General features: G+C 38.1%; 52 protein-coding genes, 1 tRNA gene, 1 other RNA gene and 1 CRISPR repeat array (2 of these 55 running past the window's edge). Of the genes, 23 read left to right on the top strand and 31 right to left on the bottom strand.

Features of this window, described 5'->3' with window-relative positions; translation table 11 throughout:
• From H153_RS0103150 to H153_RS0103120, 6 genes are all read right to left on the bottom strand, one after another.
• Positions 1–2578: the 5' portion of a CRISPR-associated protein Csx11 gene (locus tag H153_RS0103150; RefSeq protein WP_022846692.1), read on the bottom strand. It extends 779 nt beyond the left edge of the window; 2578 of the gene's 3357 nt are visible here — the first part of the coding sequence; its start codon is at positions 2576–2578; the stop codon falls past the left edge of the window.
• Positions 2566–3711, bottom strand: a complete 1146-nt coding sequence (locus H153_RS0103145) for an RAMP superfamily CRISPR-associated protein (protein ID WP_022846691.1) — start codon at positions 3709–3711, stop codon at positions 2566–2568. Before H153_RS0103145 ends, H153_RS0103150 begins: the two co-directional genes overlap by 13 nt.
• Positions 3689–4690: a type III-B CRISPR module RAMP protein Cmr1 gene (gene cmr1, locus H153_RS0103140; RefSeq protein WP_022846690.1), complete on the bottom strand. Its 1002-nt coding sequence runs from the start codon at positions 4688–4690 to the stop codon at positions 3689–3691. Before cmr1 ends, H153_RS0103145 begins: the two co-directional genes overlap by 23 nt.
• Positions 4666–5415: a CRISPR-associated endoribonuclease Cas6 gene (gene cas6, locus H153_RS09130; RefSeq protein ID WP_022846689.1), complete on the bottom strand. Its 750-nt coding sequence runs from the start codon at positions 5413–5415 to the stop codon at positions 4666–4668. Before cas6 (H153_RS09130) ends, cmr1 begins: the two co-directional genes overlap by 25 nt.
• 128 nt (positions 5416–5543) lie before the next feature.
• Positions 5544–6866, bottom strand: a complete 1323-nt coding sequence (locus H153_RS0103130; RefSeq protein WP_022846688.1) for an APC family permease — start codon at positions 6864–6866, stop codon at positions 5544–5546.
• Between the two features lie 199 nt (positions 6867–7065).
• Complete coding sequence (locus H153_RS0103120) at positions 7066–7968, bottom strand: histone deacetylase (RefSeq protein WP_022846686.1); 903 nt, start codon at positions 7966–7968, stop codon at positions 7066–7068.
• A gap of 59 nt (positions 7969–8027) precedes the next feature.
• Here H153_RS0103120 and H153_RS0103115 point away from each other — a divergent pair, with 59 nt between their 5' ends.
• Entirely contained in the window at positions 8028–8873 is an 846-nt protein-coding gene (locus H153_RS0103115; RefSeq protein WP_022846685.1) for an RluA family pseudouridine synthase, read from the top strand.
• Here the strand turns inward: H153_RS0103115 and rpoD are convergent.
• The 6 genes from rpoD to H153_RS0103085 form a co-directional block, all read right to left on the bottom strand.
• Entirely contained in the window at positions 8850–10541 is a 1692-nt protein-coding gene (gene rpoD / locus H153_RS0103110; protein ID WP_022846684.1) for an RNA polymerase sigma factor RpoD, read from the bottom strand. The genes H153_RS0103115 and rpoD overlap by 24 nt on opposite strands.
• A 17-nt stretch (positions 10542–10558) precedes the next feature.
• Complete coding sequence (dnaG, locus tag H153_RS09125; protein WP_022846683.1) at positions 10559–12205, bottom strand: DNA primase; 1647 nt, start codon at positions 12203–12205, stop codon at positions 10559–10561.
• Positions 12206–12310: 105 nt separating this feature from the next.
• A complete protein-coding gene (locus H153_RS09120; RefSeq protein ID WP_022846682.1) occupies positions 12311–13087 on the bottom strand; it encodes a LysM peptidoglycan-binding domain-containing protein in 777 nt (258 codons plus the stop codon).
• A complete protein-coding gene (locus H153_RS0103095; protein ID WP_022846681.1) occupies positions 13084–13437 on the bottom strand; it encodes a hypothetical protein in 354 nt (117 codons plus the stop codon). The genes H153_RS09120 and H153_RS0103095 overlap by 4 nt, the downstream gene beginning before the upstream one ends.
• A gap of 182 nt (positions 13438–13619) precedes the next feature.
• Positions 13620–16196, bottom strand: coding sequence for a PD-(D/E)XK nuclease family protein (locus H153_RS0103090; protein WP_022846680.1), 2577 nt, complete (start codon positions 16194–16196; stop codon positions 13620–13622).
• Positions 16196–16819, bottom strand: coding sequence for a hypothetical protein (locus tag H153_RS0103085; protein ID WP_022846679.1), 624 nt, complete (start codon positions 16817–16819; stop codon positions 16196–16198). Before H153_RS0103085 ends, H153_RS0103090 begins: the two co-directional genes overlap by 1 nt.
• An 86-nt stretch (positions 16820–16905) precedes the next feature.
• On the opposite strand from H153_RS0103085, the gene H153_RS0103080 reads away from it, so the two are divergent.
• Complete coding sequence (locus H153_RS0103080; protein ID WP_022846678.1) at positions 16906–17661, top strand: spherulation-specific family 4 protein; 756 nt, start codon at positions 16906–16908, stop codon at positions 17659–17661.
• A complete protein-coding gene (gene bioA / locus H153_RS0103075; protein WP_022846677.1) occupies positions 17654–19012 on the top strand; it encodes an adenosylmethionine--8-amino-7-oxononanoate transaminase in 1359 nt (452 codons plus the stop codon). The genes H153_RS0103080 and bioA overlap by 8 nt, the downstream gene beginning before the upstream one ends.
• Here the strand turns inward: bioA and H153_RS0103070 are convergent.
• Complete coding sequence (locus tag H153_RS0103070) at positions 19009–20070, bottom strand: DNA double-strand break repair nuclease NurA (protein WP_022846676.1); 1062 nt, start codon at positions 20068–20070, stop codon at positions 19009–19011. The two genes, bioA and H153_RS0103070, sit on opposite strands and share 4 nt — an antisense overlap.
• Before the next feature lie 79 nt (positions 20071–20149).
• Here H153_RS0103070 and H153_RS0103065 point away from each other — a divergent pair, with 79 nt between their 5' ends.
• Both H153_RS0103065 and H153_RS09840 read left to right on the top strand, forming a co-directional pair.
• Positions 20150–21382, top strand: a complete 1233-nt coding sequence (locus H153_RS0103065; RefSeq protein WP_022846675.1) for a penicillin-binding transpeptidase domain-containing protein — start codon at positions 20150–20152, stop codon at positions 21380–21382.
• A gap of 91 nt (positions 21383–21473) precedes the next feature.
• A complete protein-coding gene (locus H153_RS09840; protein ID WP_022846674.1) occupies positions 21474–23093 on the top strand; it encodes a diguanylate cyclase in 1620 nt (539 codons plus the stop codon).
• On the opposite strand, the gene bioF is transcribed toward H153_RS09840, so the two are convergent.
• The 7 genes from bioF to H153_RS0103030 form a co-directional block, all read right to left on the bottom strand.
• The gene (bioF, locus tag H153_RS0103055; RefSeq protein ID WP_022846673.1) at positions 23085–24200 is read right to left on the bottom strand and encodes an 8-amino-7-oxononanoate synthase; all 1116 of its coding nucleotides are present in this window, start codon (positions 24198–24200) and stop codon (positions 23085–23087) included. The genes H153_RS09840 and bioF overlap by 9 nt on opposite strands.
• A complete protein-coding gene (locus tag H153_RS0103050) occupies positions 24201–24806 on the bottom strand; it encodes a trimeric intracellular cation channel family protein (RefSeq protein WP_022846672.1) in 606 nt (201 codons plus the stop codon).
• On the bottom strand, positions 24793–26148 hold the full coding sequence (locus H153_RS0103045) for a sigma-54 dependent transcriptional regulator (protein WP_022846671.1): 1356 nt from the start codon (positions 26146–26148) through the stop codon (positions 24793–24795). Before H153_RS0103045 ends, H153_RS0103050 begins: the two co-directional genes overlap by 14 nt.
• A complete protein-coding gene (gene dnaX / locus H153_RS0103040) occupies positions 26145–27557 on the bottom strand; it encodes a DNA polymerase III subunit gamma/tau (RefSeq protein ID WP_022846670.1) in 1413 nt (470 codons plus the stop codon). The genes H153_RS0103045 and dnaX overlap by 4 nt, the downstream gene beginning before the upstream one ends.
• Positions 27558–27587: 30 nt before the next feature.
• An RNA gene (gene ffs / locus H153_RS10050) (signal recognition particle sRNA small type) lies at positions 27588–27685 on the bottom strand.
• A gap of 27 nt (positions 27686–27712) precedes the next feature.
• Positions 27713–27806 (bottom strand) — tRNA-Ser (locus H153_RS0103035).
• A gap of 56 nt (positions 27807–27862) precedes the next feature.
• Positions 27863–28492: a phosphoribosylanthranilate isomerase gene (locus H153_RS0103030; RefSeq protein ID WP_022846669.1), complete on the bottom strand. Its 630-nt coding sequence runs from the start codon at positions 28490–28492 to the stop codon at positions 27863–27865.
• A 93-nt stretch (positions 28493–28585) separates the two neighbouring features.
• Between H153_RS0103030 and clpX the strand changes: the two genes are divergently transcribed.
• The 7 genes from clpX to H153_RS0102995 are packed head-to-tail and all read left to right on the top strand — an operon-like array spanning position 28586 to position 35355.
• Entirely contained in the window at positions 28586–29821 is a 1236-nt protein-coding gene (gene clpX / locus H153_RS0103025) for an ATP-dependent Clp protease ATP-binding subunit ClpX (RefSeq protein WP_022846668.1), read from the top strand.
• Between the two features lie 10 nt (positions 29822–29831).
• Positions 29832–30581 (top strand): triose-phosphate isomerase, encoded by a 750-nt coding sequence (gene tpiA, locus H153_RS0103020; RefSeq protein ID WP_022846667.1) that lies wholly within the window; start codon positions 29832–29834, stop codon positions 30579–30581.
• A 3-nt stretch (positions 30582–30584) separates the two neighbouring features.
• Positions 30585–30860, top strand: a complete 276-nt coding sequence (gene secG, locus H153_RS0103015) for a preprotein translocase subunit SecG (protein ID WP_022846666.1) — start codon at positions 30585–30587, stop codon at positions 30858–30860.
• Positions 30857–31408 (top strand): phospholipase D family protein, encoded by a 552-nt coding sequence (locus H153_RS0103010; protein WP_022846665.1) that lies wholly within the window; start codon positions 30857–30859, stop codon positions 31406–31408. The genes secG and H153_RS0103010 overlap by 4 nt, the downstream gene beginning before the upstream one ends.
• Before the next feature lies 1 nt (position 31409).
• Positions 31410–34016 carry a [protein-PII] uridylyltransferase gene (glnD, locus tag H153_RS0103005; RefSeq protein WP_022846664.1) on the top strand — a complete coding sequence of 869 codons (2607 nt, stop codon included), beginning with the start codon at positions 31410–31412 and terminating at the stop codon, positions 34014–34016.
• Position 34017: 1 nt separating this feature from the next.
• Complete coding sequence (locus H153_RS0103000; RefSeq protein ID WP_022846663.1) at positions 34018–34440, top strand: hypothetical protein; 423 nt, start codon at positions 34018–34020, stop codon at positions 34438–34440.
• Positions 34441–34461: 21 nt separating this feature from the next.
• Positions 34462–35355, top strand: a complete 894-nt coding sequence (locus H153_RS0102995; RefSeq protein ID WP_022846662.1) for an N-glycosylase/DNA lyase — start codon at positions 34462–34464, stop codon at positions 35353–35355.
• Here the strand turns inward: H153_RS0102995 and H153_RS0102990 are convergent.
• Positions 35350–36009: an HD domain-containing protein gene (locus H153_RS0102990; RefSeq protein ID WP_022846661.1), complete on the bottom strand. Its 660-nt coding sequence runs from the start codon at positions 36007–36009 to the stop codon at positions 35350–35352. The genes H153_RS0102995 and H153_RS0102990 overlap by 6 nt on opposite strands.
• A 119-nt stretch (positions 36010–36128) precedes the next feature.
• On the opposite strand from H153_RS0102990, the gene argS reads away from it, so the two are divergent.
• Genes argS through H153_RS0102955 form a run of 7 tightly spaced genes read left to right on the top strand, consistent with a single transcriptional unit; the run spans position 36129 to position 42853 of the window.
• Positions 36129–37766 (top strand): arginine--tRNA ligase, encoded by a 1638-nt coding sequence (gene argS, locus H153_RS0102985; RefSeq protein WP_022846660.1) that lies wholly within the window; start codon positions 36129–36131, stop codon positions 37764–37766.
• A 2-nt stretch (positions 37767–37768) separates the two neighbouring features.
• Positions 37769–38407, top strand: a complete 639-nt coding sequence (locus H153_RS09835; RefSeq protein ID WP_022846659.1) for an SPOR domain-containing protein — start codon at positions 37769–37771, stop codon at positions 38405–38407.
• Positions 38408–38411: 4 nt separating this feature from the next.
• Positions 38412–39782 (top strand): TatD family hydrolase, encoded by a 1371-nt coding sequence (locus tag H153_RS0102975; protein WP_022846658.1) that lies wholly within the window; start codon positions 38412–38414, stop codon positions 39780–39782.
• Between the two features lie 25 nt (positions 39783–39807).
• Positions 39808–40215 (top strand): nickel-responsive transcriptional regulator NikR, encoded by a 408-nt coding sequence (gene nikR, locus H153_RS0102970; protein ID WP_022846657.1) that lies wholly within the window; start codon positions 39808–39810, stop codon positions 40213–40215.
• Positions 40216–40270: 55 nt separating this feature from the next.
• On the top strand, positions 40271–41014 hold the full coding sequence (locus tag H153_RS0102965) for a YebC/PmpR family DNA-binding transcriptional regulator (RefSeq protein ID WP_022846656.1): 744 nt from the start codon (positions 40271–40273) through the stop codon (positions 41012–41014).
• Positions 41007–42086, top strand: coding sequence for a lytic transglycosylase domain-containing protein (locus H153_RS09105; protein ID WP_022846655.1), 1080 nt, complete (start codon positions 41007–41009; stop codon positions 42084–42086). The genes H153_RS0102965 and H153_RS09105 overlap by 8 nt, the downstream gene beginning before the upstream one ends.
• Complete coding sequence (locus H153_RS0102955) at positions 42083–42853, top strand: tRNA (adenine-N1)-methyltransferase (RefSeq protein ID WP_022846654.1); 771 nt, start codon at positions 42083–42085, stop codon at positions 42851–42853. Before H153_RS09105 ends, H153_RS0102955 begins: the two co-directional genes overlap by 4 nt.
• On the opposite strand, the gene H153_RS0102950 is transcribed toward H153_RS0102955, so the two are convergent.
• Positions 42850–43728 (bottom strand): hypothetical protein, encoded by an 879-nt coding sequence (locus H153_RS0102950; protein ID WP_022846653.1) that lies wholly within the window; start codon positions 43726–43728, stop codon positions 42850–42852. The two genes, H153_RS0102955 and H153_RS0102950, sit on opposite strands and share 4 nt — an antisense overlap.
• A 110-nt stretch (positions 43729–43838) precedes the next feature.
• On the opposite strand from H153_RS0102950, the gene H153_RS0102945 reads away from it, so the two are divergent.
• Genes H153_RS0102945 through cas2 (H153_RS0102930) form a run of 4 tightly spaced genes read left to right on the top strand, consistent with a single transcriptional unit; the run spans position 43839 to position 46496 of the window.
• Positions 43839–44969, top strand: coding sequence for a DUF1887 family CARF protein (locus H153_RS0102945; RefSeq protein WP_022846652.1), 1131 nt, complete (start codon positions 43839–43841; stop codon positions 44967–44969).
• Positions 44969–45907, top strand: coding sequence for a CRISPR-associated endonuclease Cas1 (gene cas1, locus H153_RS0102940; RefSeq protein ID WP_022846651.1), 939 nt, complete (start codon positions 44969–44971; stop codon positions 45905–45907). Before H153_RS0102945 ends, cas1 begins: the two co-directional genes overlap by 1 nt.
• Complete coding sequence (gene cas2, locus H153_RS09100) at positions 45904–46173, top strand: CRISPR-associated endonuclease Cas2 (protein WP_022846650.1); 270 nt, start codon at positions 45904–45906, stop codon at positions 46171–46173. Before cas1 ends, cas2 (H153_RS09100) begins: the two co-directional genes overlap by 4 nt.
• Positions 46173–46496 (top strand): CRISPR-associated endonuclease Cas2, encoded by a 324-nt coding sequence (gene cas2 / locus H153_RS0102930; RefSeq protein ID WP_022846649.1) that lies wholly within the window; start codon positions 46173–46175, stop codon positions 46494–46496. Before cas2 (H153_RS09100) ends, cas2 (H153_RS0102930) begins: the two co-directional genes overlap by 1 nt.
• A gap of 127 nt (positions 46497–46623) precedes the next feature.
• A CRISPR array of direct repeats spans positions 46624–47411; the repeat unit is 35 nt; unit sequence ATTGAAATGCCCTGATAAATGAGAGGGATTGCGAC.
• Between the two features lie 183 nt (positions 47412–47594).
• Here the strand turns inward: cas2 (H153_RS0102930) and csx2 are convergent.
• The 9 genes from csx2 to H153_RS0102885 form a co-directional block, all read right to left on the bottom strand.
• Positions 47595–48860 (bottom strand): TIGR02221 family CRISPR-associated protein, encoded by a 1266-nt coding sequence (gene csx2 / locus H153_RS0102925; protein ID WP_022846648.1) that lies wholly within the window; start codon positions 48858–48860, stop codon positions 47595–47597.
• A gap of 1 nt (position 48861) precedes the next feature.
• Complete coding sequence (cas6, locus tag H153_RS0102920) at positions 48862–49647, bottom strand: CRISPR-associated endoribonuclease Cas6 (RefSeq protein WP_022846647.1); 786 nt, start codon at positions 49645–49647, stop codon at positions 48862–48864.
• The gene (gene csm5, locus H153_RS0102915; RefSeq protein WP_022846646.1) at positions 49647–50786 is read right to left on the bottom strand and encodes a type III-A CRISPR-associated RAMP protein Csm5; all 1140 of its coding nucleotides are present in this window, start codon (positions 50784–50786) and stop codon (positions 49647–49649) included. Before csm5 ends, cas6 (H153_RS0102920) begins: the two co-directional genes overlap by 1 nt.
• Entirely contained in the window at positions 50783–51748 is a 966-nt protein-coding gene (csm4, locus tag H153_RS0102910; RefSeq protein WP_022846645.1) for a type III-A CRISPR-associated RAMP protein Csm4, read from the bottom strand. Before csm4 ends, csm5 begins: the two co-directional genes overlap by 4 nt.
• 1 nt (position 51749) lies before the next feature.
• The gene (gene csm3, locus H153_RS0102905) at positions 51750–52442 is read right to left on the bottom strand and encodes a type III-A CRISPR-associated RAMP protein Csm3 (protein ID WP_022846644.1); all 693 of its coding nucleotides are present in this window, start codon (positions 52440–52442) and stop codon (positions 51750–51752) included.
• A gap of 14 nt (positions 52443–52456) precedes the next feature.
• Positions 52457–52882 (bottom strand): type III-A CRISPR-associated protein Csm2, encoded by a 426-nt coding sequence (csm2, locus tag H153_RS0102900; RefSeq protein WP_022846643.1) that lies wholly within the window; start codon positions 52880–52882, stop codon positions 52457–52459.
• Entirely contained in the window at positions 52872–55343 is a 2472-nt protein-coding gene (gene cas10, locus H153_RS0102895) for a type III-A CRISPR-associated protein Cas10/Csm1 (RefSeq protein WP_022846642.1), read from the bottom strand. The genes csm2 and cas10 overlap by 11 nt, the downstream gene beginning before the upstream one ends.
• 78 nt (positions 55344–55421) lie before the next feature.
• On the bottom strand, positions 55422–56891 hold the full coding sequence (locus H153_RS0102890; protein ID WP_022846641.1) for an SAVED domain-containing protein: 1470 nt from the start codon (positions 56889–56891) through the stop codon (positions 55422–55424).
• On the bottom strand, positions 56891–57671 hold the 3' portion of the coding sequence (locus tag H153_RS0102885; RefSeq protein WP_155883393.1) for a hypothetical protein. It continues 14 nt past the right edge of the window; 781 of the gene's 795 nt are visible here — the last part of the coding sequence; the start codon falls outside the window, past its right edge; the stop codon is at positions 56891–56893. The genes H153_RS0102890 and H153_RS0102885 overlap by 1 nt, the downstream gene beginning before the upstream one ends.

Below are 57671 nucleotides of genomic sequence, written 5' to 3'. Positions count from 1 at the left end.
CTATGTGAATAGGGAGTTTTCCGTAAACGTACTTGAATTCTTTGTTGTATTTCTCTATCGTCCTGTCTATAAGTTCAGGTAAGTATTCTGCCGGAATAATTACCTGATAGTTTACAGGGGATGGATTTGTTATTAGGGCAAAGGGTTTGTAAGAAATAATTTCTTTGAGATTTTCTTTAATGTCTAATTCTATTTTATGTTCCTTAGTTTTATATTCTTTGAGAAGAAGTTTCTTGTTTTTCAGTCCATATCCGCCTTTTAAACTATCTATTATTTCAGTATTATCTTTACTGTTCAGGATTTCTCTGATTTTTTCTTTTCCGTATTTTTCCAGGAAGCTTTCTATAGAGCTTATTAAATAAATCTTTGCTTTACTGCCTTCCTTTTCAGCCCAAAATAGAAGTCTATCTCCTTCCAGTTCCGTTGATTTATCAAGTCTATTATTTTCATCAAGGGTTACTTCCCAGACTAACCTTTTCTTCCTCCATTCAGGAATTTTTAAAATTTCTTCCAATTCCTGATGCATTTCTTCAAAAAATTCTTTTGTCGTTTCCCAGATTCTCCTGAGCCTTGCAGGAGATGGATTTTTTCGGAGAAGGAATTGCAGAATCAAATAGGCAAGGAATTCAATATCTTGATTGTTTAATTTGCTCCAGTCTATTGTTTCGTTTTCCCACTTAATCTTATTATTAATAGTCGATTTTTTTATGAAATTTTCCCACTGATTTCCTCTAATAGAGCCAAAGAAAATCTGTTTTATAAAATCGTCAAAACTTTCGTTGTTTTTCTTGCATCCATTATAGGCATCTTTGCTAAGATTATTAAAAATAGAAAAATCATATAGTTTTATAAACTTTTTGAAAATTTCATTATTGAGTAGATTTTTTAGGGGTTGAAGTTTTCCTCTTTTATCTTTTAGTTCGACACTATTAGAATCAACATGTAATGTTAATTTTCCTAATTTACGATTAAAAGAAATATCTGAAACTTTCTTTATCAGGTTTTCTAACTTAATTAAAAGACATTCATTAAAGTTACCTGATGAATCTAATAAAAATGAGTTTACATCAAAAGCATTGTTTTTGTATAAATTACTGACACATTCTAATGTGTCTTTCATGTTTTGATAGCATAATTGGAAATCAGCTGTATTTTGTAATAAACTATTCAGCATATTCCCATTCAACCATTCGTCTAATTCAAATTTTAAGGATACATAAGCTACTCTGTCGTTTTTGTCTTTGATTTCTTCTATCCAGATGGTTTCTTTCTCAGCATTTGTTAACCAATCGTTAACCCTTCCCTGCTGTCTTTTGAAGCAAACGTTGCATATCAAGTTTTCTTTATTACCTTTATGGGCAAGTCTCATATTACAAATCTGGCAGATACCGTTTGGATTGGAATCGTGTTTAAGTTTTGTTTTAAAATCAGAAGGGTATTCAGCTTTTAAAAAATTCTCTTTTGCCTTTTCAACAAGGTGTCCAAGATTCATCAATCCCCTTGAAGGTTCTGTTAATAAAATTGCAGGATAAATTTCTCCTTCAAAATTACGGGTAAAAATATCCTGAATTTTTGTTTTAATTACAGACAAGGCATTATTCAATTTGTAAAACTCACTATCTTTATCACCTTTTATGTTTTCTCCAACCACAAAGTAGATCCCTGTTTCATCCCTGTAAACCTCGTTGCCAAGCGGGTATTCTATCTCAATGAGTTTCTTTAATTGATTGTCAACCTTGTTTACCGTTTCTCTGTACCACTTGATGGATGCAACTTTCAGTCCTTTTTCTGCCAGAGCTAATTTGTCATATTGAATACCAAGAACTGACCATTTAATCAATTGAGGATTTTTAATAAAATTTTGATAGTTTGAATTATCAAGATATAAAGACGCCAGCACGGCTTTAAACATAGAAGCAGTCATGTAAGCCTGATCAAACAGGGTAACATCATTTACAGGAAAACGGGAATCACTTAAAAGACGGGAGTACCATGGTTTAACGTGTTCAAACACCCAATTTCTTATTTCTTTCCAGTCGGGGGAACGGTAATAATACTTGTCTTCAAGAAATCTGTGAAAATCCCTGAAAAAACACAGACGGGAACTGTCAAAATCATTTTCGTCGTTTATTTCTTTTTTTAAACTTCCAAAAGCGTTTGAAATCCATAAATTTTCTAATTGATTTGCATCTTGCGGTGAGCCTTTGTCTATGCCGGAATTTACATTCTCACAGCCACGGAAAAAGATTTTTTGAATTATATTTTCACCTGATGCATCACCTTTAAAAAATTCCAGCCAGTTTAAATTTGTATTATTTGTATTATCAGGCAATTTTACCATTTCGTTGAAAATAAAGTCTTTAAGTTTTATATCCGTGTCCCGAAGTTCGTTTTCAAAAATATGCTTAGAGTAATATTTTTTGTATTTATCAAATTTTGAATTAACAGTTGGAAAATATTTTTTCCAGTTATTAATTCCTGCGTGTGTTTTTCCAAGATTAAAAAGCAATGCTCCGATTTCTGCTTTTAAAACTTCATTTCTGTTTTGTTTTAACCTGTTTAAGTCTAATTCTGCCATTTTCCCCACCCTTCAGGAATTTTTAAACTTGAATTATCAAAAACTTTTCTATCTGAAATTTTAAACCTTCCCCAGCCTAATTTTGTTTTTGCTCCGATGCCTGTGTCGGCTAACTTTTCTAAAGCTTGAATTAAGTTGTTTAGATCCTTCTCTGCTTTGGTTTTTAGAGTATCGTCTTTTTCCACGATTCCGTCAAATGGAATGTAGGTAAGTTGGAAAATCCCTTCTGTGCCTTCTGGAACTACTTCATAGTGAATCGGTTTTGTTCCTGCTCTTTTCCTTCTGTCATGTGGATTTATTATCTCTAAAGACAGTTTGTTGAAATAGGTTGGGTAAAAAATGGCTCTTCCTTTATGGGTTTGAAATTCTAAAGGTAGGAAGCCTGAATTTTTGATTTCTTTATATTTTTTCCATACGTATTCGGCTATCTTATTGCTTATATCTTTATAACTATCTGCTTCCTTTATCTGTATTAATGAATCTTTATTAATCTCTAAACCCAATTCAAAAAGGATGAACGCTAAAAAATTCTCTTTAAACTCTTTAAGATTTGCTGTTTTGTTTTTTAGATATTTTTCTAAAGTTTTAATGCTTTCAGAGCCTGCACCAAAGATTCGCAGGAAACTCTCTATTTTACTTTTTTTCTCTTCCCATTTGCTCTCGTTTATTAATTCTCTAAATGCGTGTGCTAAAGCTCCCTTCCAGCCTGAACCTCTAATCATTGGAGTCTTGAAGTTTGTTTCTTTGAGGATAGGATTCTGGATAATGTAGATTTCGTCATTATCTTTTGAAAAATAGGGTGCTTTCAGTTTGAATCTGAACCAGATAATGAATGAATGTTTTGGAAGCTTATTAATGTGCTTCCGTAATTTTTCTTGAGGATTTATATAAATTCCAGATATCTGTTGTGTTTTTTGAATATTTCCAATGATGTATGTTTCACTCTCTTTATTATTTATTTTATTTTGTGTAGACTTTTTGCGTTGTTCTAACTCCTTACTTTTGTTTTTGATGTATTCAAACTTGAATCTTATAAAACTTTCGAACAATTTTTCTGTATTTTCGAGAAGATTTTTACTATCTTCTGTGTATTCTGCGCAAATATCAAATTTAGGCTTTCTTTTTGTACTCATCTTTATCTCCAGTTAAAGATTCTAAAATTTTCCTGTAATATACGTCGTTTAGAATTTTTCCATCCCGAGAAAACGGGTTGTTTAATAATAGTAGATAAATTGAATTATTTTTTTCTTCTAATAAATTAGAAATGTATATTTTGGAAGCCACTTTTTGTTTTCCAAAAATTTTTTCTCTATGCTTTTTATTTTCTAATTTTCGTAAATAGTATTTGAAATTAAATCCTAAGACTTTTTTTCTTCCACTGTATGGGATATTTTCTATTTTTTTCACTATTACGTTATTCTTAATGGAAGAATATTTATCAATAGTTGTGCTATCTTTAATACTTAAATTTACAAATCCAAATCCGAAGGAGTTTTTGCCACCAACAAGAATTAATTTATCTTTGGAAAATTCGAAGAAATCCCTCAAATATTTATTCCACCAATAATTAGTAGTAACAAGCTTGACTTTTATATTTTTGAACAACTTTAATTTTTTTATATCCTTGTTGAATAGAGTCTTCTTTATCCAAAATCTGCTGTTTAACGACAATCTGTCTAGTGGAAATCTAAACTCTATACCGTTAAAATCAATTTCAGTTACTGAGTAACTTTCGATTAATATTTTTACTCTACTTTTCCAACCTGTGCAACCAAAAATTCTTGAAGGGACAGATAAATCTAATTCATCTAATGTTTTATCAATAGCTTCGTCTAAAGAATTAGTTTCAGTTAGTTTTCTTTTTAAAATATCTTGAAAGTTTTTCACTTTTCCTTTATCTTTTAATTCAGTCAAACTTTCTTGAGGTATCCCGTCAATTAGTTTTTCAGTTTTTCCATTTTTGATTATCTCCCAATAAAAAGCAAACCAGAACCGCAGACTTCCTATGAGTGAAGATGGTCTAATCTCTTTACATTCTCCCCACGCATCCCCCGTCCATAAAGGGGTTATTGTCTTAAATGTTACTGTTATCTCCTTTTTGCCGCTTTCCATTTTTCCTCCGGGATTGCAACCATACCGAAGCCCTGAGAGTTGCGGGCGCCGAGGCCGGCACGCAGGGCTATTTTTATCACTTCCGGCGGTGCCTCTATTTCGAATTTTCCGTCCCAGGCTTCTATCACGAAGTTATTCTTGTAGTAGGTTATTATTTTCTTGTATTTAACGTCTTCCACAGGTTTTATCGATATTTCATCGTTTTCGTTACCTGTGATTACGGCTACTTTTTTTCTGAGGTTTTCTTCAAGTAGCTTGTAAAATTTTTCCTGGTAAGGATTGTAGTACATTGTTTTCCGATTTAGCGATTCGTGAACGGTTATGGGTGATATGGTTTTTACAACGGTTTTAGGTGAAGAGACAGGCTGTTCTATTGCTTCTACACTTTTCAGATTTATTAAGTTTTTATGCAGACGTAGATTTTCTTTCTGTATGAGTTCCAATGCTATGCTTTGTAGGATGTGGGTATCTATAGCAGAGACGTATATATGAAAAGAAGGACCGAAAACTATTTTCTTTTCCCTTTTGAATATTCTCTTTCTGCCGTATATTTTTGAGAAAGTTATGAGTTTAAAAATCTGATTTCCGTATCTATAACCTTGATTATGGATGAAGTCTGCGAATGGTTTTGCAAGATTGTTATAAATGAAACCCTGGAGGATATAATTGTAATGAATTGGAAGCTCTATCTCTTTTTCTGCCTCAAAAGTTAGTTTTAATTTCACCGTACCCCCTGTGTTTAGCGCTACTTATCAAAAATGATTTTATCTGAAATTTTTTAAAAAATCAATAGATTGGTCAGAACAAAATTTTTTAATTGTTGAGAGGCTTAAAAATGTTAGCTATAAGTCGTTTATATTGTTGGTTTTGCTTCTTTTCTTCTGAATATCCGTATTTTCCGCTGCTTACCGTAGTAAAGAATTTCTGCTGTAAAACAGCCGATGAGAATTAAGATAGAGGTTACAAAAGTTTTTGGGCTGTTTTTAAGCTGAAATATAAGTATCTCTATCGCCACGAATGTAATGACAATTAGGTTAAAAAATACAATGCCTTTTCTTCCTTCTGCTTTTTTTGTTTCAATCAGCTTGATGTGGGAAAAGAGAACAAAAATGTAGAGAATTGTTGTTACAAGGCTGATTATTGAAGCTACAGATGTTATGTTGAACAGGAGTGCAAACAGGAGGGCGAGGGTGCAGGTTAGATATAGGCCGAAGTGTTCGCTCATCCATTCTCTTTTGAGCTGTTTTCGGGGGTGGGGGATGTATCCTTCTTTCATAAGTGCGTACGCTGCGTTTGCACCGCTGTAGAGGGTTGCGTTTAAGGCAGAAGATATGCTTATGAGTGCTCCGATACTTAAAAGTACAAATCCGAATTTACCCAGTGCCGGCTCTGCTGCAACTGCAAGTGCATTTTCCTGATATTTAGCTAGTTTCCATACAGGGACAGCACCGAGGGCTGATAGCGATACTAAAACGTAGATAACGATGACCGTTATGATGCTTATGTATATTGCTTTTGGGACTGTCCTTTGGGGATTTTCAATGTTTTCGCTTGCGTTTGTTATAAGTCCAAATCCCATGTAAGAGAGAAAAAAGATAACGGATGCATTTAAGATTCCCCTTATTCCTTCCGGTGAGAAATTCGGTTTAACGTAGGATGGGTTAAAGGATGCAAGTCCTGCAACAATGAACAGCAGAAGTATAAGCAGTTTCGTAAGCACTATCCAGAATTCGAGCTTTCCCACTGCGCTGCTTCCACCGAAGTAGTTAAGCGCACCAAATACCGCTATTATTATTACTACGACGAAGGTGTTAAGGGCATAATTGTTCAGGTGAATGAGAGGGAGAAAATAGCCTGCAAAGCTTATGGCAAAAAGGGATATGGAAACAACATAGCTTGTCCACATTAAAATGCTTAGCGTTCCGGTAATAGGATTATTTCCGAAAGCCTTTTCGACAAAGGCAACAGGTCCTGCGTTTGAGACGATTTTTGTTCCAAGTTTTGCGTAAGAATAACCCACCATCAGGGCATAAAGGCCGCTCAAGAGGAAGGCGAAGGGAAGGTCAGTTCCTGCCGTTTCCACGCCCACGCCGAAAATGGAAAAGATACTTGCTCCTATCATAGTTCCTACAGCCAGCGATACTGCCTGCAGGAGTGTTAGTTTTTTTTCTTCCACTTTTACCCTCCTACCCTGGTTATTTTAGCACTGTTCTTAACAGATTCTTTAAACAAATGATGGTACTTTTTCCACAAGTAAAACACTTTAGATAGGAGGTTTAGATGAGGGGTATGAAAACAGTTACAAGGAGAAGGTTCATACAGTTTATTATTGCCTTCTTGCCGTTTTTTTACCGCATTCGTTGGTGCTTATCTGCTTAAAAATCGGAAAGGTGACTGAATATGGATTCCCCGGCCTTTGTCAGAACATCTAAATTGTATCCTCCCTCAAGGGTCAGGATGATGGGGATTTTTAAACTTTTTGCGATGGAAAAGACTGATTCCACTATTCTTTCCATTCCTGAATAGGAAACGTTAAGTCCTGTTAGAGGGTCATCTCTGTGGAAATCAAAACCTGCCGATACGAGAAGAATGTCAGGTGAGAAGTTCTGAACAATTTTTGGAAGCTTTCTTTCGTAAATAGGGATGAAAACTTCATCGCCGGTTCCTGAAGGAAGGGGTATGTTGAGTATGTGGTTATTGTTTTCTTCTTCACTTCCTGTTCCCGGGTAGAAAGGGTATTGGTGGGTTGAGAAGTAAAAGATGTTCTCATCGTCTCTTATTAGATGCTCTGTTCCGTTTCCGTGATGAGCATCAAAATCGACTATAAACACCTTTTTAAATCCCGATTTGAGGGCCTTTTTTGCGGCTATTACTATATTGTTGAAAATGCAGAATCCCATCGCTCTGTCTTTTTCTGCGTGGTGGCCGGGAGGCCTTACAGCGCAGAAGACGGCACGGTATTTGTCGTTTGCAACGAGATTTACTGCTTCTTCGCAGGCACCTGCTGCCATTATTGCAGCGTCAAAACTATAATTATTCACGTAGGTATCCGGGTTAAGGTATTCAAATCCGGTTAACGATGCACTTTTTACGGCACTTATGTACCTTTTATCGTGGATGGATTCTATGAGTTCTTTGCTGATTCTTACAGGTTTTTCAACAGGGATGTTAAATTTTGGCAGGGAAGACATTATGCTTATCAATCTATTTCTGTTTTCCGGATGTCCTTCGAGGTTGTGCTTTAGAAAGATTTCGTCATAAATTACACATCCGCCCATGTCTCTTCTCCGTTAGATGGTTCTATAATTTTAATTTATAACTTTTCGGGAGATAGTTGATGATTTTTAGCGCTTATAGGATTAGAAATCGCTCCGGAAAACTTGAACCTGTAATTTCAGAAACTCTTGAAATTTCAAAGCGCAAAGTTAGAAAGATTCTTGACGAAGGTCTTGTTTCTGTTAACAGTGTAAAAGTTTTAAAGAGACAGTTACTGCTGAGGAAAGATAGTGTTGTGGAGTTTTCTGTTTCTGATTATCTTTTTTCTCATCCCGAATTGGAGATTATTTATGAGGATGACTTTATTCTTGCTGTCAACAAGCCGCCTTTTTTAAATTCAAACCGGAATTTTCCCGATGTTGAATCGATTCTTAAAAAGAGGTTTAAAAAAATCAGGGCTATTCACAGGTTAGATAAACAAACAACGGGCGTTTTGCTGTTTGCTAAAAGTGATCAGATTTTTGAAGAGATGGTTAAGTTATTCAGAGAAAAAAGAATAAAGAAAATTTACAGGGCGCTTGTATCCGGAAGTTTTAGAGAGGAAAAGCGCATTTGTCTTCCTCTTGATGGGAGGGAAGCGTTAAGTCATATAAGAGCAACTAAGCAGTTTGATAGGGCTACGGAAGTTCTAATTTTAATAGAGACCGGTAGGAAGCATCAGATAAGGCGGCACCTTGCCTTTTTGAACCATCCTGTTGTAGGTGAGTTTAGGTACTTCAGGGGGAGTTTCCCGTTTCTCTTGAGATTTGCACCGAGGATAATGCTCCACGCTCAGGAAGTTGCCTTTAAGTCACCTTTTACCGGTAAAAGTGTAAGGATAACTGCACCTGTTTTTGATGATTTTTCTGCATTTATTGGTATATTAGAGAGAGGCAGGGAAGCCCTACCTCTCAAGGAATATGCTTAAGTCAATATCAAGACCGTGATTTCTAAGTTTTTTAAGAGCTTTTGACTCTATCTGTCTTATTCTTTCCCTTGTAACTCTGAAAGCCTTTCCTACCTGTTCAAGGGTGTGTTCCGGATAGCCATCAAGACCAAAGCGAAGTTTTAAAACATCTGCTTCTCTTTCGTTCAGGACCGATAGAAGCTCTGATACTTTTTCCTTCAGGTCATTCTTGATGATTACCTCTTCGGGTATAGGGCTTTTTGCATCTTCTATGAAACTTCCCAGTGTGCTGTCCTCATCATCTCCGATAGGTGTTTCAAGGGATACAGGTTCTTGAGATATTTGCATGATAGCTCTTACCTTGCTTACGGGCATTTTTAATCTTTCTGCTATCTCTTCCGGTTTCGGGTCTCTGCCCATTTCCAGGAACATCTGCCTTGAGACTTTTATGAGCTTGTTTATTGTCTCTATCATGTGAACGGGAATTCTTATCGTTCTTGCCTGGTCGGCTATTGCCCTTGTTATTGCCTGTCTTATCCACCAGGTTGCGTATGTGCTGAACTTGTAGCCCCTTCTGTATTCGAACTTGTCAACGGCTTTCATAAGTCCGATGTTTCCTTCCTGAATAAGATCCAGGAAGTGAAGTCCCCTGTTTATGTATTTCTTGGCTATGCTAACGACAAGCCTCAGGTTTGACCGGACAAGTATCTGTTTTGCTTCCTGTGAATCTTTCTTATAGAAGTAAACTTTTTCTGTTGTTTCATAGAAGACTTTTTTGGGCATGTTAATTTCAGATAGTATCTTTGCGTATCTCTCTTTATATTCAAGATACTTTTTTACAAACTTTTTCACTTCTCTTGTCGTGTACTTTGAGCGGTCTATCTTTTCCTGGATTTCCGGGTCATCAAACATGAGAGGTAGCTGCTCTATCGGCGTGCCCAAGAATGAGAGTTTTCCACTGAGCTTCTGTATATTCTTTTCACACTTTTTAAGTTCTCTCATTTTTTGGTAGAGGTTGTCTGCCATGTTCTCGTATATGGAAAATGATATTGGAAGTTTCCTTAAAAGTGTGTTGATCTGAGCCCACACTTTTATGAGTTCCCTCTTTGCTTTCTTGCTCCTCGGTCTTTTTCTGTACGTTTCGTACTTTGCTTCAAACTCCGGCAGGAGTTCTCTGATTTTTCCGGTTATAGCGAAAAACTTTTTTCGTCTTTCTGATTCACCACCCTCAGCGAAGTCATCAGGTGACCGGAGAATGTCTCTTACCTTTAATCTCTCAGCTCTTATTTCTTCTTCTGCTTTAAGAACAAAGTCTAAAACTTCTCTCGTTTTCAGAAGGTACCTGACAAGTGCTTTTCTTCCAAGTTCAACCCTTTTTGCTAAGACTATCTCTTCATGCCTTTTAAGGAGGGGGATGCCGCCCATTTCTCTAAGATAAAGCCTTATGGGGTCATCAGAACGGGGGAGCGTATCAGGTGATATCGTTATCTGGAGCTTTGACAGATCTATGGCTTCGGCACCTTCTTTTGGTATAATGTCTATATCGTACTCGTCAAGTTGCGTCATCAGCTCTTCTAAGAGTTCCGGGGTGAGAGCTTCTTCGTCGATGTGCTCTATAAGTTCGTCAAATGTTACATAGCCCTTCTCTCGCCCCAGGGCTATCAGCTCTTCAAAGCTGTTCTTCTCCAACGCTGCACCTCCTTGATTTAATGGATGCAAGAAATAATTTCCTCAATTCCCCCAACCTCAGGTGTTAGATTGACACACAGTTCTTTCAGCCTTTTCCTGTCAATGAAGCCTTTTGTGTTTTTCAATCTTCTGTCTAACTCTTTCTTGACAATTCTGCACAGAGAAGCCTTTATTTCCTCTTCGGTAAATTCGGTAAGTGCTATTTCTGCGATTGTTCCACCAAGTTCAGGGTATTCCTGTTCTATCTCTATCGATGAAGGTATGTTTCCTTTCATCTTGAAAAGAACAAAAAGTTTTCTGCAATCGTCTGATACGAAGACGTTTGGTGATATGTCGAGGTTTACGGGTATTTTTCCCTCTATCATGCCTTTGATGAAAGCTTTTTCATACTCAGGTATTATGGGTTTTTCGATTTTTTCTGCATCTTTTCTGTTTCTATACTGCGGCACCTGCTTTTTAAGCCACTTTATATCTGCACCTGTAACGGCAGATAGTTCTGAGAGGAATTTTTTAAATTTGAAGGGATTTTTGTCTTTCATAGGTGAGAATACGTCGATGACCTTTCTTATCTCTTCTGCCTGCATTTCAAGTGGTGCCTTTTCAACTTTTTCTATGAGGTACCGGATGAGCGGAATTGGTTCTGACAGAAGTTTTTTAAGCTTTTCAGGTGATTTCTTTGCGAGGGAATCAGGATCTTCACCTTCCGGTGGACGGACGATAAAAGGTTCAACTTCTAACTCTGTGAAAATTTTTGAAGAACGCAGTGTGGCTTTTTCGCCAGCTTCATCGCCGTCAAAAAATAGAATTATCCGATTTGCGTATCTTTTCAACGTTTTAGCATGGTTTTCTGTTAAGGAAGTTCCCATGGGAGCTACCGCTTTTTCTATTCCTGCCTGGAACAGGGATATGACGTCAAAGTAACCTTCTACTACAACAGCTTCCTTTTCTTTTAAAATCCGTTCTTTTGCCTGGAAAAATCCGTAAAGGATGCTGTTTTTGTGGAATATCTCGCTTTCTGGACTGTTGATGTACTTTGGTTTCTGAGTTGCTTTGAGTGCTCTTCCGCCAAACGCTACAATTTTGCCACTGTGGTTGAATATGGGAATGATGAGTCTCTCTTTAAAGAATGGGTAACCTTTTTCAGTTATAAGATTTAGCTTTTTGAGTATTTCTCTATTTATTTTGAGGTGGTTGTGGTAATCGGCGGGTGCGTATCCTATTAGAAATCTCTCAGCGCTTGTTTTATCTATTGAACGGGCTTTCAAATATTCCTTTATTCTGTCTATTTTTGAGTGGAAAAATTTTGCTGCTTTGTTGGCGCTTTCAAATACTGTATCGGCTTCAGAATCTTCCTCTGAAAATTCTGATGGAAATTCAATGCCTGAAAGTTCACAGAGCCTCTTTACCGCTTCGTAAAACGATAGATTCTCGTACTTCTCTATGAAGGTGATTGCGTTACCACCAACGCCGCAGCCGAAGCATTTAAATATTTGCTTTTCCGGGCTTACGACAAATGAGGGAGTTTTTTCTGGATGGAAGGGGCAGAGGGCTGAAAAGTTGCGGCCTACCTGTCTGAGAGAGACATACCTTGACACTATGTCAACGATGTCAACTCTTGATAGCAAGTCTTCTACAAAAGAGTGGGGGATTTTTTTTCTCCCCAATTATATCACCTCTTTTAAAAGTAGTAAAGAGAACGCACCATTAAAATTATTCTTATCTGTGGATAAGTCAAGAGAAATGGAGGGGGAACTTTCCCCCCTCAACGGTTATTTGTTCATGAAAAGGAAGTAATCGGTTGCTGTTTTTGGAACGTCTTCAGCTCTAACAGGGCCGACTTTTATAACTTTTGCACCTGGAGGTGGAGGGGTTCTTAGAGCCTGTCTCCTTGCGTCTATCACTTCTTCGGCTGTTATATTTCTCGGTATAGTGAACACCTGTTTAGGGAAAATAAGGTGAGGATTTTTTATTTTGTTCCTGTTTGCCCTGTATATTAGAGGCCATTGCCAGGGGTCGTTATAAATGTAGCTTTTTGAAGCAATTCCCCATAGAGTATCACCTCTTACGACGCGGTAGCTTTTAGGAAGTGCCATGAACTTTCTTCGGAGCATTTCTACTTTGTTGCCGGCTTTTGCGAGTTTTGCTTTAAGCTCTGCAATCTTTGCTTCAAGCTGCTTTCTGTATTCTATTTCCTGTTTCAGAGCTTCAACGTCTGAGGAAAGAGCGTTATACCTCTGTTCAAGTTCAGCTTCTTGAGCTTTAAGCATGGCAAGCTCTTTTTCTTCTTTTTCAAGTTCAGCCTTTAAACTGTTGTATTCTGCAAGAGCTTTTTTGTACTGGGCCATTAATTCTTCATACGAAGTAGCCTCAGTTGGTTTTTGAATTGCTGCATTTTCTGTTGTATTTCCTGTTGCATTTTCAGTTGAATTTGTTGCTGTGCATGTTTCATAATTTGAGATGTTTGATGAACATGTTCCAGCTGCAAATGCTGGAGAAATCGCACAAGAGATAAGCATTGCTGTGACTATTGCGGTTAACTTTCTCATTGCTCACCCCCTAACTGAGCCTGAAGAGCCTGAAGTTCCTGTTCAAGGCTCTCCTTTGAAGGCATGGTTGAAAGTTCTTTTTGAAGAGATGCCTTTTCAGCTTCAAGAGCTGCAATCTGGTTTTCAAGGTAAGTTATTCTCTCTTGTGTAGCAGCCTTCTCTTCTTTAGTTTTAGTGAGTTTATCTTTCATAGTGTCAATTTCGTCTAACAGTTTCTGATACTTTTCTTTGAGCTCTACCTGTTCCTTCTGCTGCTCGGGTGTAACTTTAACTTCTTTCTTGGCAGTTCCGCAGGAGGCTGTTATAGCCAGTGGAACCAGTATAAGTCCCAACAGTAATTTCTTTCTCATCATACCCTCCGTTAGTTAGATACATACAATCTCCTGACTTTTATCATATCTCTGTTTAATTAATCTGTCAAGTAAATTCTCAGGATTTTAAAAATAAACGTTTTAATTTGCCTTTAGATTAATATATTCAGGGAAGCTTAAAAAGTGTTAAGTGGTGGATAGATGCTTTTTCAGGTTATAAGTTAGCCCCAGAGCTTTTTGTTAATACGTTTAAACATTTTTTGCACTTTTTCTCTGTAAATATTTAGCTGCTTTTGGGTTAAAGTGTGGGTATAGGGGCACATATTTGATTCTCTAAAGCTGAAAAGTTTTTCTTTATTTTTTGGACTTGGTTTATAAGGGTTAATGCCAAGGGGTGCAAAAAACCCTTTTTCTATCATTCTATATCCTGTTACTACCCACGTAATGGATGACATGATTTCTTTTCTTATTCTCTTTCCTTCAAAATATTTCAGCCAGTTTTTCTCTTCACTTTTTTTGTTGAATTTGGGAATGCTTATAAATGCAAAGTTTATCTGTTTGTGTTTCCAGTTTTTCACAGCTTTAACGACATCCTTTTCTCTTGCAAGGGAGAGTCCATATAAAATTATCTGAAATGATTTTTTCTTTCCCGGATCATACTCGTCTGTACTTACGTTTCCTCTTTTAAAATCTATGACTTCTATGTGTTTATCTTTTTTTTCGACCCAGTCTATTCTCCCAGATAGAGTTATGTCATCTATTTTTACCTCTACATCTATTTCCTGCTTGTAAACATTACTTTTTGGTTGCCAGTCGGCTATAAATTTTAAAATGTTATATTTGATAAAAGGCTTGTGGAGAAAGATCCGCTCTTCATCCACACTTTGAGTGAATTCTTTGAAAACTTTTTCAAACAGTTCTTCCGGATTTCCACCTTCTGAAAAATACCGCCTTATGAATTCATGGTATATCTGTCCTTCAAGGGCTTCTACGGTTGTGGTCTTTTTGTAACCAACGATCTTTGTGAAAAAAAGCTCTGTTGGACAATCAAAGTAAGATATAACGTCAGTTACAGAAAGGTTTTTGGGCAGGTATTTGCCTATGAAGTTGGAGTCAAAAATGAAGTTCATTTCTTTAGCGCCTTCTATTTTTTCTTTCCATCTGACAATTCCCCATTCTATAGGTGTGTGAGCGTTGGTTTTGTCTTTGTATATAGAGAGGAGCCTTTTTGCTTTTGCGGAAACAAATTTTCTACTTTCTTTTTTCAGATTTGTGTAGGTTTTTAGTATGGAAAGGAACGTGGAACTGCCTTTATCTATATGGTATGTAAATATCATCTCTTGAGGATCTGTGGCAAGGACATTGTAGAATGTTTGGAACTCATACATTATCAGTTTTTCTCGCCCCGGTAGAGCTTCTAAAATCGGATTGTTGAGGTTTAAAATCCGGTTTATTTCTTCCCTTTCCTGGTAGCTGAAATCTGGATCGAACGGGAATGAGCGGGGATAGGTACCCGATGAGAAATCGAAAAACAGTATGTGGGTTGGAAGTGCTGATGGTACATTTTCCGGTGTACCTGCAAACACGCCGAAGGGTTCTTCTTCTGATATAAGAAAGGTTCTGTTTTTCATTATAATTTTTAAAAGTTCAAGAAATTCCTTACCGTTGATTTTGTTATTCTCTATGATATTGGATTCGGTTAGGGCGACGATTTCTCGGTTTAGTGTTTCAAGTTCTTTTACGAGTTCTTCTTCTATGTTTTCTTTTTCAGCTGATTCTTTGAGTGCCTTACACCAATCCTTTATGGTTTTTTCTTCGTCGTTTTTTACGCTGGATAAAAATTTTTTGACGGCCGGATGTAAACTAACAGGAATACCTTTGTACTGGGAAAAGAAGGGAATTTTTTCTTCTCTGAATGCCTCGTAAAACAGCAGTTCTTTTCCTTCGAGATTCCTTCCTGCAATGGCTATTTTTTCTGGAGGAACGCCTTCGTATAAGAGTTTCTTAACAAAAGAGACAACAATTTTAATGCCTTCGCTCTCCGTGGTATAGGAAATTTCCGTTAACTTTACTTTGTCAATTTTCCCCTCTGGTTTAAAAGAGAAGTTTTTCGCAATATCTGCCGGTTCAACCTCAATAATTTTCCAGTTTTGAACTAATTTTAGGTTTTCTTTACTTAACTTACTGAAAAATGAGCCGTTGTCTTTAAAAGTTATTACAGTGATAGGTGTGTTTATTGAGTTCAGAAAATCCACTTCAAGAGGAAGTATTTGTGGAAGGAAAAAGAGTATAATTTCGCTATATTCCGGTTTTTTCCCTTTTGCTGATTCAAACAGTGAAAAAATGTCGTACTTCTTGTATTTTCCTATAAGTGAGTTGTAATTATCGAGGATTTTAGCGGTTAGCTTCAACTTTTTAGAAAGATTTCCGTTGACTTTTTCTGCGCATTTCCGCAGGGTTTCTGTTTCAATGTTATGTTCTTTTAGTTCTCTTATCCTGTTATCAACTATTTCTACATAAGAAGGGCTTCTCCAGTGGGGAATTCCCGTTTTTCTTATGGCATCTCTGACTATGAAGAGTCGTTCCTGTTCTGTCATTATTCCGGGATTCAGGAAGTCTTTTTGAATCAGTTGCAGAGCAAGTTCCTGCAGTGTGCCTGCAACTTTTCCTATTATAGGTTTTTTACGGATTTTACATATTTCAAGGAGAAGTCTTGAAGAAAGTTCTCTTACGGCTATGTACGGTTTGCCGCTTTCTATTTTGTCCGCTATAAATTCGGGGATATCCTTAAATGTCATTATTTAATTCCAAGATAATGTTTTGCGACCGTGTTTTCGGGGTCAAGAATAAGAACGTCGCTGAATGTAGCGTACGCTTCCTTTTTCTTTCCCTGGGCAAATAGATCAAGCCCTAACTCTGTAAGGAATGCAACGTTTGATGGGTAGAGTGCGAGCATTTTTCTTGCTATCTGCTCTGCGAGTTTGGCTTTTCCTTCGTTTCTAAGAGCTACGGCAAGTCTTAAGTTTCCATAAAAGTTGTAGTAATCCGTCTTTATCACTTTATACATTAATGATTCCACGTCTGCCCATCTTTTTTCTGCCATAAGTGGAAGGGAAAGACCGAGTTTTGCTTCAACCGAAGAAGGAATGGCTTCCATCGCCTTTCTGTAGTGAACCTCTGAATTTTTGTACTTCCCCATCAGGTAGTAAAGCCATCCAAGTCTCAGATTGACCGTGTATCCTTTGGGGTAAGTTTCGTAAACGGGCATGAGGGCTTTTATGGCGTCCTTATAGTCTCTGGCTTTCTCATATGTGAAAGATTTGTGATAGGCAATTTTTATCTCATTGTAGTTCATGGCGTATGAAGTTGTAAATATGCCAAGTAAAGCAACTGTCGTGATCACTCTTTTTATCAGTTTCATTCCGTGCCTCCGTAGCGGTATGATTATTTAAATTATAAATTTATTCTCCGAAGTTTAAAAAGGTCTTTTTGTTTTCCGGAGGTTTTATGAGGATATGGTGTTTCCTTCTTTCTGTCTTTCTCATCTCATCGTGCGGCGTAAGGGTTGAAAAAGCACCGGAGCATAAAATCCTGATACCTGCATACTTTTACCCGGATTTGACTGATTCCAATTGGGAAAAGATTCTTTCGCTTCCTGCTGAACTTTCTCCGATAATTGTTCTAAATCCTGCCTTTGAAGGAGGACCGGGCAGTGTTGAAGATCCAAATTACACAGAAATGATAAAAAGTTTAAATGATAGGGGTTTTCTTCCTGTAGGTTATGTTTACACAACATACGCTCAGAGACCGTTGTCTGAAGTAGAAGCTGACATTGATACCTGGTTAAGCCTTTACCCGGGGATAAAAGGTTTCTTCCTTGATGAAGTAACAAGTGATAACGATACCGGCAATATTGATTATTACAAAACGCTGTATGGTTATATAAAATCTAAGGGAAACTATTTTGTTGTTTTAAATCCGGGAACAAGACCTCCGGAGGGGTATTTTTCCTTTGCCGATAATGTTGTTGTTTTTGAAAACAGTTACGATGTGTTTGAGACTTACGGTTGCTATTCCGATTTTCCCGAAAAAAGCAGCTGTATAATATACGGTGCTTCTGAAGGTGAAATGTCAAATGTTCTTTTATCCACTGACGTTTCTTACCTTTATGTGACTGATGATAATGACACTTTACCTTTTGATAGGGTTCCGATTTACTGGAATAAGGAGGTTGAACTTTTAAAGGAGGGATACAATGAATAGGATAGATGCAAATCAACTGAAAGAGTGGGATAAAACTTTTGTCTGGCATCCTTTTACTCAGATGGCCGAGTACGTTAAGAATGAACCAATCGTGATAGAGAAAGGTGAAGGATGCTGGCTTTATGATGTTGATGGCAACAGGTATCTTGATGCTGTCGGTTCAATCTGGTGTAACGTTCATGGTCACAACGTTAGAAGGTTAAATGATGCCCTTTATGCTCAGGCAAACAAAATTGCCCATTCGACTTTATTAGGTTTAACAAACGTTCCTGCCGTTCAGCTTGCAAAGGAGATAGTGGATATTGCCCCGCCAGGTTTAAAACACGTTTTTTATTCGGATGACGGTTCTACGGCGATGGAAGTTGCACTTAAAATGGCTTATCAGTACTGGCAACTAAAGGGAGAAAAACAGAGAACCAAGTTTATAAAGCTTGAAGAGGCTTACCACGGTGATACGATAGGTTCTGTCAGTATAGGTGGAATAGATCTTTTTCATTCAATGTTCAGGGAACTCATGTTTGAAACGTTCAAGGTCCCTTCCCCTCATCCATACAGGTTTGACGGAACAGAAGATGAATGTAAAGAATATTCTCTTTCTATTATGGAATCTATCCTGAGAGAAAGGGGTGATGAGATAGCGGCTGTTGTTATGGAACCTCTCGTTCAAGCGGCCGCCGGTATTATCGTTCATCCTGAAGGATTTTTAAAGGGAGTAAGAGAGCTCTGTGATAAATACGGTGTTTTGCTCATACTTGATGAAGTTGCTACCGGTTTTGGGAAAACCGGTAAAATGTTTGCTTGTCAGTGGGAAGATGTTGTTCCTGACATTATGGCTGTTTCTAAAGGGTTAACAGCCGGATATATGCCTTTGGCTATAACTCTTGCTACGGATGATGTTTACGAAGCTTTCTGGGGCGGAGATTACGGGAGTGGAAAAACGTTCTTCCACGGACACACTTTTACGGGAAATCAGCTCGGTTGTGCAGTTGCACTTGAGAACTTAAAGCTTTTTAGAGAGAAGGGATGGCCTGAAGCTCTTTTGCCCAAGATAGAGTTTCTCTACGAACAGTTGAATTTTCACCTGTCTGACTTGAAGCATGTGGGTGATATTCGTGGTAGAGGCTTTATGGTTGGCATAGAACTGGTAAAAAACAAGGAGACTAAAGAAGGATTTTCCTGGAAGGACGATGTTGGAAGGCGTGTTTCAAGACGGATAATAGAAAAGGGCGTTTTCACAAGACCTTTAGGTCCTACGCTTGTAATGATGCCTCCGCTCGCCATATCAGAGGAAGAGATAGAACTGATGGTTAAGACTTACAAAGATGCAATTGTTGAGGTTCTGGGTGGTTAATCCACCCCTTCCCTTCCTGTTCTAAAATGGATTGACAGGACAGATATTATCTTTTCCATCGTATGGTTGTCTATTTTTACGGAGTCGTGGGCTAATTTTAGAGGGTAGGGATAGTTTCTTACTATCGTACCTTTTAATGCTCCCATTACCTTTTCAGGTTGAAGGTTTGTTTCTATTTTGTACACGTCTGTGGTAAATTTTGCAAAGAAAACGTTTATTTTGCGCTTTCTGAAAGAATCTTCAAATATTTCAGGAAACCTGTACTTTTTTTCAGGTGATATTTCTACCTCAACGGGGTTGCTGTATCCGGAAGGTACATCAGCCATTTGAAAGATGAATATATCAGGCATGATAGAGTTGAAGTTGTAAATTTTTGAAGAGGATCTCTTTGATATGGCTACTATTCTGTCTTCCGCAACATTGAGCAATTTTTCTATCGATAATAAATATTCAAGATATTCAAGGTAACCTGCAATAACAGGATATTTTTCAGGTTTTACGTCTTTTACAATTTTTTCGTGAAAAGCCCTGGAGTTTATAGAATTTAGAGAGAAGGTTTCTTTTAGTTCGGGGAAAAGGCAGTTTTCAACGTATTCTCTTTCTTCGTCTTCAATCTGGAAGGTGAACGATACTGGCCTTATTATGTCTCCTACAATGGAACCGTCGATAAGCATAATGTCGGGATTTTCTTCCTTATATAGTTTAAGGAGTTCTTTTATTTCAAGAATACCCATAAAAAGCCTGATTCTTGAGTCAGAGTATTCTGAGGGTTTTAGAACATCTATGTCTATGTTATAGCTTTCTCTTTCCTCATTTTTTCCTGATTCGTTGAAGAAAACAGACGATGCAGCTACGGCAAAAACAACAAATCCGAGGAACTCTTTCTTGTTTAAGCTTCCGTCAACGGCTCCTATTGTGGCTTTTATTTCCTCACCTTCAAACTCTTTCCACAGTTCGCTGGCCTTTCCGAGGGCTTCTAAAGAAATGGTTTCAAAGTCGGTAGTTATGGAGTTTTTCTTTTTTTCTGCAAGTTCTATCAGATATCCTTTGATGCTCATTTAGCCTTCCATACGATAAGTAGTTGGAATATATTTTAAACCAGCATTTTCATAAATGGAATCGGGAGAAGGTGATTTAATGGCTGATTTTAAGAGGAAGGAGTTAAGATACTGGCTTTTTGCTTTTGCGATAATTTTTGCCATTGTAATTTATCCCTATATTATTAATTCAATGGCAAATATAGGTGGCAAAACAGAAATAGAGAGACCAGAGAAACCGTACGAAGTTTTTCTTGATAAATTAAACGGGAATTTTACGTTACAATTCACCCTTTTTAAAAAAGCTCATGTAGAGGATGGTAGATATGTTTATAGAGATTTAAATGGTACAGAGGTGATTTTTACTGTAAATCCTGAAATTCAGAAGGATATAAAAAGAGAATTTAAGCGATATAAATTAGAATACGGTGCTTTTGTTGCTATAGAACCTTCCACCGGTAAGGTGATTGCAGCCGTTAGCAGCTTAAATTATCCTGATTTGACAATCAGGAACACGTTTGTTACGGCATCTACTTTTAAAATAATTACGGCAGCTGCAGCTCTTGAGTTTGGCATAGATCCGAAAGAGAGATTAATAACACGAGGTCACGATGATTCCTGTTCTCCCGAAGTCTGGTTTAAAAGTAACTATATAATTCCGAGAAACATGTTCCACTCCTTTGCCTATTCTTCTAATCCTTACTTTGGTGTTATCGGTAGGCTTATAGGGGAAAAGAGACTTCTTAATTATGCTTACAGGTTTGGATTTAACAGGAAAGATTACGGTTTTCCGTGGGGTATTATCAGGAAACCTCTTGACGATTATGACCTTGCTTTAATTGCAGCCGGTTTGGGAGAAACGAGGACAAGTCCTTTACACGAGGCTCTCATTTCGGCTACTATAGAAAATGGCGGTGTTATGGTGCTGCCTTCCATGATTGAAGAGGTAAGGTATAAGGGGAAAGTCATTTATAAGAATCGTCCTCACGTTTTGGGGCGTGTTATAAAAAAAGAGACGGCAGAAACAATAAAAAAAATGATGCTTGACACTGTCAGATTTGGAACAGCCTCTGACAAGAAGTTTTTCCGTCGCCTCAGGAGATATTCTTACCTCACTATTGGTGGTAAAACAGGAACGCTCTCTCAACTTAACTATCCTGAAGGCAGGTGTGAGTGGTTTACCGGTTTTGTCGAGGACGGTGATAAAAAGTTGGCCGTTGCCTCGGTGGCTGTTAACGAAGCGAGATATTACATCACCGGTTACGATATTTCCGCTCTTGCTATACTATCTATGATACACAGCAATTTTCTTATTGCAGAGCGTCAGAAGTGAAAATTTAGATACCTGTTTAATTTCTTGACTTATTTGCAAAAATAATACATTATTATAAATAGGATTCCTTATAAGCATATAGGGTTTACAAATGAATATAAGAAAAGCTGACTTTAAGATAAATTTCTTGAGTTTAACAGTTTTTATAATTATAATCTTTGCTGTTGCCGGCTATTTTTTTATAAAGGCTCAAATGCATTTTGAAATTTCCTTGAGGAAAAGGTTTTTTAACCACAAAAGAAAGTATGTTGTTCAAATGATAGAGACAACAAAAAAGTGGTTGTTATCAGAAGCTTTAATGATTTCAAAAGATTCTTCTGTTAGAAAGTCTTATGAATTGGGTAATCCTCTTATACTGAAATCAGAATTTACACCTTTGTGGCAGAAGCTCCATAGCGATTTTCATATTGAGGAGATGCATTTTTTTAAATATCCTAAGATGAACTGGTTTTCTTTTGCCAAAATGACCTCAGAACCACGGGAAGCAAAAGTAAGAGAGGATATTCTCTGGATACAGACCGCTTTTAAGCCTGCTGCTTATTTTTACATATGTAAACGTTTTCCGGGCTTGAGAGCTTCTTATCCAATATCTGTCAAGGGTAGGGTCGTAGGTGCTCTGTCTTTTGGGATTCATATTGAAACGTTGAGGCAGATTCTTCAGGATCCCATTAATGCAAATGTTTTTTACCTTTTAAAAGATAGTGTTTTAAGACGGAATCTTGATAGGAACGTTTATAAAAAACTTGTTCAGAAAGCTTCTTTAAAGAAGGGTAATTACCTTTATTTTCACATAAAAGAGGCATTTAAGGAATCTATTCTTAAAAAAGGCACGTGGGCACACGGAAAATATTCGTACGTTTTTTATCCTCTTAAAGATGAATTAGGAAATGTTCTCGGTTATGTAGGTATTAAGAAAGGTTTTGGGGAGATATTTGTGCACATTAGAAATATGAGTCTGATGGTTATGTTCTCTTTTGCATCAGTGTTTTTATTGATACTATTCGCATCTTTAGTAGATATATATAATCTGAAACGCCAGAGAAGAGAAGTTCTATATTTGCTGAGACTGTTAAGAAATCGCAATTTCGATGATATAGAAAGGTATTATTTCTCGTCTAAATCTTCCGGTGACGTTAATGACGAGATAAAGAGAAATATTTACGAGATAAGCGGTACACTAAAAAAATACATAGATTTACTTTCTCAAAAGCTGAAAGAGGCCTCTGAAAAAGCTTTTGTAGATGCTCTAACAAGTACTAATAACAGGTATATTCTTGAAAAAATAGACGAGATGCTTGAAAAAATGGGACAGGAATCTCGCTTTTCAGTCGTTATGATAGATATAGACCACTTTAAAAAGATAAACGATACCTATGGTCATGAAACCGGAGATATGGTTTTAAAAACATTGGTTGAAAAAATAAAAAGACTTATAAGATCAAGTGATATTCTTATACGTTATGGTGGAGAAGAATTTGTAATATATCTGCCTCATGCGGATGTTAAGGATGCTCTTAAGCTTGCAGAGAGGATAAGAAAAGCTGTTGAGAACATGTTGATAAAAACAAGTGATGGCAGGGAAGTGAGAATCACTGTAAGTCTCGGTGTTGCTGAAAGAAAACCAGGTGAATCTCTTGAAGAAGTTATTAAAAAGGCGGATGAGGCACTTTACAGGGCAAAGAAAGGTGGCAGAAACAGAGTATCAGATTAGTGTTTTTAGTGCGTCCGATAGGTTTTTTATATCTTTTACCGTGTGTCCTGCAGCAACAGTAATCCTGAGCCTTGCCGTACCTTCAGGTACTGTTGGTGGACGTATTGCGGGTATTATGAAACCTTTTTCAAGAAGTTTTTCTGATAACTGCAGCGTCCTGCCGGAATCGCCGACGATAAGGGGAAATATGGCTGTTTGACTTTTTATACCTGTAAGCTTTGAAAGTAATTCTATATTTTCCTGTAACTTATTCATTCTACTTTTAATCTCTTGCAGGTTTTTTATGGTCATACATGCTATGTGGGGCGGAATGGCGGTTGTGAAAATGAAGGTTCTTGCCCTGTTTACAAAAAATTCTTTCATTCTGCTTGTTGAGGCAACAAAGGCACCAAAAGTGCCTATGGCTTTTCCCAGAGTTCCCATTATGATTGTTCTTTCGGTGGGTTTTATATCAAAAAAATCAAAGGATGAGTTTCCAATAACACCGGTTGCATGGGCATCATCAACGATTAGATAGGTGTTGTAATCTTCTGCAAGTTTTAGCAGTTTGTCGAGCGGTGCTATGTCACCGTCCATGCTGAAAACGGAATCTGTAACGATAGCGGCCGTTTTAAACTCAGATCTGTTTGTTTTTAGTAATTCTTCAAGATGGTCAACATCTCTATGTTTGTATATGAAAACTTTCGCCTTTGAAAGTCTGCAACCATCAATGAGACTTGCATGATTTAGCTCATCGCTGAAAATAGCATCTCCGTTGCCAAGGAGGGATGAGAGTATCCCTAAGTTTGCCATGTAGCCGCATGTAAAAAGGAGTGCCGCTTCCGTTTTTTTCATTTTTGCCAACTTTTTTTCTAACTCTTCGTGTACGGTGAAATTTCCCGTAACAAGCCTTGCAGCACCTGAACCTGAACCCCATCTTTCTAAGCACTTTTTATGGTTTTCTGCAAGGCGTTTGTCAAATGCAAGGCTGAGGTAGTCGTTTGATGAGAAGTTAACAAACCGTTTTCCGTTTATGTAAACATAAACACCTTCTGCTCTTTCAATAGTTTTTAGCTTTCTGTAAAGATTGTGTTTTTTTAGCTCTTCCAGTGTTCTGTCAACTTCCATCTAAAACCTCGGAAGATGCCAGTTTTTGAAAATTGCTAAAAGTCTGAAACTTAAAGTAAAAATGAGTGTTGTGAACGTGGCTATCTGGAGGGGAATAGATACTCTGGTCAGGACAAAGAGCAGAAGACCACCAAACATTGCACAGGTTGCGTAAACATCTTCCCTTAAGATGGAAGGGACTTCCCCTATCAGGATGTCACTGGTCATTCCTCCACCCGTTCCCGTGAGAACCGCAACAATAATTACACCGACAACGTTTAATCCCGCTTTTATTCCCACAAGTGCACCGGTAACGGTAAAAGCTGCAAGCCCTATGGCATCAAAGATTTTAACTATTGTTTTTGAAGATATATCTATTTTGAAAACTCTGTAGAGGAATATCCCAAGGGCAATGCCTCCTATGGCAAACGATACATCACCGTAACCTGTAAGCGCCACAGGAATTCTATTTACAATAACGTCTCTCATTATGCCGCCGCCAAGGGCTGTTAAAAATCCCAATACTGATACGCCGAGAATGTCAAGTTCCTTTCCTGCACCCTTATATACGCCTGAGACTGCAAATGCCAAAAGCCCGGTTATGTTAAAGAAATCAAACAGTGTCACTGTTTATCCCGTATTTGTTCACTTTCCTGTAAAGATTTGAAAGGTCAATCTGCATTTTTTCAGCGGCTTTTTTCATGTCACCGCCGGTCTCTTTAAGTATAGACACGATGTACTCTTTTTCAAATTCTTCTCTTGCTTCCTTTAACGGTAAGACAGTAAACCTATTCACAGAGAATCCTTTTCTACTGAACATGTTATCTGGAAGATCTTCCGGTTCGATCTTTTCTTTCCTTACAAGTATTACGAGCCGTTCCATCAGGTTTTTCAGTTCTCTAACGTTTCCAGGCCAGCGGTACTTGAGAAATATCTCTTTTACGCTTTCAGACAGCCGGGGTTTTTCCCTTTTGTAATCTGCAGAAAATTTTGTTAAAAAGTGGTCTGCTAAAAGGAGGACATCTTCTCCTCTTTCTCTTAGTGGAGGAACATGTATCGGAATTACGTTTAATCGGTAGTAGAGATCTTCTCTGAAAGTTCCTTCTTCTATCGCTTTTTCAAGGTTTTTGTTTGTTGCCGAAACGACTCTTACGTCAACACTGATTTTTTCAATGCTTCCTATTCTTTCAACGGCTTTTTCTTCAAGGACTCTAAGCAGTTTTGACTGTGCCATTAACGGCATGTCGCCAATCTCGTCAAGAAATATTGTTCCTCCGTCTGCTATCTCAAACTTTCCTTTTTTTCTTGCGTTTGCACCTGTGAAAGCACCCTTTTCGTACCCAAACAGCTCTGCCTCAATTAGATTGTCAGGAATTGCGGCACAGTTTATAGGAATAAACGGTGCGTTTGCTCTATTACTCAAATTATGGATGCTTCTTGCCACCAGTTCCTTTCCTGTACCGCTTTCACCGTAGATGATAACCGTGCTGTCAACCGGTGCTACCGCTTCTATCTGTTCTTTGAGTTTTTTTACGGCAGGACTGTTTCCAATAATCGTTTCGGATGACAACCTTTCTTTTAAAATGGTTGTTTCTTTTATGAGAGATAGCTGTTTTTTCGCCTTTTCGAGAACGCTGAGAAGTCTGTCAAAGTTTATGGGTTTCTCTATAAAGTCAAAAGCGCCCATTTTAATGGCTTCTACCGCCGTCTGTATGTTACCGTGTCCCGAGATAACGATGATAACCGCTTTTTCCGTTATTTTTTCTTTTGAAAGCTTCTTGAGTATCTCCATGCCCGGAATTCCCGGTAAAAACAGGTCAAGAATAATGATGTCGGGAAGTTCAGAGTATATCTTTTCCAGTCCCTTGCTTCCCGATTCCGCCAGAGAAATGTTGTAGCCTTCGTCTTTAAGAATGTCAGATAGACTTTCCCTTATGCCGGCTTCATCATCTATTATCAGTATTTTCATTTGATTTTCCTCGGATATCCCGGAACAATTTTAGCGTTAAAAAGTGATGCTATTTTATCAACTTTCTTTTCAGTTTCCGGGTCTAATTTCACCTCTCTGCTTTTATCGTTCTGAGCGGGTTTTACTATTACGACATGTTTTCCGTACTCTATTTCTAACTCTTTTTTCTTTGCATCGAGTCTTTCATAGGCGGTCATGTTTTTGGGAATGATCTCAACGATATTTTTGCCTTTTATTACATCTTTTATGTAGTGATTGAGATTAAAGCCGTTGGTGTCTTTTATTTCATTTTTATTGGAATTTTTTTTTAAACTGTTGGTGGAAGTTTCAGGAGTCAAAGCGCTAAAATTGATATCGCCTTTTAAAATTTCGGACAGTTTTTTAACCTCTTTAAAGTATGAGAGTTTATAAAGTGTAAACAGCAGTGCGGTAAACGGAAAAGGATGGGATTCTATGGTTTTAAGATTCTTTGTTACTATTTCGAATGCTGCGGTAAGTTCTTCTTTATTCCACTGACTCTCTTGTTTTAAAAATTCTTCTTCAATAAAGCTCAACAACTGTCTCGTGATGGTTGAAGGGTTGTATCCCGTTGACTCAAGCTGGTCAAGAAGCTCTTTAAGTCCCTTTCGATCGCCTGTAAATCCTTTTTCCAGGAGATTCTTGAGAATGTTTGAACCCAGAACTCCTAAAAAGCGGGAAGCCACTTCTGCTGTTATGTTTCCTGAAGAAAGGGCTATTAGTTGATCAAGGAGACTTTCAGCGTCTCTAAGGCAGCCTTCAGAAGCGACGGCAATGAGTTTTAGGGCTTCCGTTTCAAAGTTTACACTTTCTTTTCCACATATATCTGCAAGGGTTTCTATTATTCTGTTTTCAGGAACTTTTTTAAAGAGGAATCTCTGACAGCGTGACAGGATGGTTGCCGGAATTTTGTCAAGCTCTGTTGTTGCAAGGATAAAAACAACGTGCTCTGGTGGCTCTTCAAGGGTTTTCAAAAGCGCATTGAACGCCTCTTTTGTGAGCATGTGAAATTCGTCTATGATGTAAACCTTGTACTTGCCCCTTGTTGGCGAATAGAAAACCGTTTCCCGCAGCTCTCTTATCTGGTCTATACCTCTGTTTGATGCGGCGTCTATCTCTATAACATCCGGGAAAGCCCCTTTGTTTATCGCGTCACATATTGAACATGCGTTGCACGGTTCGCCGTCCCGGGGATTCTCACAATTTAAGGCTTTGGCTATTATGCGGGCTGTTGTTGTTTTCCCTACACCTCTTGGCCCTGCAAATATGTAAGCGTGGGCTATTTTCCCGGTTTTTATTGCGTTTTTGATGGTTTCTGTGACGTGTTCCTGACCTACGACATCGCTAAATCGTGAGGGTCTGTACTTTCTCGGTATGGCAAGGTATCCCATAGTAGAAAAGACCTCAATAGCTTTATGGTAAGGGGCCGGACCCTTACCGCACACACCCTTCCGGCTTACCGTTGCTCCCTTCCGGGCCTGGCGGGGTTCACCGTCCAGGTGTTGCGGAGGACCCGACCTTTCTTGTTGTTATTTTACACTATAAATGGCGGAGGGGGCGGGATTCGAACCCGCGGTACCCCTTGTGGGGGTACACACGATTTCCAGTCGTGCCCCTTCGGCCAGCTCGGGCACCCCTCCTTTAATGTTGCTTTACATAATATCTGCACTGTGTTCGTATTTGTCAATGGGTTGTTTTATCCCTTGCATTTTGCCGTTCTTATGAACTTTTCTACCGCTTCTCTGTCTTTTTTCCCCGGGTGGGACTCTACACCACTGCAAACATCGACGGCATAAGGTCTAATGTTTTCAATTGCTGCGGACACATTTTCACTGTTGAGTCCGCCGGATAGGATTAAAGGAAGGTTAACTGCTTCTTTGACTTTTAGAGCTATGTTCCAGTCAAAGGTTTTGCCAGTTCCACCAAACGCATCCTGTGAAAATGTATCGAGGAGAATTGCTGATGCTACATTTTCATAATCTTTAACTCTTTTTATTTCCGTTTCATCTTTTAATCTAAAAACTTTAATAACTCTTCTTTTTCCTATGTATCTACAGTACTCTGGCGTTTCGTCACCGTGGAGTTGTGCAAAATCGAGGTTAGCGTAGCTTAGTATCTCGAGGACTGTTGCCCTGTCCTCGTTTACAAAGACACCTACCTTTGTGACGAAAGGGGGTAACTCTTTGGTTATGTGTCTTACTTCAAGGGGGGATATGTAGCGTTTGCTTCCTTTGAACATTATGAAACCTACAGCATCAGCTCCTGCTTCAACAGCTGCCAATGCGTCTTCGATATTTGTTATTCCACACACTTTTATTTTGACCATTTTTCTGCTCCCATTAACTTTTTCTGCAACATGTATTATATTTAGTCTGTCAGAAATTTTAAACGACCTTATTTATATTGAGAGGTGATGTGAATGTTTGAAACACAAATTCCACCAAGACGTTGTTCATTTTGCGGTAAGAGTGCATCTGAGGTAGAAGCACTTATAACCGGTCCTAAGGGCGTTGCAATCTGCAACTACTGCGTTGATGAATGTTATGAAATGATTCACTCTCAAAAGAGAGAAAAAACATCAGCAGTAGAACCCGGTAAATTACCCACGCCTAAAGAGATAAAAGAATTTCTCGATCAGTACGTTATCGGTCAGGAGGAGGCTAAAAAGATTCTTTCTGTTGCCGTTTACAACCATTATAAAAGGATTTTCACACAAACATCGTCACCCGATGATGTTGAGATTGAAAAGAGCAATATTCTCCTTATAGGTCCTACAGGTTCAGGAAAGACGCTCCTTGCCCGTTCACTTGCAAAGTTTCTTGATGTTCCATTTGCAATAGCTGACGCAACGACCCTTACAGAGGCTGGTTACGTTGGTGAGGATGTGGAAAATATTCTTTTAAGGCTTCTCCAGAATGCCGATATGGATGTAGCAAAGGCAGAGAGAGGGATAATTTACATCGATGAGATAGATAAAATTGGAAGGAAGAGCGAAAATCCTTCCATAACGAGAGACGTATCCGGCGAGGGCGTTCAACAGGCTCTCCTTAAAATACTTGAAGGAACGATTGCCAATGTTCCACCGCAGGGTGGGAGAAAACATCCCCAGCAGCAGTACATTCAGATAGATACTTCAAATATCCTCTTTATCTGTGGTGGAGCATTTGTCGGGCTTGAAGATATTATTGCAAAAAGAATCGGTAAAGGAACGATGGGCTTTAATGCTGACCTTGCCAGGAAAACGATGGAGAGAAATGAGCTTTTAAGATACGTTGAGCCTGAAGACCTTGTGAAATTCGGACTTATACCTGAACTTATAGGAAGGTTGCCTGTAATAGCCACCCTGTCGGAGCTTCAGGAAGAGGATCTTATCAGGATACTTAAAGAACCCAAAAATGCTCTTGTTAAGCAGTATAAGAAGTTGTTTGAGCTTGAGGGTGTAGAACTTGAATTTACCGATGATGCCTTAAGAGAAATTGCAAGGGAAGCTATTAAAAGAAAAACCGGTGCCAGAGGCTTGAGAGCTATAATGGAGAAACTGATGACTGATATAATGTTTGAGGTTCCAAATAGAAGAGACATAAAGAAAGTGACTATTGACAGGGAAGCGGTTCTTACTGGAAAGCCTAAATATGAACTTGTTAAAGCATCTTGAGGAGGATGGTGTGAGAAAGCCTTTAATTGCTGGAAACTGGAAGATGAACAAGACAGTTTCTGAGAGTATCGAGTTTGCCAGAGATTTTGTCAAGGCCGTTTCTAACGTTACTGATAGGGATATTCTTATCTGTCCCCCTTTTACTTCTCTATATCCTGTAAGTGAAATTTTTAATGGAACAAATGTAAGGCTTGGTGCTCAGAACATGTATTTTGAGGAAAAAGGTGCTTTTACCGGCGAAATTTCACCGTTGATGTTGAAAGATGCCGGATGCAGCTTTGTCATTTTGGGGCATTCGGAGAGAAGACATATCTTTGGTGAAAGTAATGAGCTTATAAATAAGAAAGTTTTGTCTGCAGTTTCTCACGGTTTAGTTCCTGTTCTCTGCGTTGGTGAGCTTCTTGAGGAAAGAGAAGAGGGAAAAACGTTTGATGTTGTTGGAAGTCAGCTTGAAGAGGGTCTCAAAGGGGTTTCAGCTGACAGCGAATTTGTTATTGCTTACGAGCCTGTGTGGGCTATTGGAACCGGTAAAACGGCGACGCCGGAACTTGCTGAAGAGGTTCACAGGTTTTTAAGAGAAAAACTCTCGGAGCTTTTTGGAAGTAAAAAAGCTGAATCTGTGAGAATTCTTTACGGTGGAAGCGTTAAACCTGAAAATGTTGACGGCTTGATGGCGATGAACAATATAGATGGTGCCCTGGTAGGTGGGGCAAGTTTGAAGGTTGAATCTTTTGTAAAAATTGTGAACTTTGGGAGGTAACGGATGTTTACCCTTTTACTTATAGTTCATGCCGTTCTTGCGATTCTTCTTGTTATTGTTGTTCTTATTCAGCCAGGGAAAGGTGATATTTCTTCCCTCATGGGTGGTGGAAGTGCTTCTTCTGCTTTTGGAGCAGATACGGCGTCTGTTCTTACGAAAACGACGGCAATTCTTGGCGCACTTTTTATCCTTAATTCTATTTTCCTCTCAGTTATAGGTTCTAAATACCTTGGTGGTTCTTCTGTTGTTGATAAGGTAAAAGTGGAGCAAAAGCGGTGAGGAAGGTTTTTCCTCTCCTGTTGATTTTTTATTTTTCCCTTTTTTCATGTTCCTTCCAGAAGGAGCAGAAGCCGGTTGTTTCAGGTGCAGCTTCTATTTCTGTTGAGGTTCATTTTTCGCCACGGGGTGGTTGTACCGATACCCTGATAAAAGAGATAAATAGTGCAAAGCACAGTATAGATGCCGCCATATACAGTTTTACATCAAAAAAGATAGTTAAGGCTTTTATTAGAGCTCATAAAAGGGGCGTCAAGGTAAGGGTTATAATAGATCAGGGAACTGCAAAATCTAAAAGGTGCGTGGCGCCAATCCTTAAGAAGGCAGGTGTTCCGGTTCGATTTAAAAGGGGAAGTGGCGGTGGATTGATGCACAACAAATTTGCGGTTATAGATGGAAGAACCGTTATTACGGGAAGTTTTAACTGGACTGTGAGTGCTGAAAAGAGGAATGACGAGAACCTTGTTGTTATAAAAGATGATTTGCCGTTGGCGCACCGTTACGAGAAGGTTTTTGATAGACTCTGGCATCTGGCGGGACTGGAGGAGTAGCTTGAATCTTGAGTCTCTTAAGGAAGAGTATTTCAAAGAGAGGGAAAGGATAAAAAAACGCCACTTTGATAAAGAGACAGGCTTTCACGTGGCTCAGGATTTAAAAAATGCTCTTGATAAACTTTTAAAGGGTGTCTTTCCCCATTTTTTTGGCAGGTGGAGCATTCCGTGTTGTCTTGTTGCTCTTGGTGGTTACGGAAGAGGAGAACTCAACTTCTACTCAGACATGGATTTTAACCTTCTTTATGACGGTAAGCTCACAGATGCTTACAAAGAAGATCTTGAAGCTTTCTACTACTATATGCTTTCTTTTAACATAGATCTTGGCTATGCGCCAAGGAGTGTTGATGAGGCTCTTTCACTTGCGAAAAATGACCTGAGCATTCTTACAAATTTTCTTCAAATTCGCTTTGTCGAAGGTGATAGAAAAGTTGCTGAGAGTTTTGAGAAGAAGTTTTTTCGTTTTGTGAAGAAAAATGCAGAAAACATTATCGATGAGATAGTTAAGTCAAGGAATGAAAGGTATAAAAGATTTTTTGGAACTGTCTATTATCAGGAGCCGAATGTAAAGGAAAGCAAGGGTGGATTAAGAGACCTTCATGAAGCATTCTGGATTGCGAAAATTGTTTACGATATTCAAAACTATTCAGGTTTTATAGATAAAAATATTATCGATTGGAAGAGTTTCAGAGATGTTATTTCAGCTTACGATTTTCTTTTGAGGGTCAGGAATCATCTTCACATAATAAGTGGACGAAAGAGTGACATTTTGAGTTTTCAGCTTCAGAGGGAAGTTGCTGAATTTTTCGGCTTTTCAAGGGACAATAAAGGCGTAGAAAGCTTTATGAAAAGTTACTTTAATTCAGCCCTTGACCTGTCGATTATTACGAGGGAAATAATAAGAAAGTCAAGAGAGTCTTTAAAAAGCAGTAGAAAGTCGATTTTCTCTGTTTTAAAGAAAGAGCACGAGTTAAGTCCCCATTTTTACGAGCACGAAGGGTCCCTTTATATCTACGAAAATAGGGAAACAGAAGTGTTAAAGAATCCGGCTCTTGTGGTTGAAGCTTTTAAACTTGTGCAGAAGTTTGGCTTTTCTATATCACCCACTGCCTTCAGCATATTCAAACTTTCTGCAGAAACTGAAAAGAAAAAGTTCCAGAAAAAAGAGGTGCTTTTAAAGTTTAAGGAAATTCTCATGAATCCAGTCAGGCTTTCTTACGTTCTTGAATTAATGCACGACTGTAAAGTACTTGATACGTTAATTCCGGATTTTGAAAGGTTAAGGGGGCATTTTCAGTTTGATACCTATCACAAGTTTACAACGGACATACACTTGATAATGACCGTTAGAGAACTTGAAAAAATAAGGGATATAAACATAGAAACCCGCGGTCTCTATCAGGTTTTAGACGACCTTGAAAAACCCGAACTTCTTTACATTGCAGCTCTTCTCCACGATATAGGGAAAGGAAAGAGGGGTAAGCATGAAAATGTCGGAGCGGCAATAGCGAGGCGCTACCTTAAAAAACTTGACTTTCCCGATGAAGATATAGACGAGATTGCCTGGCTGATAAAGAATCACCTCTTTATGTCCCACCTTGCCTTTAGAAGGGATATAAGTGATCCAAAGTTGATAGAGAGTTTTGTAAAAGAATGCGGAACCGAAGAGAGGCTTAAAAAGTTGTTCCTCTTAACCTGTGCAGATATAAAAGCTGTTGGTCCCGGTGGTTGGGATAGATGGAAAGCAGCTCTCCTCTGGGAGCTTTTCTCTTCCGCCATGGATGTTTTTCACGCCGGTAAAAATGTAAAAGAATTGATAGAAGAGAAAGTGAAGAAAAAGGCGGAAAAAGTCAAGGAGTTACTTAAAGATGATGTTGATAAAGTCCTCCTTGAAAAGCTTTTTAAATCGGCAGAGCCTGACTACTTGAGAACCTACTCGCCGGAGGATGTAGTTAAACATTTGAAAATGGTGAAGGAGCTCATTGAAGAGGATAAGAATATTCGCGTTGAACCTGACTTTTTCCCTGAAATGGGCTACTGCGAACTGACAGTTGTTGACAGATACAAGAGAGCCTTTTTCTACAAAATTGCCGGTATTTTTACCTATCTTAACCTCAACATAAAAGGTGCTTATATAAACAAAGCTGTTACAGTTGACGGAATTGACTTTATGGTTTACACGATAAGAGTTTCCACGGTGTCGGAGGAGGTACCGGAAGAAGATATTATCAAAAAAGTTAAGGAGTATGTGAAGAAGGTGTACAGGGATGAAATTGTTGTGGAAGAACTTTTAAAAAATCCTTTTAAAAATAAAGGTTTTAGAAGTAATCTTCCCAAACCTGCCACGAAGGTGAAATTTGACAATAAAACGTCAGAAAAGTACACGATTGTTGAAGTCTCTACCTGGGACAGACTCGGGCTGCTCTACGCTATTACGAGAGAGCTTGTTAATGCCGGAACGAAACTTCGTAGAGCCATAATATCAACGGAAGGGAACAGGGTTATCGACTCTTTTTACATCACGGATATGGAACACAACAAAATAACTGATGAAGGCAAGTTAAACGAAATAAGAGAAAGGATATTAACTGTTCTGAAAGAGCGCTAACATGGCCTTTATAGAAACACTTTTAATCTTGGTTTATACGCTTGTGGGGCTTTATTTTTTAACTTCCAGTATGAAAGTGGTTTATGGTGTTTTTGTCGTTTCGGGATTTTTCTTTTTGCGTTTTTCCCTCTGTCCTTCCTGCCCTCTCTACGGTAGAGGTTGCACCGTTAAATGGGATAGGGTTGGGAGATTACTTAGAATAAAAAGGAAGAGCCGTTCTTTCTTTTTTCCTTACACAAAAGTGGCAACCGTTTACTGGGCTTTTTTCTTTCTTTTTCCGTTAATTTTGGTTCCTGAGAAAGAATCTGTATTTCTTTTTATACTTTTCCCCCTTTTCATTGTTCAGGTCTTGAGATGCAAAACCTGCGCTGCAGGGGATAGTTGTTTCTTTGGCGGTTTTGTCGGCAGCCGTAAAAAGCATTAAATTTAAAATCAGGGGAAGAAGATGGGAAAAAGGGTTAACCTTGAGATTCATCCGGAAAGAGCAAAAAAAGTTGCGAAGGTGCTTGTAAAAAGACTTGAAAAAGGGGGGATTTTTAGCTTTAAAGAACTTCCGGACGATGAGATAAAGAAAGTTCCGTTGAAAGATAGGGAGAAACTTATAGCTGTTCTTTCCCTTGTCACCGCTCTTGATTACATGAGAGATGCGAAAAAGCTCTGGGAAAGTGCAGTGGAGACCCTTAAAGACAAGGAACTTCAGTGGATTTTTTCACCGAAGGAGGTTGTTAAAAGGGGAAGAAATGAGCTCAAAAAAGCTCTTTTGAAGCACAGAATTGCGATGAGGAAGGATAAGGATACCGATATCTGGTGGAATATTTCTCAAACAATAGCCGGTGAGTTTGGCGGCAGTTTTCTCTCCTTCTTCGACAGTTTTAACTATATGGTTGATGAGACTTACAGAAAAATTGACGATAAAAAGTGGCATGAAAAGTTTCCTAACCTATCCGGCAGGAAGATTTTCCCTCACTGGATAAGAATTTTGAAAGAGAAGGTTGAAGACCTGCCTTTTGAGAATGTGGGAAAACTACCCATTCCTGTTGACGTTCATGTAACAAGGGCAACCTTTACCACGGGATGCATAACGGGAAGCTACAGGGCAAAAAGTATAACGGCAACCGTAAGGAACCTTGTCATAAAAGTGTGGGATGAAGCTTTAAAAGATGAAGGTATTCCGCCGGTTTCAATGTTCAGGCCTCTATGGCTGTTGAGCAAGCACGGGTGTCACTACAGAAAGAATGGCGACTGTCCTAAAAGAGAAGAATGCCCCGTCAGACATTTCTGCGTTTCTGGAAAGGTGGTCGTTTCTGCTTCTCACGTAGAAATTGATACCTCTTTATAAATCTTTCCCGTTAATTTTTATCCTGAATTTGCAATCCAAAACCCTGCTTGCCCTTCTGCACATCTCCATTCTTTCTTTAAAAATGCTGAAAAATTCTAAAATATCTGATATTGAGGTATCCATTTTTAAAACTAATTTGATGGTTTTTTTATCTGGATTTACCTCGATATCGGAATAAAAAATGGAAAAGTTAACCCTATCATGAATATCCTCTTTTATGTTACTGTCTTTTCTCACTCTATTTCTGCTAACGTGAGATTTATCCGCTATTACGACAGCAGCTGCAATTGGCGTTACAGGAACGCCGGTGGCTGATTCGTGGTTTCCTATAGCGTACATCAGATCAGTCAGATCTTCTTCTGTTAGCAGGTTTTTATCTTTGAGTAACTGATAGGTAAGGAGTGCACCTGCCTGTGCGTGGTCGTGTCTGGATACGATATTCCCTATATCGTGGAGTAAGCCTGCAATTCCAGCAAGCTCAACTTCTCTTTCAGGATAGTTCAACCTATCTAAAATCATCCTTGCGCGGCTGGCAACCCAGACTACGTGTTTTGTGCCGTGATAGGTGTACCCCATGTTTTTTAGAAAATAATCGGCTCTTTCTATGTAGTAGAAAATTTTTCTATCCTTCAGCAAGTCTCTATAGGAAATCATTCTTTACCTCTTTCAGGATTGTTTTTACTATTTTACCTTTTTCACACTTTGCTGTTTGAATATCTTTCTACGATAAAATAAAATATTTGTGGCACTACTTTATATTCGAGGAGTCGTGTATGAAAGATACGATAAAAGAAAAGGTGGCTTCTGCAGTTCTTTCCGCTTTCGGAGTGGATGTTGATGATATTCTTGAAAGGGCTTCTTTTGAACCGCCCAAGAAAAAAGAATACGGAGATGTCGCCACCAATGCGGCTTTTCTCCTTGCTAAAACGTTGAAAAAACCGCCGATTAAGATTGCAGAAGAACTTGCAGAGATACTCTCTAACGAAAAGGAATTTTCGAAAGTAGAAGTTGCCGGTAATGGTTTCATTAACTTTTTTCTCTCACCAGATTTTTACGCTGAACTTTTAAAGAAAGTGGTAGAAACCGACTTCTTTATTTCCAACATTGGAAAAGGTGAAAGGGTTTTAATCGAATATGTTTCTGCAAATCCTACCGGACCTTTACATGTTGGGCACGGTAGAGGAGCAGTCGTTGGCGATGTTCTTTCAAGGGTTATGAAACTTGCAGGTTACAGCGTGGAGAGAGAATTTTACATAAACGACGCCGGCAGACAGATTAAGCTTCTGGGTATTTCAATCTATTACAGGATTCAGGAGCTTGCGGGTAGAAAACTTGTTCTTCCTGAAGATGCCTATAGGGGAGAGTACATTATTGACATAGCTAAAGAGCTTATACTTCAGTATCCTGAAATTGTGGATATGGAAGAGGAAAAGGCAATTGAGCTTGCTGCAGAGTTTGGAAAGAAAGTCCTTTTAGAAGAGATAAGAAAAACGCTTGGAAGGCTGAAAGTTGAATTTGACCATTGGTTCAGCGAAAAAAGTCTTTATACAGGCGGTAAGGTTGAAGAGGTTCTTGAACTTCTTAAAGAGAAAGGCTTAATTTATGAGAAAGATGGTGCTCTGTGGCTTAGAACCTCTCAGTTTGGAGACGATAAAGATAGAGTTGTGAAGCGCTCCACGGGAGAATATACCTACTTTGCCTCGGATATAGCTTACCATTACGATAAGATTTTAAGGGGTTACGATAGAGGAATAGATATATGGGGCGCTGACCATCACGGTTACATACCGAGAGTAAAAGCAGCCATAGAAGCTTTGGGAAAACCTTCAGATTGGCTTGAGGTTGTGCTTGTTCAGCTTGTGAAACTTTTTAAACACGGTGAAGAAGTGAAGATGTCAAAAAGGGCGGGCAATTTTGTTACACTTGATTGGCTTATTGATGAAGTTGGCGTTGATGCTGTTAGGTTTTTCTTCCTTACAAAAAGACACGACACGCCCCTTGATTTTGATATAGATCTTGCTCTTTCTGAAAAGAGCGAGAATCCCGTTTATTACGTTCAGTATGCTCATGCAAGAATTTCCAGTATCCTTGATAAGGCAAAAGAAAAAGGTATAGAACCTTCAGTAGAACACCTTGAACTTCTTGGAGAGGAGGAATTTGACCTAATACTTAAGTGTTACGGATTAAAATCAACTCTTGAAGCAGTGGCAAGGAAGAGAGAGCCGCATCTTTTACCTTACTATTTGATAGACCTTGCTTCAGCTTTTCACAGGTATTACAACAAAAATAGAGTTGTGGATGCCGATAATCCGGAACTTTCTTCGGCAAGGCTGTACCTTGTAAATGGTGTTAGGAAAACAATCCGTTCAGGACTTAATATACTTAATGTAAACGCGCCGGGGAGGATGTAGAGATGGAGAAGAACAAAAAACTTTATTACATTTTAATGGCTGCAGCAGTTGTTCTTTTAATGGTTTCCTATGGTATTGGGTTTATGGTGGGTAAAAATTACGGTTATACCACGGCAAAGAAGGAGTTTGAGGTTGAGAAACAGAAACTTATGAAAACTATAGCTTCTCTGACGCCCCTTTCACGTCCCAAACCGGAGGAAAAGGTTGTAGTTGTGAACGGTAAACCGGCTGTCCCTCCTGCTGAGAAAAAGGTAGAAAAGAAAGTTGAGAAAAAGCAGGAAGTGGAGGTTGCAGAGAAAAAGGAACAGAAAGCTACATCCAGGGTTTCAGGCAAGCCTGTAGTGGAAAAGAAAACAGAAGTTACCAGGCAGGAAGTTGCTGTTAAGAAGGAAGTTAAGAAAACAAAGGAAGCTAAGAAGAAAAATAGAGATTACTTTGTTCAGGTTGGAATTTTTAGCAAGAAGGTCAACGCAGAAAGGCTTGTTCACAAACTTAAAAAGGCTGGAATTCCTGCAAGCGTTAGTAGGTTTGGCAGGTACTACCGCGTAACGGCCGGAATGTTTACAGAGAAAGAGGCAAAGTCAATTTTATTAAAACTTAAAAGGATGAAGCTTTCCGGCATAATAAAAAAGAGGAGGTAACAGTTTGATAGATACCCATGCGCATCTACATTTTCCCCAGTTTGATAGCGATAGAGAAAAGGTAATAGAAGAGTGTAAGCAGAAGTTAGAAGCTGTCGTTACGGTTGGTTGCAACATTGAGGATAGTTTAAAGGCTCTTGAGCTCGCCAGAACAGAGCGGTTCATATACGCTTCAGCGGGTATTCATCCTCATGATGCATCTAACTACGTTGCCGGTGTAAAGGAAAAACTTAAAGAGATTCTTTCTGATGAAAAGGTTGTAGCCGTTGGAGAGGCCGGACTTGACTTTTACAGGAATCTTTCACCTAAGGAAAAGCAGGAAGAGATATTCAGAATACAGATAGAGCTTTCAAGAGAGACAGGCAAACCGCTTATAATTCACACCAGGGAAGCCTCCCATGAAATGTCAGAATTTATCAAAAAAGAGATGGAAGGAGTGAAAGGAATCATTCACTGCTTTAACGGTGATAAAGAACTGCTTGAAACGGCGCTAAGAAATGGTTTTTTCATCTCTTACGCAGGCCCTGTAACTTATCCTAAAAATGAAGCTTTGAGGGAGACCTTAAAAAAAGTTCCTTCTTCCCGCCTTCTTGTTGAGACCGATTCTCCGTATCTTGCACCTCAAAAAAAGAGAGGCAGGAGAAATCAACCTGTTTACGTTGCTTATACGATAAAAGCCATTGCCGATTATCTTAACCTCAATTTTACCGATGTTGACAGGATAACAACGGTCAACGCAAAGAGAATATTCGGTCTTCCAATGACAAAAGAGGAATCAGAACCGAAACTTGTTTATAAGGTTAAAAACAACCTCTACATAAATCTTACAACAAAGTGTCCGTGTAACTGTGTTTTCTGTTTTAGGGGTAAAGAAGATTACGTTTTAGGTTACAACTTAAAACTTGATAGAGAGCCGATTGCAGAAGAGTACATGTACCGTATTAAAAATCCCGGTATATACGATGAAATTGTTTTCTGCGGGTACGGTGAACCTTTTGAAAGGTTTGATGTTCTCGTTAAGGTCGCTAAATGGGCTAAAAGGATGGGAGCTAAAAAAATAAGAGTGAACACTAACGGTCTTGCCTATCTGATAACCGGCAGTGAAAACATTTTGAACGAGCTTAAAGGTGTTGTTGATACTTTTAATGTCAGTCTAAACGCTTCCAGCCCTGAAGAATACTACAGGATTGTTCGTCCTTCTTTTGGAAACGGAAGCTTTGAAAGTGTGATAAAATTCATTATTGATGCAAAAGAAAAAGGTTTTAATGTTATTATATCTGCAGTAAACGTTAAAGATTTTGATGTAAAAGCTTTTAAATCGTTTGCCAGAAAGCTGGGTGTTGAGTGCAGGATAAGGGAAGAGAAGGTAGTGTAGTTTCAGAAGAAAAGGAGGGAAGAAAATGGCAGGAATCGTTAGGTTTGGTATTTCAATTGACGGGAAACTGCTTGAGAGGTTTGACGAATACATAGAAAAAAAAGGTTATGTCAGCCGCTCAGAAGCAGTTAGAGACCTTATTAGAAACGCTCTTATCGAGGAATCCGTTGGAGAGGATAGGGAAGTTTTCGGCACAATTACCATAGTGTTTGACCATCATCAGAAAGAACTTGAAGACAAATTAACAGAGATAGAACATCAACATCTTGGAAATATTATTTCGTCCCTCCATGTTCACATTGACCATCACCACTGCATGGAGACGATAGTTGTAAAGGGTAAAGCAAGCGAGATAAGGGAGCTTGCAGATAGAATTATCAGTCAAAAGGGCGTTAAACATGGTAAGCTGGTTGTAACGGGCATAGAGCCTTGATTTTTCCTCTTTTTCCCCACATATTTACCACTGCATACTCTCCGGAGGTAAAGTCATGGCTGGACATTCAAAATGGGCAAACATTAAGCATAAAAAAGCGGCTCAGGATGCAAAAAGAGGAAAGATATACACGAAGCTTGCAAGGGAAATAACGGTTGCTGCAAGAGAAGGCGGCGGAGACCCCGAGTTTAATCCGCGTCTCCGTGCTGCTATTGAAAAAGCTAAAAAGTTTAACATGCCTAAAGAAAACATAGAAAGGGCAATCAAGAGAGGAACCGGTGAGATAGCCGGTGAGACCTACGAAGAGGTAACTTATGAAGGTTATGGTCCTGGAGGTGTGGCAATTATCGTTAAGTGCCTCACAGACAACAGAAACAGGACAGCATCTGAAGTAAGGCACGCCTTTTCAAAACACGGTGGAAACCTGGGAACATCAGGTTGTGTTTCCTGGATGTTTGAAAGGAAAGGCATTGTAACTATAAATGCTGAAGGTAAAGATGAAGAAGAGGTAATGATGGTTGCCATAGATGCCGGTGCTGAAGATTTTGTAAATGAAGATGGACAGTTTGTTATCTATACGCAACCTCAGGATCTTGAGACTGTGAAAAACGCACTTGAAGAAGCAGGAATAGAGATAGAAGAGGCTAAGGTTGACCTTGTTCCTCAAAACACAACGAGGGTAGAGGGTGAAACTGCCCGGAAGGTTCTTAAACTTCTTGAAGTGCTTGAAGACCTTGACGATGTTCAGGAAGTTTATTCCAACTTTGATATGCCCGATGAGGTTATGAATAATGCGTAAGCTCATTTTCGGGCTTCTCCTGCCGTTTTTACTTTTCGCGTCAGCTTCGGCGGCTGACCTTAAGACAGTTGTAGAACAGGAATCTAAAGCTCTTCTTATAGACCAGTTTGGTGCTTCTGTTTCAACTACAAAAGATACCATCCAGACACTTGACATTCCCTGGAATCAGCCGGGTGTTCAGTTCTGGCTTCAGTACTATAAAAACCGCATGAACAGGCTTAAGCTTGTTCAACAGGCGGCAAGATACTCTATTTTCCTGCCTTACGTTAAGCCCATCCTTAAAGAAGAAGGTGTTCCCGAAGTTCTTGCATACCTTCCGATAATAGAAAGTGAAGGTAATCCGGCTGCCGTTTCCCGTGCCGGTGCGGCGGGTCTGTGGCAGTTAATGCCGAGGACGGCAAGACTTTACGGATTAAGAGTGAACTACTACATAGATGAACGTTTTGACATAGAAAAATCAACAAGAGCAGCAGCGCGGTATCTCAAAAAGCTTTATAAAATTTTTGGAAAATGGGATCTGGCCATTGCTGCTTACAACGCCGGTCCAGGAAAAATACTTTCTCTTATGAGGCGTTATCACACCGACTCTTTCTGGGATTTAGCAAAGCTTCCCGATGAAACACTTAACTACGTTCCAAAATTCTACGCGGTAGCTTCTCTCATCAATTCAGGACAGATAAAGGTTGCTACTTCGGAACACAAGCTTTTAAAAATAAAGATTGTTTCAAAAACCAGTTTGTATGCCATAGCGAGGAAGTTGAGAGTTAAGTATGCAATAATCAAAAATTTCAACAGGCAGTATAGAAAAGGAGTTGTTCCCGCTTACAGGTATGTCTATGTACCCGCTTTTTCTATAGGGAACAGAACCTTCCTTGCAAAAGCAAAAGATGCAAGAATTTACATCTACCGTCCGTATAGAACCGAAAAGGTTACCAGAATTGCCAGAAAGTTTGGCACGGACGTTCACACCGTGAAAAAGCTTAACCGCATAAGAGGAAAATACGTCTATAGAGGACAGGTTCTTATCATAGTTGCATACAACAACGAAGGTGAAAGTGTGGTAATGAGATGAATAAGATAAAAAGAGAAGATACGGTTATTTTCTACGATAGAGAAAAAAATAAAAAATACTTTATTAATCTTGCCCTTACGCCGAAATTCGGCACAGAATACGGGATAATTGAAGCTGATGATGTTGTAGGGCTTGAGTACGGAAGTGAAGTAAAAACGCATAAAGGCTATTCTTTCCTTGTTCTTCCGGCAACCCTTCACGATTTTATTATGTACAAGCTTAACAGACTTACGCAGATAGTTTATCCGAAAGATGCAGCCTACATAGCGCTGCGCCTTGATGTAAAGCCGGGAGATAAGGTTGTTGAAAGCGGTATCGGAAGCGGTGCCATGACTGCCGTTTTTGCCCATATAGTAGGTGAAAACGGGCAGGTGATAAGCTACGAGAGAAGAGAAGAGTTCATAAAAAACGCCGTTTCAAACTTGAGAAAGCTTGGACTTGACCACAGAGTAACTGCAAAACATAGAGACATATCAGAAGGGTTCGACGAAACGGACGCAGATGCCGTTTTCCTTGATGTCAGGGAACCGTGGCTTTACCTTGACCATGCCTACGGGGCGCTGAAAAAAGGACGAATGCTCGGCATTTTGGTTCCAACCGTGAACCAGATAATAAAAACACTTGAAACGTTAGAAAACATGCCTTTCATAGATGTTGAAGTTCTTGAAATCCTTTTAAGGCATTACAAAACAGTTCCGGAAAGGCTGAGGCCGGAAGACAGAATGCCTGCCCATACAGCTTTTCTCATCTTTGCACGTAAGGTTTAAGTTAAAATTTTGCTTCCGACCTTTGCCACAGCCGGAGAAATTGCGACTGCTAACAGTACCCTTATTGCCACCATCGGAATCCAGCTGGCACCGAAGATTACGAACAAAAAGCTGTCCTCTATGACAGAATGACAAATCATAAGAAATGTTCCGATAAACAGAATATCTCTCTTCGTTAAACTGCCCGATTCTGCTTCATTTATAAGCACACCGGCGCCGTACGTAATGCCTAAAAATAGACCTGTCAGTATGGAGAACATCGTGTTGACTTTTTCACTGTACCTTTTTACAGGAGGCAGGTTCTTTATAAAGTTCAGTACAAAGATTATCACAACAATTAGAAGAACGATTTTCCCTGATAGTATAACTGCATGCTGAACAGAATGACCGAGCATGTCAAAAATATTTTTGTAAACTTTTACGGAAACCTCTTTCTTACTGCTAATTCGGGAAGACAGATTAAAGGGGAGTAACATTAAAAGTTTTACCGCAACTATAGCTGTTAACGTTCTTAAAATAATAGAATAGATAACAGGAATACCCAGTTTCTTCATTATTGCCGATTCAACCAAAAAAGAGTGAGCGATGCCCAGAAAAAGTCCTATAACCGTCCACTGAAAAGGTGTAAGGCTTAAAGGTGCCAGAAAAGCTATAGCAGCGTAAAGATTAAAAATCATTCCTGCCGCTATTCCAATGGCACTTTCTACCGGTAAATGTATAAGTTCCGTTAAAGGTTTGAAGACAAAAGCAACGTGGTTAAGTATTCCGAAATAGAGCAACGTATCGGCAACAATGTAAAGAGGCACTATTAACTTAACAATAAAAAGACTGCTTCTGACAGCAACTTTAAGCGTTTCTTTAAAATCAAAATTCATTCTGTTCTCCGATGTTTAAGTTAACTTAAATTATTCCTTTAGCTAAATGCAAGCAACAAATGTTGTTTTGGTAAAATAAAAAATGTGCTTAATAGATTTGTGAGGGACGATTGATTTTAGTTTCGCCTGTTTCAACCCAAACATTTCCTGTAGTTGTAACGGCTTTAACTTTGAAGCCGGAGAAGATTCTTCTCCTTTCAACACCAAAAGTCAGGAAGTTTGAAAAATTTTTAAAAAATGTTTTAACCTACTCCGGAATAGAAGTTGAGATTAAGACCATAGAACCTTACAACAGGAAATCCATTGTTTCTTCGGTTTCTGACATTTCCGGTGATGTCCTTTACCTTCTCAACTGCGGAACGAAATACACCGCTATGGTGCTGTTTGATATTGCCGGGAAGGATAAAGTTATTTATTACACGCCCGATGGAAAACTCCTCTCTTTAGACGGTGAAATCGTTGCAGAGATAAAAAATGACTTGCTTGATGTTGAGATTCATTCCGCAATGTACGGGTTTAAGATAAAGTCGGAAGTTCAGGAAATAGGTAAAATTGTTGAAAGGAAGGCATTGACTTATTACGTAGCTTTTAACTATAAAAAATTTACTTTGATTCTTAACAAAATTCAGGGCCAATTCTTACCAAAAGGTCTTTTTCCGCCGGATTTTTACTCTCTTGCCGTTAAATATCAAGTTATTAAACCTCACGGCGGTAAATACCTTGTTTTTGACGAAGGCTATTTAAGAGGTAAATGGTTTGAAGAATTTGTTTTTCTCAAACTTATAGAGAGAGGTTTTTATGACGTTCACATCGGTGTTGTAATAAACTGGTACGATTCTGACGTGGTAAATGAAATTGATGTTATCGCTGTAAAAAATAACAGACTTCATCTGTTTTCTTGCAAGACAGGGAAAAACATCAATGTTTTCTCTAAACATCTTTATGAACTTCATGAACTTACCAAAAGGATAGGTGGAGATTTCGGAAAAGGCTATCTGTGCATAGCGCCTGCAGTTTTAAATACAAAGAGACCTTCTGTAAAAGCTTTTCCTTCCATGCCTAAAAAGCCGTTTGATCGCAGAGATTCAGATTGGCAAAAGTTTTTAAACTCTGAGGAAGGGAAAAAGTATAAAGAAGCTTGGTCTGCATACACTTCTTTAAAGTTTTTAACCAAAAGGGCAAACCTTATGGATTTGCAGATTTTAACAGTAGAGGATTTAATATCGGGGGACTGGCACTGATGAAAGGATTTCTCTTTGTAACTTCCAAAGGTGCAAAGGTTTCTAAAGACGGCAGCCAGCTTGTGATTGACATCGGTGAAAAGAGATCAAGGGTTCCCCTTGGAGCTGTAAGTCATGTTTTTATCATGGGTTATGTCAATGTTACTGTTCCCGTTATTCGGCTTCTTTCAACAAAAGGTAAGTTCCTGTTCATTATGAACAAGTTTGGAAAGTTAATAAGTGTAGTATATCCGGAATTTTTAGGAAGTGACAATAAGTTTCGACTTCTTCAGTATGCCAAATTCAGTAACGAGGAATTTAAGGTTCAATTAACTAAAAACTTACTGCTACAAAAATTAAACAACATAGTGAATGTGCTTTCGGGACTTTACGTTCCGTCAAAAATGAGCATGGCACCGGTAATGGAATGGAAAGAAAGCGTAGAAGCATCTATCTTGTCGGCTTCTGATAATCAATCAATGTTGGGTATTGACGGAAACATGAGCAGATTTCTCTTTTCAAAACTCGCTTCCTTCAATGAAAGTCCTTTTTACTTTGAGAGAAGAATTTATTATCCTCCTGAAGATCCTGTTAATGCGCTTTTAAGCCTTTCATACACTGTTTTCTATTCCGTTTTACATTCTGTTGTGATTTCGGCCGGATTAGATCCGTATTTTGGATTTTTCCATATTAAAAGAGGAAGACATGCAGCCCTTTGTTCTGACCTTCTTGAGATTGTCAGGCCCTTTTTGACGGCTCTTGTTTTCAGGTGTTTGAACGACGGATTTTTTGAAAAGGACGACTTTATAAAAGAGAAAAGAGGTGTCTATCTGAAAAATGAGCCTTTGAAAGTCTTTTTAAAGTATTATACCGATGTGGTCATTCACAACAGAGATGATTCGTATTTCTCCCAGGTTAATAACTTTCTTAAATACCTTAAAGAGGAGCTTAAAAAATGAAGTATGTTGTTGTTTATGATATATCAGATACCAAAATAAGGAATAAAGTTTCTAAACTGCTTTCTTCTTACGGAATGAGAGTTCAATTCAGCTGTTTTGAGATAGAAACTTCGCTGTCTAATGTAAAAAGAATAGAAAAAGAAATTTCTGAGATTATTGATCATGATACAGATAGGGTTTTTATATTTCCGATTTCTCGTTACGTAATTGATATGGTTCAAAAATTTGGTGTTGTTAAAGAACTCAACGAGAGCACAGTGCTGTGATGGGAAAAACAAGGATAATCAAATACCTGGCAGTTTACGATATATGCATAAAGGACAACACACCCAAAGAGGCAAGACTCTCCGCTATAAGACGGATGAAGATAATGAGAATCTTATACTCTTACGGAGTAAGAACGCAGTTAAGTGTGTTTGAGCTTGAACTTTCCCCTTCAGAAAAAAGAGAGATGATAAGCAGAATCAAAAAATATTTAAGGCAAAACACGGATAAATTTTACCTGTATCCGATTGACGCAAAAAGTATTGAGAGTATAATTAGAATAGGTAACTATGACAATACGCTGTTAAGAGACTATTTCTTTTAGCGGTCTTTGCAAGCAGAATATGGAAAAAGTTGTATGTTCGGAAAGCTTGAGATACAAGGGATATTAGCTTTTTATAAAAACTTCAAGTTTTGGAAGCCTTGGAAGATAGGCGGTTAAATTTGCCGCTATTGAAATGCCCTGATAAATGAGAGGGATTGCGACAATTATTGTCTGGGCTACAGTTTTAGGGTCGTCCTTGAAGAAATATTGAAATGCCCTGATAAATGAGAGGGATTGCGACTTGTGCAACTTCCTTTATCTCTTCAATGAATCCCTTATATTGAAATGCCCTGATAAATGAGAGGGATTGCGACAGGCAGAATTGGAATATGTTCATTTACAAAAGGAATCATTGAAATGCCCTGATAAATGAGAGGGATTGCGACTCTCTTGTGTAAATATTTTCTGGCGTTTCCCAGGCTGCTACTTATTGAAATGCCCTGATAAATGAGAGGGATTGCGACATTTTCTTAATCCCCTTTCAGTTTAACAAGGGTTTGTTTATTGAAATGCCCTGATAAATGAGAGGGATTGCGACTCTTTATATCTCCTAAAATTCTCTTCCGTCCTTCTTTAGATTGAAATGCCCTGATAAATGAGAGGGATTGCGACATTTTCTTAATCCCCTTTCAGTTTAACAAGGGTTTGTTTATTGAAATGCCCTGATAAATGAGAGGGATTGCGACTTTCTTGACATAACGCCACCCTATCCTAAATAAACTTTAACTTTATTGAAATGCCCTGATAAATGAGAGGGATTGCGACGTGGATAATCAAATGCTCTTTCTGCTACTTTCGTGATTTTCAATTGAAATGCCCTGATAAATGAGAGGGATTGCGACATTTTATATTTTAATTTATTATTAATTTTTTTATTTTTATTGAAATGCCCTGATAAATGAGAGGGATTGAAATGTCTAAAAAAGATGGGACGTCATCCTGAGCGAAGCGAAGGATCTAAGGCTCTTCAGTGCAAAGCGCCTCAGAGTGACAAAAAGAATTTCATGAAAATCAACATCCCGAACTTTAAAAAGAGTAAAAACTTTGCTTTAATAGATTGGAAAATCAGTGATTTTGATTGTGAACTTCTTATCAATTTTAATGATTGTCATTGTTTTTTAAAATCTTTTCAGTTTCTACGATTAATTTTTCAAGTTGTTCTTTGAGTGCTTTCGTTTTTAAGCTTTTTTCTCTCATTCCACAATGGTTAATATCATTGCGAAAATCGGCCATTGTTTTCAGCAAATTCTTCCATTTAGATGATGACATGCTTTTCTCTTCAGCTTCTTTTCTTGTATTACGACAAAATATCTTTTCTGTTCCGTAATTCTCTTTCACAAGAAGGGTTGATATATATTCTCTTAAAAATGTATATCCTTGCTGGATTAAATTATGAGAAGAACACCACTTTGCTGCGCTCAGGAGATTTTCTATTCTTCCGGTCGAAAATTCCTTTAAAGAAAATTGAATTTTTTTTAAGAGATTTTTTAATAGTTTTGAAAATTTTCCGTTTTCTATCTCGATTTCTCTGGAAAAATTTTTCAGTATTTCGTAATCAAGAGATTCCGGCTCTGTTATTTCAATCTCTTTTCCGTTTTCATTTTTGCATGAAAATTTTTCTTTTGAAAATCCCGAAATTATCTCTTTCCCTCTGCAGGTTCTAATTGACTCGGTAAATCTCTTTAAATGTATGGAGAAATCTCTTAACTTTTGAGCGTTTTCATCTTTTCCCCTTGTCTTTTTAAGGATGTTTTTGCTTTCATTTTCTAACAGTTCCGTGAGAGTTTCGGAAATACCATACTTGATGAAATTTTGGGTTCCGACTATCCAGTCAAAAAGTTTATCGAGATCCGTTAATTCAAGTATTGGCGTTACTTCCGTGCCATCTATCTTATTTCTTGCTTCCCAGGCACCGTAAAATATTCCGGCTACTTTTATATTCTTCGTCAGCTTTAAATAGCTCAGCATAACCATCAACATCATAGGATAAAATCTAAAACCGTGGGTAATATCAAAAGTTACCGATTCATTCTCATTGAAAGATGAGGCTAATTTTTCAAATAATTGCCACATTTGCGTCTCGGAACTGATTATATCTTTATCTATAAAAACCGGCTCCAATTTTATATCAATGGATAGTTTCTCAATTTCGGATTTAAGAGACGGCCAATTCTTTTCCTTTGCCGTAGGTGTCAGGAAAATTCTGAAAATTTTTTCACTTTCTCTCTCTTTCCCTTCTTTACTGTTGAGAATTTGAAGCAGAGCCGACTGAATATACTTTGTTCTCACCTTTTCACCGTAAAGAAAATAGGTTGTTTCCTTATAATTGCTTGTGCCCAGAAAACTTGCAAAAACTTCAGCCATGTTAGCCTCCCTGAAGATTAAAGAATGTTCTAACTTTTCCGAATCCCATGGTTGTTTTTCTTCCTATACCGCAGAAGGGAGCAAACAGGGTTAACTGAGTAATTATCCTGTTGAATTCAGCATCTTTAGATGCGTTGTAAAAGACTATTCGTCCCCTGAATCCGGTTATTTTCTTGAGCGATGCCATTTCAAGCTTTGTCGTTTTTATCCAGCATCCGGCAACCTGTATATCTCTCCCGATTTTTTCAAGGATTTCCTTTGACGGCAGTCTTTCCCCTGAAAATCGATTCCATTTTTTAAGGATGCTTTTGTATATGAGAGAAGGTTCCGGAAGCGGATAATCATATTTACCTCTTTTAAATGTCGTTGGCGTTATGAAGTCCAGTATAATATCTCTTGTGCGGGTGTTTGCTTTCTCTTTTATGTTTTCATAGCTTATTATGTCATCCGAATCTATTTTGAATGTTCTGAAAAGTTTTATTTTATAACTGTTTAAGTAATAATTTCTGTTTCTTGAATTTAAGATAACAGCTGTTGTTGTTTTTGATAATAACCAATCCTCAAGGAATGTTATCTCTACAAAAAATCTTTTCACCGTTTCCTTTTTACTTCTAAAAAATACGGGACAGCATAGGGTAAATGGTTTCAGCCCGTTTATACTGTGAAGTTTTCCGGCTGTTTCACTGTCAAGTATTGAGAAAAACAATCCGTGAATCCTGTCGGGAGAAAGCTCCGATACAGGAACTGGATTATCGGCTTCAAATATAATCCTGATCTTTCCCGGCATTATTCAATCACCTCTAAATAGCACCAGCCCATAGGCTTTTTATTTATTGTCCAGAGGGTAAGCGGCGGCAGTGCTTTATACTGTTTCTTTTCCTTGTCGTATATCTTCGTAATTTCCTTAATGCCGGTTGTTACGGCAAGGGAGCCGGAATGAAAACCGACCTTGATAGGTGCTTCTTTTTTATGCTTGTACTGTCTTAATTTCCAGTTGATAAAGTCTTTAAAGTATTCTCTTTCGCCGTTGTAATATGTATTCTTCCCATAGTGTATTCTTAGGTATTTCATTATGTTTTCTATGCTGAAATTTTCTTCTCTGAAATTTTTCTCATTTCCGAATATCTCTTCGGCTGCTTTTTTGTCTATTGTTATTGTTCCTTCAAAAACGCTTTTTTCCGTTATGTATTCAAGATACACAGGAAGACCTGTTTTTTTCTTTTTTCTGTGCACCATTTCAGCTTTACCTATCTTTATTCCTCCATCAACAAGCATAAAATCTGAAACTTTTATGAACCGTAAAATGTCCTTGGTGGTGTCAGGTTTAATTTTTCTTTCAAAATTGCGCAGTGCCAGAGATATTAATTCATTATTCATGTTGTTAATGGCTTTCTTGGGATTTCTGCTGTATTTTGCCCAAATAGTGCTTAGCTTTTTTAATAGTATCTCATCTTTAGATATTAAATAGCTAATAAGTGCTGTCCTTATTGCACCTTTTATACTGCTTCCCGGAATCATAGGTTTAAAAGATAAGGGATTCTTGTAAGTTTTTCTTATTTTCATCCGGTTTAAAATCCCCATTATTTTGCCGCTTCTATGCCTTTCTATGTTTGCAAATCTGAATAATTTTTTTTCAAGATCTGATAGGGCATCTTTATCAATTTCAAAATTAGCCAAACTGTCTTCCGGATTGAAATTGTTATGGACAAGTTTTCTTATTTCAATTATAGACGATTCATCTCCCTTTGCTGCTATTTTTGTAAATAAGTCAATTTTCCCGAGTTTTTCAAGGCGTTTAAAAAATTTAGCCTTATTAATTACATAAAATTTTTTGTTTTTTACCGTGTATTCAAGATCGTAATACGTATTTCCAGTTCCTATATGAGTTGGTGTTTCAACAGTTAATTTTAACTTATAGCTTTTCATTGCAACCTCACAAACAGTGGAAGTATTTTTGCACAGTGGATATAGCTATCATTCTGAGAAATCTTATAAATTCTACCGTAAACCTCTTTTCTTTCTTTGCATTTAAATACAGACCCTTCTTTCGTGAGAATTACAGGGTTCTTGAATATGTTTATTCCCTCGGGGCAAACTTCAGGTCCATGTTTGGGGAACTTGGTGAAAAATCTTGCATAGTAGTCTTCTATTTCGCCTTCCTTAACCATTCCGGTTGAAAGAGAGATAAATCCGTTTGGATTTGCTGTTTCCGGAAGGTCAGATTCATCAATAGACACAATTTCAAATTTTCCTTTACCGGTTGTTTTTTCTCCACCAAATCCGTTCAAACCCATAAAATGAAATGTTTGTTCTACTTCTTCCAGAGTTATCCGTTTTGAATTAAACTTACAGTAGATTTCAATCTTCGAACCTTTGTTGAAAAACAGGTATTCCTTATCGAACAGATGGCCTTCAAGGTGACTTCCGAACCTACGGTCGATTGTAACGTGCATCTGTTTGGCTTTTCTGTAAGACGGTAGAGCTTCTTTTTCATTTGATTTCCTGGTAAAGTTTTCAAAGAGAATTTCAGCGGTTATTTCTTTTCCTGATTCTATCAGTTCCCTCAAGAGCTTTTTCTCTATAAAGGGTTGCTTTTTAAACTTCTTGAGAATTTTGTATATGCCAATGTCTTTTTTCTCAGCTACTGGCAGGTTTCTGAAAGGTATAACAGGAAACGGCAGATATCCTTCGGGAAAGCCGTTGGAGAAAACCATGACAGGTTCCGTGTCATAGTTATTAATCAGGTTCTCAAGCTTTTCTCTACCATATAAAAATCTGTAATGCCAGCAGAATTCTCCAAAAAGTGTATCGCTCTGTAAGAGTGTATTGCTCTGTAGTGGTGTATAAAATGGTGTTAATGGTTCTATAACTAATTTTATTGCTTCCATTTTAAAGCTCCACTTTCTCAAGGTCTATATCTTCTTCTCCTTTGCCTATTAAGGTTTTCTTTTTAAGTTTCTCAAATTTAATCTTTCCGTAACCTCTTGATACACTTCCACCGATTCCGTCTATTTCAAGAAGTTTCAAACCTTTAAGTAGATATTCAAACAGTTTTTCATCTTCTTCGTCAAAAATTTTGTAAACAAGCTTAAATTTAAATTCTGCACCTGCAGGAATCCTTTCCGTATGCCTTGGATTTTCTCCGGTTCCTTTTATTCTGTTAACCATCACTTCAGCTTTATCTTCTGTCATTAATGCACCGACTCTTTCTTCTAAAAGCTTCCTGCTTTCTTTTGTTAAAAACAAATCATAAAAAGACGCTCTCGCAGGGCCTATCCTGTTTTCTTCAGAACCGGAAACACCAAAAATTTTCAAAATAACTTCTGCTTCTTTACTTCCATCAAAGTTTGAAAAAGGCTTGCCTCCCTGCATATCTACTTTTCCAAGGTACCACTCAAGAAGAAATCTCATTTTTCCCTTTATGGAAGAACCCGGAATATAAGGTTCATTGGTAATAGGATTCCTAACTACAGGATTGTCTATTCCGCCTATTTTTATCTCATCATTTCCCGCTCCTATATGAAGACCCGTGACAAGTTTAACAGTTCCTTCAATCGTGACTATTTCTTTTAATCTTTCCATCTTCTCCTCCAGTTTTAATTTTTCTTAACATACATATTTGCATAACCTACAACTGCTTCAAAAAGAGTCATGAGCTTGAGAAAGTTATCTTTATTGCTGTTGATTGCTTCATTAGTTAGTTCTTTTAAAAATCTTTCAAAGGCATTTCCAATATTATTTCTGCTTCTGTCATATGTTGCATAAGCTGCGGTCATTGCTATTTCTGGATAGAATTCCTTAATGTCATCCGTATTTTTCGTTTTTATTCTTTCTTTTATATCCAATAGTCTATGGTAGTGCTTGCGAATTTGGTGTTTTGACGTTTTATCTTCTGCAAACAATTTTGCCACTTTTTCTGCTGTATCTTTTAACACTTTTGCTTGCTTTTTCCGGTCTGCGGAAAGGTATTCTCTAAACATTTTTGTGATAATTTCCAGATCGGGATGGTGTTTAGTTTCCATATCTTCTCCTCCTGTAAAGGGCTTTAACTAATGCTATATAAAGTTTGTTGTCTTTTTCTTTTCTGCTGATGTTTTCAGAGTAAATTTCTATGTAGTTAATCCACTTTCTCAGGAACGAAGTGATGTGCTCTTCGTCGTTTTTATGATTTTCTTTTCCGTAGTTCCTGCTTATAAGGTAACTCAGATACGCCTTCCACAAAGCATTCTTTCCGTCCTCGGGTATGGAATTTGCCATGTCGGAAAGTTTTATAAGTTTGTACGCAAGGGCGGTTGAAACGTTGTTCTCATCCATTTCTCTTTCAAGTTCTCCAGCTATCCGGAGAAGCTCTTTAAATTCGTCGTAGGTTACCGTCCTTCCGAAAGCAGTGATGCGATTCTTCTTTTTTTTCGATTTTTCAAGCTCACCTTCTGCTCCTTCAGCAAGGAAATATACGGGAACGTCCGGTTTTGTAACAAAAATACCGGAAGAAAATGTAATATCGGGGTTGTAGGCAACATACCGTTTGAATTCTTTTTCCATCTCTTCAGAAAATTTAAACATTGTTTCCCACGGTCCTATCAGGAACAGGTCATCACCGCCCGCAAATACGGTATAGATGTTGTGGAATCCTTTATCCTTCAATTCAAATTTGCTGGTGAGAACAACAGAGAAAAAGTAATCTATCATTCTGCTGAGATATAAAACGCGGGAAACGGAGTATAAACTTTCCCTGCTTTTATCTTCAGAACCTTCTATTCCGACAAAACCTTTCATAAAAATAAAACCTAAATTGTCAACATCTGCTTTAAGAACACCGATGAAGGGTTTTCCTTTTAATCCTTTTTCATCTGAAATTAGGGATTCAATACCCAACTGGCAGAAAGTTTTAACTGTCGGTATATCTGGATTTTCCTCGCATCTTTTAATAATTTCTTCTTTTATTATTTCAGATAAATTTGCGCCGGGCTTATTGACCGGTAGATGGACATTCACATTTTTAGCTGGAATTCCCGGTACTGACTCACCTATGGAAAAAATGAGAGTATCATCCGGTGCACTTCTATATTCAGAAATCAGATTATTTGTATCCGTGTAAGCTTTTATGTCTGGAAGGGGGAAGAGTTCATGATTCGGTGTAACTTTTATTGCTTTTGCTTTTGGTAACTTTTCTCCGAGGTTCTTTAAATAATCACATAAACTGCATATTTCTTTATTTTTGCCGGTAGGGCGGATTCCGCATATTGAACATGGGGACTTACCCATGAGAGATTGAATGTAATTTTTAACGGCAAACTGTTCCGTGTTTTTGATGGAAAAGGATTTGAATTTCTGCTTTCCTTCTTCAATATGTAATTCCTTTAATTTTTCAAGGAATTTTCCCTTTTCAAAATCTTCCGGTTCTAATTTAACATAGGCAAGATTAATTGAAAGAAGTCCATAGTGATTTTTTATAAGTGCCTCTTCAAGCTGATGTTTAATATTTCTAATTCTGGATTCTGCATCAATATCGGGTAAAATCATCATAAATTTTCCACCTGCATTTAAAAGAAGAGAAGCTCTGTTTACTTCAAACTCTTCTGCTATCCGGGTAATTATGGTTTCAAGGGCAAAACTGACAAGCAGGGATTTGGCCCTTAAAATTTTTGCCGCATACTTTTTTGATTCTCCGTACCTTGAAAATATGAAGTTCTGTATTCCTGAAAAATCACCGGAGAGTAGAATATATTTTGGCCTTTTTTCGGAATAACTCTGGCGCCAGCGGTAAGAAGCAACAGCTATTGCGGCAGAAGAGGTCAAATGATCGCATAAAGGAACGTCAGGTATGGAGAATCCCCTCGGTGCATAGGTATTTGAAGGAATACACCACGTGTATCTGATAATAGCGGATTTCATCGCTTCATAAAATAGGTTGAAATTTGCAGTTTTTTCTATTGAGTTGAACTCGTCAACAAATTTTTTCCAAAGTTGCCGGTAATCTGCGTTTCTCGCGTCCTCGTAATATCTGCTTTTCTTTTCGGGAAAAGCACTCTCCGGAGAAAGCTTTTTAAATTTGTAAACATAAACATCACTTGAAAGAAGCTCGGAGATATCATTTATTCGCTTTTTGTTATAAGCAATCTCTTCAAATATACAAACAAGGGGTGTTCTTTCTGTAACTTGCTTCTCATCATATTTTTCTTCTATGTTGTGCCTATCAAGTCCGGCGCTGTGCCTATCACCATCTATCAGAGCCTGAAGAGAGCTTGTGAGTTCAACATTATCCAGTTTTTCTCTTCCGTAATGATGATTTCTCACAAGTAAGGCTATTTCCTTGATTTCATTATCCCTGAAGAATTTTTTCAGGCCAGCGGAAAGTTTTTCTAAAACTGCTTTCTCGGACATAACTTGATGAGAATCTCTTTTGCCTTCAGCTCTTCTATAAAACTTGCCTATATCGTGAAGGAGAGCTGCTGTGGCAACGATTTCAAATTCTTTTTCCATGCTATCCCCTTTTGTTTCTTTTTAAAACCACCCTTCGTATATTATATAACGAAATTTTTTAAATTTAGTGGACGCAGATTAAAAAATATTTTTTAACTTATCTGTTTCTATTACGGCAGAATAACTGTTCTTTTCTGGAATATAGTTGTATATGGTTGCCGGTATAAACTTTCCGGCACATGCTCCGAGAGCAAAAGCCATCGGACATGGAATGCTCAAGAATATATGGAATCTCTCGACCATATACTCGCTTCGCAGTCTATTTAGTTCAGAATAGATTTCTGAAACAACGGTTTTCCATATTTCCCGATTTAAAGGTACATTACCGGTGTTCTCCTTTAGTGTAATATAAAAATGGGATGCATTTTTTAGATAATTTTTTACAAAAGCCCTGGTGGAACCGAGAGGATTATGGCTTGCTATGTGAAGAGTAATTGCGGCTTCTTTATTGCTTCCTTTTTCTATCTGGCTTGTTTTAATCCAGTTTCTACTGCGTTTTATTTCTTTGAGTTCTCTACTTATGGCGAGTATCGGATGATATTCACCGTCCTGATAATGATAGAGGACAGCTTTTTTTCTTACCCCGAAAATTATACCGGCTCCGTACATCAGTGATGAGACAACACCTGTAATATGAAATACTGCATCTTCTCTTCTCCCTGTAACTTTTAAAAGTTTACTGGAAAATTCCTCTTCTAAAAGTTTGTGGAAGGCTTCGAGGGAGTTTTCCAGGGAATTCCCTTTAACTACACCCATATCGGAAAGGGAAATACCGGAAAACTTCGACACGGCATCACAATTTAATTTAGTTTCTTTCTCAAAATTTCTAAAGAAAATTTTTACGGCTTCTTTGTGTTTTCCGACCATTAGCGGGAAAGGTACAGGAATACTTCGTTTGAGATAGCACTTCAATTGTTTGAGATTTTTGACGTCTTCAGCAGTTATAAGTTTTAGATTTTGCTCTTCACTTATCTTCTTTTTTTCGCCGATAAGACCCACAGAAAGAATATTTCTGTAACAATCAACACTTCCGGTGAAACTGAGATGAGAAAGAAAGTGTTTATCTTCTGCAAGTAGCCCCGCCACGACAGCAAGCATAAACGAGTCCTGACTAAAAGGAGAATCAAATGTAACAGCAAATCCTTTTCCCGTTGCTCTTTTAATTACACTTAGCAGTTCATCATCTACTTTCGAAAAGTTTAAAACGGAGTTCTGAAGAGGTACCAGGTGTGCCGTTATTATTTTACCCTTTCCATATTTTACAACAGGGAATTTAACTTTTACTACTTCTTTTGAAAAGAGATCAGAAATTTCCTGTTCTGAAAGTCCAAATAAGTTTTTAAATAGTTTAGGTCGTTTAAAGTGCTTGAAGTTTTTAATAGCATAGAAAGTTTCAAAAGCTGTTGACCAGGGAAGACTTTTTTCTTTAACAGCCTTTAAAAGAAAGGGAAGGTCTTCCTCGTCAACCTCACCGCTTCTGATTAGTTTATTTGTCTCTTCTGTAGTTAATTCTATTTCTTTTGTCATTAATTTTCCAAACCAGCCCATTATCGACCTTCTATGGAAATTGTTTTGGCAATGTACTCAATGTTACTCATTACAGGCCTTTCAAACTCTATGATAAATTCCTCCGGCAGTTTATCAACGTAAAGTTCCATGTTAAGTACCTTTATTAGTGCCGGTTTGTTTATAATACTGCTATTTATTACCTTTACTCTGAGTTTATTTTCGTGATTGAAAACAATAAAATCTTCCATCGCTACGGCCTCTTTCTCTCTTCCGGCTACTGCTGGCAGCATTTCTAACGTTTTACCCGATACGTAAAAGAGCGTTTTCTCCTTTTCTTCTATTTCTCTTATAAGGTTGAAGAGAAATTCCCTGCTCCTTTTGGCTTCAAATAATTTGAATTCCCGTTTAACGGCCAGCTTATCCCCTATTCCGCATCTATCTTTCGGAAGGTAAAAAGTTTCGTCTTCTAAATAGCGCTTTATAATTTCAACATCTTTTTTGTCAATTCTTCCGACAAGTTTTGCCGAGCCAAGCAAGTTTTCTGTTATGTAAAGAACCATATCACCTTGCAAAATCCATTTGTCCCTTAAAGGATGTTCAAAGTTGACTATCAGGTCGCTGGAAGTTGCCATTTCCCAGAGGTAGGACATGAGAACGGTTTCGCAGGGAAAAGCACTATCTAATACACAGACAAGTATAGGATTTTTATTTGTTGTAAACTCTAAAACATCGCCTATTTGAACTTCTGTCACGTTTTTTCTATGCTCAAACATCACCTTTACTTCTCCATTAATTTCAATGTAGTCCTTCAATAATTCA

This window comes from Desulfurobacterium sp. TC5-1 (assembly GCF_000421485.1).
Lineage (GTDB): Bacteria > Aquificota > Aquificia > Desulfurobacteriales > Desulfurobacteriaceae > Desulfurobacterium_A.
The sequence above is the reverse complement of the archived record's forward strand: the minus strand, read 5'-3'. Positions and strand labels throughout refer to the sequence as shown.

Excerpts from the sequence above, each read along its gene's own strand:
- H153_RS0103145 (WP_022846691.1), bottom strand. The coding sequence starts at position 3,711 with ATGAGTACAAAAAGAAAGCCTAAATTTGATATTTGCGCAGAATACACA.
- cmr1 (WP_022846690.1), bottom strand. The coding sequence starts at position 4,690 with ATGGAAAGCGGCAAAAAGGAGATAACAGTAACATTTAAGACAATAACC.
- H153_RS0103120 (WP_022846686.1), bottom strand. The coding sequence starts at position 7,968 with ATGGGCGGATGTGTAATTTATGACGAAATCTTTCTAAAGCACAACCTC.
- H153_RS0103115 (WP_022846685.1), top strand. The coding sequence starts at position 8,028 with ATGATTTTTAGCGCTTATAGGATTAGAAATCGCTCCGGAAAACTTGAA.
- H153_RS09120 (WP_022846682.1), bottom strand. The coding sequence starts at position 13,087 with ATGAGAAAGTTAACCGCAATAGTCACAGCAATGCTTATCTCTTGTGCG.
- H153_RS0103095 (WP_022846681.1), bottom strand. The coding sequence starts at position 13,437 with ATGAGAAAGAAATTACTGTTGGGACTTATACTGGTTCCACTGGCTATA.
- H153_RS0103090 (WP_022846680.1), bottom strand. The coding sequence starts at position 16,196 with ATGACATTTAAGGATATCCCCGAATTTATAGCGGACAAAATAGAAAGC.
- H153_RS0103085 (WP_022846679.1), bottom strand. The coding sequence starts at position 16,819 with ATGAAACTGATAAAAAGAGTGATCACGACAGTTGCTTTACTTGGCATA.
- H153_RS0103080 (WP_022846678.1), top strand. The coding sequence starts at position 16,906 with ATGAGGATATGGTGTTTCCTTCTTTCTGTCTTTCTCATCTCATCGTGC.
- bioA (WP_022846677.1), top strand. The coding sequence starts at position 17,654 with ATGAATAGGATAGATGCAAATCAACTGAAAGAGTGGGATAAAACTTTT.
- H153_RS0103070 (WP_022846676.1), bottom strand. The coding sequence starts at position 20,070 with ATGAGCATCAAAGGATATCTGATAGAACTTGCAGAAAAAAAGAAAAAC.
- H153_RS0103065 (WP_022846675.1), top strand. The coding sequence starts at position 20,150 with ATGGCTGATTTTAAGAGGAAGGAGTTAAGATACTGGCTTTTTGCTTTT.
- H153_RS09840 (WP_022846674.1), top strand. The coding sequence starts at position 21,474 with ATGAATATAAGAAAAGCTGACTTTAAGATAAATTTCTTGAGTTTAACA.
- bioF (WP_022846673.1), bottom strand. The coding sequence starts at position 24,200 with ATGGAAGTTGACAGAACACTGGAAGAGCTAAAAAAACACAATCTTTAC.
- H153_RS0103045 (WP_022846671.1), bottom strand. The coding sequence starts at position 26,148 with ATGAAAATACTGATAATAGATGATGAAGCCGGCATAAGGGAAAGTCTA.
- dnaX (WP_022846670.1), bottom strand. The coding sequence starts at position 27,557 with ATGGGATACCTTGCCATACCGAGAAAGTACAGACCCTCACGATTTAGC.
- H153_RS0103030 (WP_022846669.1), bottom strand. The coding sequence starts at position 28,492 with ATGGTCAAAATAAAAGTGTGTGGAATAACAAATATCGAAGACGCATTG.
- clpX (WP_022846668.1), top strand. The coding sequence starts at position 28,586 with ATGTTTGAAACACAAATTCCACCAAGACGTTGTTCATTTTGCGGTAAG.
- secG (WP_022846666.1), top strand. The coding sequence starts at position 30,585 with ATGTTTACCCTTTTACTTATAGTTCATGCCGTTCTTGCGATTCTTCTT.
- H153_RS0103000 (WP_022846663.1), top strand. The coding sequence starts at position 34,018 with ATGGCCTTTATAGAAACACTTTTAATCTTGGTTTATACGCTTGTGGGG.
- H153_RS0102995 (WP_022846662.1), top strand. The coding sequence starts at position 34,462 with ATGGGAAAAAGGGTTAACCTTGAGATTCATCCGGAAAGAGCAAAAAAA.
- H153_RS0102990 (WP_022846661.1), bottom strand. The coding sequence starts at position 36,009 with ATGATTTCCTATAGAGACTTGCTGAAGGATAGAAAAATTTTCTACTAC.
- argS (WP_022846660.1), top strand. The coding sequence starts at position 36,129 with ATGAAAGATACGATAAAAGAAAAGGTGGCTTCTGCAGTTCTTTCCGCT.
- H153_RS09835 (WP_022846659.1), top strand. The coding sequence starts at position 37,769 with ATGGAGAAGAACAAAAAACTTTATTACATTTTAATGGCTGCAGCAGTT.
- nikR (WP_022846657.1), top strand. The coding sequence starts at position 39,808 with ATGGCAGGAATCGTTAGGTTTGGTATTTCAATTGACGGGAAACTGCTT.
- H153_RS0102965 (WP_022846656.1), top strand. The coding sequence starts at position 40,271 with ATGGCTGGACATTCAAAATGGGCAAACATTAAGCATAAAAAAGCGGCT.
- H153_RS09105 (WP_022846655.1), top strand. The coding sequence starts at position 41,007 with ATGCGTAAGCTCATTTTCGGGCTTCTCCTGCCGTTTTTACTTTTCGCG.
- H153_RS0102955 (WP_022846654.1), top strand. The coding sequence starts at position 42,083 with ATGAATAAGATAAAAAGAGAAGATACGGTTATTTTCTACGATAGAGAA.
- H153_RS0102950 (WP_022846653.1), bottom strand. The coding sequence starts at position 43,728 with ATGAATTTTGATTTTAAAGAAACGCTTAAAGTTGCTGTCAGAAGCAGT.
- cas1 (WP_022846651.1), top strand. The coding sequence starts at position 44,969 with ATGAAAGGATTTCTCTTTGTAACTTCCAAAGGTGCAAAGGTTTCTAAA.
- cas2 (WP_022846650.1), top strand. The coding sequence starts at position 45,904 with ATGAAGTATGTTGTTGTTTATGATATATCAGATACCAAAATAAGGAAT.
- cas2 (WP_022846649.1), top strand. The coding sequence starts at position 46,173 with ATGGGAAAAACAAGGATAATCAAATACCTGGCAGTTTACGATATATGC.
- csx2 (WP_022846648.1), bottom strand. The coding sequence starts at position 48,860 with ATGGCTGAAGTTTTTGCAAGTTTTCTGGGCACAAGCAATTATAAGGAA.
- cas6 (WP_022846647.1), bottom strand. The coding sequence starts at position 49,647 with ATGCCGGGAAAGATCAGGATTATATTTGAAGCCGATAATCCAGTTCCT.
- csm5 (WP_022846646.1), bottom strand. The coding sequence starts at position 50,786 with ATGAAAAGCTATAAGTTAAAATTAACTGTTGAAACACCAACTCATATA.
- csm4 (WP_022846645.1), bottom strand. The coding sequence starts at position 51,748 with ATGGAAGCAATAAAATTAGTTATAGAACCATTAACACCATTTTATACA.
- csm3 (WP_022846644.1), bottom strand. The coding sequence starts at position 52,442 with ATGGAAAGATTAAAAGAAATAGTCACGATTGAAGGAACTGTTAAACTT.
- csm2 (WP_022846643.1), bottom strand. The coding sequence starts at position 52,882 with ATGGAAACTAAACACCATCCCGATCTGGAAATTATCACAAAAATGTTT.
- cas10 (WP_022846642.1), bottom strand. The coding sequence starts at position 55,343 with ATGGAAAAAGAATTTGAAATCGTTGCCACAGCAGCTCTCCTTCACGAT.
- H153_RS0102890 (WP_022846641.1), bottom strand. The coding sequence starts at position 56,891 with ATGGGCTGGTTTGGAAAATTAATGACAAAAGAAATAGAATTAACTACA.